Source organism: Neobacillus sp. S1115, from assembly GCF_055385565.1.
Genome location: NZ_AP038275.1, coordinates 6,119,058 through 6,176,728, shown reverse-complemented (window position 1 = coordinate 6,176,728; position 57,671 = coordinate 6,119,058). Strand labels below are relative to the sequence as shown.

Here is a 57,671-nt window from a genome sequence, read left to right as displayed (position 1 = left end):
TAGCTAGTAAACGAGTATTGAAGTTAAGCGACTTGCGGGATGAACCCTTTATCGTGTTTCCTCAGGGCTTTATTTTGCGTAAGATCATTGTGGATGCCTGCGCGCAACTTGGCTTTGAGCCCATGGTGGCCTTCGAGGGCGAGGATATTGATGCCATTAAGGGGTTGGTTTCTGCCGGACTGGGCATTACGCTGATTCCTGAAATCACACTTATCGACAGCCTTCCCCGCTCAACGGTTAAGATTGCTGTAACAGAACCTAATGTTAGCCGCACGGTCGGCGTCATCATCCCGGCAGAACGCAGCCTTTTGCCTACTGAAAAACTGTTTTATGAGTTTTTAAGCGAGTTTTTTGGCATGCTGGACCGATTTCAAATTTAATTTTAAAAAAATGACGCTAATAGACAGTCGATGGATATTACCATAACCATCATACATATGTATTAAGGATGCCCTTGTTACTTTTGGACTGTACGCCAAATAAATAAGGAGGCTTTTGATGGTGTTATGGACAATTTTGACTGTTCTATTGGTAGTCTTCATTGGCGGGCCGCTTTGCTTTTTCCTATGGCTACGTAATTTGGCGAAAAAGCCGCAGCACTCGATTATCCGGGCCTATCCCTATTTTGGTTGGATCCGCTATGCGCTGGAAATGCTGGGTCCAAAGCTGAGGCAGTATTGGTTTGATGATGATAATGGTGCCAGACCGTTTTCCCGTGCCGATTATTTAGGGGTTGTTTTTTCAGCGAAATATCGAACTGATTTAATCAGTTTTGGTTCGAAACGGGACTTTGAGAAGCCCGGCTACTATATTGCCAACGGCCTGTTCCCTCTTTTAAAGGAAGAATTAAGGGTCGACAATCAAGATAAGGCCGAGGGGATGAAATACAAAATTGACCATGAGGGTTTATTTTTCCGCAAGGAGCACTTAGCGGAAGATCAGATTCCACGCTGGCTTTTTCAAGAGGAGGAGGCTGTTGTGGTCGGCCGTGAGCGGAGGGAGCCATGGAAGCTCTACGGCCCATTTGGTGCATCGGCCACCTCCTATGGTTCCGTTGGTGAGAACTATATTCTTTCTACTGGGTATGGCTGTCAAATGGCTGGAGGCTCCTGGCTGAATACAGGCGAAGGCGGGATTGCTCCGGAACACTTGTCCGGCGGGGCTGATGTCGTGGCACAGATTGGACCTGGCTTGTTTGGCTTTCGCAATCATGAGGGCAATTTTTCAATCGAGGCATTTAGAAAAATTGCCTCGGAGCCGGCGATTAAAGCCTTTGAACTAAAGTTTGGCCAAGGAGCAAAAATTCAGGGCGGCCACCTTGAGGGCGCGAAGGTGACGGCCAAGGTAGCCAGCATTCGCAAGGTGAAAGAGGGCGAGACGATTATTTCCCCAAACCGCTTTTCGTTTTTGCGTAACGCCGAGGCAGCCTTGGAGTTTATTAAACGATTGCAGGATGAAGGCGGGAAACCGGTTGGCATAAAAATTGTTGTGGGGTATCAGTTGGTTTTGGATGAGTTTTTTGGAGCGATGAAGAGGCTTCAGATTTATCCTGATTTTATTACGGTGGACGGCAGTGAGGGCGGATCGGGCGCAACGTACAAAGCGATGGCCGATACAATGGGGCTGCCGCTTTACCCGGCGCTGCTTGCTGTGGTTGACAAGGCCCATGAATACGGCATCCGCGATCGGTTTAAGATATTTGCTTCCGGAAAGCTGATTGCGGCTGATAAAATAGCAATTGCCCTCGCGATTGGCGCCGATGCGGTGAACTCTGCAAGGGGCTTTATGATGGCGAACGGCTGCATTATGGCACTGCAATGCCATACCGGCAAATGCCCCGCCGGCGTCACCACGACCGACCCTAAGCAGCAGGAGGCTCTCGTGCCTGAGGAGAAGAAATGGCGGGTCATGAACTATATTATCAGCATCCGGCAGGGGCTGTTTGCCCTAGCGGCGGCGTGCGGCCTAGAGTCCCCTAGAAAATTTACCCGTGAGCATATTGTTTTTATGGGTACGGATGGCCAGGTTAGGCGATTATCGGAGGTATTTCCCCTTCCAGAAGAAGGTCCTGCTGTCGCGGATAAATAACTTGCCAAATTATGGAATTGGCATTATATTCATAGTGAAAACCTACTAAAAAGGTTGTGGGGCTATGGCGCTGCCAAACGATATCGTCCATGAGGATGGGAGTTTAAATGCCAGTTTGATATTAAAAAAGGAACGCCTTTATCAGGGCATGAACGGCAGGTTCGTTGAGCGGTTTTATTTGTCTCCTAAGGAAAGCTACATTTTTAAACCGCTGACGAATAACGCCCAGATGGGTAAAGAGACCTGGATTCATGAGCATGTACTCAGCCGGTTCCCGGCCATTTTTCCAAAAATTTTGGCTTACTCCAAGCATGATAACCCTGATTTAAGCTGGATGATTCTCGAGGACCTCGGCCCGCTTTCGCATGAGTTTACGGAGGAAACGGTCCTTGCTGTGGCAAAGTGGATGGCCTGGTGGCACTCCCTTCCGTTGAAGTCGTTTGCGGATGTTCCGTTGACCGGGTTGAAGCCTCGGATTGAGGCGGTGGCGGAGGAGGTCTGTGAGAATAAGGATACCCTCCTTGGGATGCTTCCACGATTGGGGCTCACTGGAAAACATATTCTTCATGTGTTTAAACAGCTTGATAGTTTCCTATTTTCAAAGCTTCAGGTATTATCACACGGGGATTTGCATTTGGGGAATTACGCTGTCGTGAAGGGGAAATTGATCATTCTGGACTGGGAGCACGCCCATTTGAATACGCCCTTCTGGGATTTATATCATTTGCTGGATATGTCGCATCCGATTTTCCCCAAAAAGGTAACTAAGAGGTTTCGAGAGCAGGTGCTAGGGTTGTATCTTAATGCTGTCGGGCTGGAACTGGAAGGTGCCGCGTTTATTCGGGAATACTATTTATTTTCTGCCGTGTATTCAATGTGGATGATTCTGTTGATTCAAAAAGATTTGTTGGCTGACGCTGGCAAGTGGTCGAGGGAGCAGCTGAAGAGGCAATTGCAGGAGACGGTTTCGAGTTTAAGGCAGTGCGCGGAGGCGCTTGCTGATTTATAGACAAAAAAGCTAACCTAGAGCGGTTAGCTTTCTTTTTTTAAGCTTTTTTTTCAAAAAGCTTAATGACTTCAATGATGGTTTCAGTTGCTTTCACCATGTTTTGCACGGAAATGAATTCGTATTTGCCGTGGAAGTTTTCGCCGCCGGTAAAGATATTTGGCGTCGGCAGACCCATGAATGATAGCTGGGAACCGTCTGTACCGCCGCGAATTGGCTTAATAAGCGGCTTGATGTCCAAGCTCTCCATCGCTTCCTGGGCAATATCGACGATTTGCTTGACTGGCTCAATTTTCTCGCGCATGTTGTAATATTGGTCTTTCATCTCAAGCTGGATGGTGTCGCTGCCGTATTTTTCGTTTAGCTGCTGGACAATGCTTTCCATCGTCGCTTTTCTTTTATTAAAAATTTCTCTGTCATGGTCGCGGATGATGTAGTTGAGCTTGGTTTGCTCGACATCGCCGTTAAAGGACAGCAAGTGGAAGAAGCCTTCGTACCCTTCTGTGTACTCCGGTGCCTCCTGGGTCGGCAGCTGGCTATGTAATTCCATCGCGATTTTCATCGAGTTGACCATTTTGTCTTTAGCCGAACCAGGATGAATATTGTTACCTTTTATCGTGAGTTTTGCACCCGCGGCATTGAAGCTTTCGTACTCAAGCTCGCCTAGCGGACCGCCGTCAACAGTGTAAGCGTACTTCGCATTGAAGGCCGCAACGTCAAACTTATGAGGTCCCCTGCCGATTTCCTCATCAGGCGTGAACGCAACGCGGACCTTACCGTGCTTAATATCTGGGTTTTGAATTAGATGCGCCATCGCTGTCATAATTTCGGTGACGCCAGCTTTGTTATCGGCCCCAAGCAGCGTGGTGCCGTCGGTTGTGATGAGCGTGTGGCCTTTATAGTATTTTAGGCTCGGGAAGTCGTTTGGTGACATTATGACGTTCAAGGCCTCGTTAAGGACGATTTCCCCGCCTTGATAGCTCTCAAGAATTTGCGGATTGACGTTTTTGCCAGTAAAATCAGTCGCTGTGTCTACGTGGGCAAGGAAGCCGATGGTTGGCACATCTTTATCGGTATTGGATGGCAGCGTCGCCATCACATATCCGTTCTCGTCGATGGTCACCTCTTGCATGCCGATTTGGTTAAGTTCTTCGACAAGCATGCGCAGCAGCGTCCACTGCCCTTCCGTTGATGGACAAGTCTCACTGCTTTCGTTGGATTGCGTATCCACTTTCACATAGGAAGTAAATCGTTGAATCAATTCCTCTTTCAAGTTAGCACACTCCCTTTTTATATATTTTCATGATTATCATATCACTTTATGGGAGCGGATACACGTATTTGAAGGGGATGGTGAGCCCGTTTTAGATTTACTCTCGGATAAGCAGCGAATACTCTCGGATAAGGCGAATTTACTCTCAACCGGGGAAAATACTCTCGGATAAGGTGGAAATACTCTCGGATAAGCAGCGAATACTCTCGGATAATGCGAATTTACTCTCGGCCGGGGAAAATACTCTCGGATAAGGTGGAAATACTCTCAGATGAGCAGCGAATACTCTCGGATAAGGCGAATTAACTCTCGACCGAGGAAAATACTCTCGGATAAGGTGGAAATACTCTCGGACCAAGTCAAATACTCGTGAATGGTGTTACCTATAACTTAATTAGAGACGGTTTTGACTCCTGAGAAGACTTATCAAAAAGATAAATACGATTTTTAAATGTACCTTCACTTTCTAAGTTCAAGCTCTTTAAAATTCGCGTAGCCGTATGAATATCCACTCCCAAAAACTCCCGGCACTCCCGATTCGTAATGGTCCAACTCATCACCAAAAACCACTCCAATAATGTCCTTTGATGGGCCAAATGGTCTGTTGCACCGCAAAAAGGGCAAATCCATGTGCGAGGTGCCTTCACCATTCCGAACTTACCGCATACACCACACCGGATGCCATTTTTAAAATCACCCCGCGGGATTTTGTAGGACTCTGAGATCGGCCTTGGAATAAAAAGCTGGTGGCTTTTGAGGAGCTCTAAAGAAAGCCAATGGAAGGTTTCTGCGTCCAACTTAAAGTCTGGCTGCGGGATGTTTCGAATGAATGAGGGAATTAAGTTGGGGAATAACAGCCGCGTTTTCGCTGGAGGCACTGCAACAATCTGCTTCGGATAGGCAAGAACAACGGAACCGTAAATAGGAATGCGGATATTGTGCTTCCGTAACCAATCACTCAATAATTCGTAATTTCGTTCCAATTGTACGACCGGACTTTCGAAGCCGTCCTTGTGTCCATCATCACGGGTTCGAATTAATTGTGGTGGATTATCCTTAAATTCGAGGACCCCAGCGATGTTTTTGACCTCAAGAATATTGCCAAACCAGGGAGTCAGTCCAAAGGAGTCGATTTGAAATTTTACATCTGAGGAAGGCCGTAAATCGTGGTAAGCGTGGTGCGGAAAGGAAAATGAAGTTTTTCGAAAAATCTCTGCCACCCGCTCCTCCCCGGCAATACCGGCCTCAACGGAAGCCTGCTTTCCGGATAATACAGGAATCATTGGGTGATTAGTTGGCAGCCTATTTTGGGCGGCTATCAAACCTTCTAACGTTAATGATCGATCTCTGTCTTTCATGAGCACCTCCATTAAAATTTTGTCGTACATCCGCATCGTACCACACACCAAATCCCCATACTATCGCCATCAATATAAGTTCATTTTTTTGTAAAAATTTATAGGATTGACCACTATTGACCAAAATGGTCAATAGGAATAAAATGTAATTGACCAGTACGGTCAACGTCTAAAATCAAAGGAGTGGGAGCACCCAAATGTTTTCGAAATTCCTCAACCTAGATCAAGAAAAACAAGACCGAATAATAAATGCAGCCATCAAAGAATTTGCCCAGAAAGGCTATGATAAGGCATCCACTAACGAAATCGTAAAGGAAGCGGGAATCTCGAAGGGACTGTTGTTTCATTATTTTCAGAACAAAAAGCAACTGTATCTATTTCTGTTCGAATATTGCTATGAACTCATTGCAGTTGAATTTTATAAAAAAATCAATCTTGCTGAATTGGACTTTTTCGCGAGAATTAGACAATCCATCAAGATTAAGATGGACCTGCTGATGCAATATCCGGACCTTTTCGATTTTATCCAAATTGCGATGATGGAGGATTCTACAGAAATCAAGGTGGAAATGGAAAAAAAGAAGAAGGAACTACTCGATTTGAATTTCGGAAAAATTTACGAGGGTATTGATTTTTCCAAGTTTCGGGATGATGTCGACATTCAAAAAATCTTAAAAATCATTACCTGGACCTTTGAAAAAATGAGCGATGAGGAGCTTTACAAAGCAAAGCTGCTGCCGGACCACAAAATTGACTATCAAAAGGTCAGCCGAGAAGCAGAAGAATATTTCGAGGTTTTAATTAAATGTTTTTATAAATGAAGACTTGCTGACTGACAAGCAGATGGCGCAGGCAGAGGCTTAGTCAAATTTATGCGTATTAGCCAAATAGAGGGAGGCCTCAAACATGAACGTAATAGAAATTAAAAACCTAACCAAGACCTACGGCAAAGCACGGGGAATCACTGATATCAGCTTTAACGTGGAGGAAGGTGAGATTTTCGGCTTCATCGGGCCTAACGGGGCGGGCAAATCGACAACGATTCGTACACTGCTGTCGCTTATTTATCCAACCAGCGGGAGCGCAACTATTTTCGGAAAGGACTGCATCAAATTTGCCCCAGAAATCAAAAAGGAAATCGGCTATCTTCCGTCGGAAGTGTTCTATTACGACAACATGAAGGTAAAGGACCTTTTGAAGTATTCGGCCAGTTTTTACAAAAAGGACTGCAGCAAGCGGATCAAGGAATTAGCGGAGATCATGGACCTCGACTTGAATAAAAAAATCGACGACCTTTCCTTGGGAAATAAAAAGAAAGTTGGCATTGTCCAGGGGCTGCTTCACGAACCGAAGCTCATCATTCTCGATGAACCAACAAGCGGCCTCGACCCCTTGATGCAGCAGAAATTCTTTGAACTTCTTGAGGAAGAGAATAAGAAAGGAGCTACTATCCTCTTTTCGTCGCACATTCTCAGCGAGGTTCAGAGATTATGTAACCGCGTCGCCATCATTAAAGAGGGCAAGATTGTTACAGTTGAAAAGATTAGTACATTAAAAGAAAACAATTATAAAAAGTTTAAAGTCGAAACAAAGGCGCCGCTTGATCAAAACTATTTTAATATAAACGGAGTTAACAACTTGGCAACTAAGGGCAACGTGACGAGTTTTCTATTTCGAGGCGATATCAATGCGGTCCTGGGGAAAATCGCAGATATCGAAATAACCAACCTCTGGATTGAAGAGCCAGACCTTGAAGAGATTTTCCTCCATTATTACGAAAAGGAGGCATAGGAAACTATGAATATCTTTTTGCATGAATTAAAGGCCTACCGGAAGTCGACGATCATCTGGACGATTTCGCTAATTGCCGTATTTGCGCTGTTTATGTCCATGTTTCCGGCCTTCTCAAAGGATGCTGATGAATTCAAAAAGCTGCTGGAAGGCTATCCGGAACCTTTAAGGAAAGCAATCGGCCTCAACTTGGGCAATTTATTTACGATTCTAGGATTCTATTGTTATGCGTTGACGTTTATCATCCTGTGCGGGGCGATTCAGGCAATGAATCTGGGAACTTCGATTGTCAGCAAGGAGGTCCGGGAAAAAACGGCGGATTTTCTATTGACCAAACCAGTTACCCGAAAACAGGTGTTAACCGCCAAGCTGCTGGCAGCCTTCACTTCACTCGTCATCACGAATGTTGTATATATTGCAGCTGCAACGGTAATCACCGCTCAGATGAAAACAGCCGATTTTAACATGAAACAATTCATCCTGCTTTCGCTAACGATGTTTTTCATTCAGCTGATGTTTCTGGCTATCGGCATCATTGTTTCGGTAATCTCACACAAAATAAAATCCGTGCTGCCCGTGTCACTTGGGACAGTTTTTGCGTTCTATTTTATTGGCGCAATCAGCGCCACAACGGATGATGAAGCGAAGCGCTACTTTTCACCGTTCAAATATTTTAATAACGATTATATTTTAAAACATTCAAGCTATGAAGCCTCATTTATGATTGTGGGTGCGGTGATTATTCTGCTGGCAGTGGCGGCGAGTTATTTCGTTTACACAAAAAAGGATATCCATGCTGTTTAGGAGGGGGCTCGGACAAATGAATATCTATGTAAGAGAACTGAAGTCCCATCGGAAATCGCTTATCATTTGGTGCATTGGCGTCTTTCTGATGGTGGTTTCCGGGATGCAAAAATACGCTGGGTTATCATCTTCAGGCCAATCGCTGAATGACCTGTTTCAAGATATGCCTAAGTCCCTTCAGGTGGTGATGGGTGTTGGTGCGCTTGACATGAATAAGGTCAGCGGCTACTACGGGATGCTGTTTATCTATCTATTATTGATGGCAACCATTCATGCGGCCATGCTCGGGGCAACCATCATTTCCAAGGAGGAGCGGGATAAGACGTCGGAATTCCTGTTTGTCAAACCGGTTTCACGGACAAAGATCATTATCGCTAAGCTGCTCGCGGCCCTTACGAATATCTTAATCTTTAACCTCGTTACCTGGGGGTCGTCAATTGTCATCGTTGCGAAATACGCTGATGGAGAGTCGGTGAATGGTGATATTGCCATCACCATGATGGGAATGTTCATCCTGCAGCTTTTGTTTATGGCCATTGGCAGTGCCGTCTCCGCTTTAAAAAGAAAACCGAAAAAGGCCGCATCACTGGCGGCAGGAATCCTGTTGCTTACCTTTGTATTATCAGTAGTCATTGATTTAAATAAAAGCATCGAGTTCCTGAAATATGTGACGCCGTTTAAATACTTTGAGGCAAAAAATATGATGTATGGGGGTGGATTGGACACCCGCTTTGTCCTATTATCCATTGTTTTGTTCGCAGCATTAACGGCTGTTACCTTTTTCTTTTATAAAAAGAAAGATTTGAATATATAAAATAAAGGACCTGGCACCAGGTCCTTTTCTGAATTTATTTTTCGTTTGCCATTTTAACTAATGTGATAATATCGCTTGATAGCTTGCTATAGGATGGTGATGGTGCTTTGATATTGGCTTTGATGCCATCGATAAGCGTTAGTGCATTGGGATTGGTAATGGAAAGAACCTGAACTTGTCCGTTAAAAGCTTTGTTCATTAAATCCTTAGCCTTTGCCAAATTATCATCAGTATTCAGCTTATTGACATCGACACCGTCAAGGGTCCCTTTTCCGGAAGAACCGGTTGTGTTTTTTAATACTTTATTTTGCATTTCATCATAGCTGGTGGAGGTTGTCGCTGGTTCCGCCCGAGCCAATATCACCGTGTCATCAAGGACAAACACCTTGATACCAGTAATCCCCTGCCCCGCAAGCCTGGATTCTAAATGGGATGAGATACCGCCGTCATGCAGGCTTGAGCTTCCAATTAAACTGTAAACATTTTCTCCAAGGCCCGCCGTTTGATTGTTTGTACCTGTCGTGTGTTTCTTCGATCTGTCGACGCTTGGAATCACGTCAACATTATTTTGGCCATGAACGTGACCATTTCCTTTTTCATTTAAAGATTGTTGATGAAGATCTTCGGCATTTCCTTTCAATTCCTGATGGGCTGAGCATGCGCCAACAATTAAAAGCACAGCAATCATCGGCACATACCACATGTTACTAATTTTTTTCATTTTATTTCCTCCTTTTTAACAAATAAATTCCCCTGATTTTTTGTGCGTATACATGCTTTATTTTGGGAACATTATCAAGCAATAGCGGCCCTGCCGTATTTTTCAAATAATGTTGTTTATTGTCTAGCTGCAGCGCCTAGCCCCTCGAGTCATAAGCCAATCCGTCATGAAGGTTAAAAAGCAACCTTCCTGCCGGCTCGTCTTATGCTTGTCGGGGCTGAGCAAGGCGCTTCCGCTTTTCTAATTTCCTTGGAGGTGTGTTCCATGGCTGAAGAAAACAAAGAAAAGCAAGAAACATTATCGAGAAGAAGATTTCTCCGCAATACCGGTTTTACCGTAGGGGGACTCGCTGTTGGCGGGATCTTGGGAAGTTTGGTCCCAAGGGGAAAGGATGATAACAAAAACAATCCGCCGGCGCCTCAAGACCAAGATTTCAATCAAGCGCTGATGTACTTTACTCCGGAACAATTCAGGATTACCGAAGCTGCCACCGAACGAATATTTCCTGAAGATGATAACGGACCGGGGGCAAAGGCATTGGGCGTTGCCTATTTTATTGATCACCAGTTAGCAGGTGATTGGGGCTTCAATGCCAGGGACTATATGCAGGCGCCCTTTTTTCCTGGTGAAAAAGTTCAGGGCTATCAGGGGCGCTTAAAACGAAGAGATATTTTTGATATAGGACTGCGTGAGCTGCAAAATTACAGTAACACAGTAGGTAAGAAAAATTTCGAAGAACTATCGGGTGAGGAGCAGGACAAAATTTTGAAAGATTTTGAAGAGGATAAGGTGAATTTAACGACCATATCTCCTAGCGGCTTTTTCCAGCTGCTGAGAAGTGCAACCTTAGAGGGAGTTTACAGCGATCCATTATATGGAGGAAATAAAAATATGGGTGGCTGGAAAATGCGAAACTACCCTGGCAGCCAAATGGCCTATGCCGAGATTATTGAGAAGGACTTTCAGAAGATTAAACCGCAAAGCCTGCAAAGCCATATGAAGCATTAAAGGAAAGGGCTCAAGTACCGGTATTAATAGATTTTATTTTTAAAAAAGAAGGTGGAAAAATGGCGAGAAAATTACCGAAAGCTGACGTCGTTCTGGTGGGAGTTGGCTGGACTGGCGGAATTATTGCCTCTGAACTGACGAAAAAGGGCCTGAAGGTGGTCGGCTTGGAACGAGGCAAGGAAAGAAAGACCGAAGATTATTTCATGGTTCATGATGAACTTAGATACGCACTTCGCTATGATCTATTCCAGGATCTTTCCAAAGAAACGATTACTTTTAGAGGTAACGAAAGAATCCGCGCACTGCCGATGAGGCAGTATGGTTCATTTCTGCTCGGGGACGGTTTAGGCGGCGCTGGTGTTCACTGGAACGGACAGACCTACCGGTTCCTCCCTTATGATTTTGAAATTCGCAGCAAAACGATTGAAAAATATGGGCAAAACAAAATCCCTGCGGAAATGTCTATCCAGGATTGGGGCATTACCTATGACCAGCTGGAGCCTTACTACGACAAATTTGAGAAAACCTGCGGGATTTCCGGTGAGGAGAACCCGCATCCTGGTGCCGGAAAGCGGTCGGATAAATTCCCAACCCCGCCGATGAAGAAATCACCGGCTATTAAAATGTTTGAGACAGCGGCAAAGAACTTGAAGCTGCATCCTTATATGATGCCGTCAGCTAACTTATCGGAATCGTATAAAAACCCGGACGGCATCTCAAGGGCTGCATGTCAGTACTGCGGCTACTGCGAGCGGTTTGGCTGCGAATACGGGGCAAAGGCAGACCCAGTCGTCACGGTTATTCCGGTTGCCAAGAAAACGGGGAATTTTGAAATTCGGACTCATTCCCATGTCAGAAGGATTTTACATACGGGAGGAAAGGCAACCGGGGTTATATATGTCGACACCACAACAGGTGAGGAAATTGAACAGCCAGCCGATATTGTGGTGCTGACAAGCTATGTATTTAGTAATGTCCGCTTGCTGCTAATGTCGGGGCTTGGCAGACCGTATGATCCTACTACAGGAACTGGTGTTATAGGGAAAAATTATGCTTATCAAGTGATGAAAGGAAATGCCATCGGCTTTTTCAATGATAAGGAATTCAGTACCTTTGCCGGTGCCGGGTCACTTGGAATGGTCCTTGATGATTACAACGGTGACAATTTTGATCATTCAAACTTGGGCTTTATCCATGGGGGCAGCATATCACTCACCCAAACAGGGTTAAGGCCGATTCAAAATAATCCTGTTCCGAAGGGCACGCCAGCTTGGGGCAAAGAGTTCAAACAACAGTCACTCAAATATGCCAACCGTTTTCTTTCCGTTGGCGGTCAAGGCTCATCCATGCCGTTTAAGCATCACTATCTCGATTTGGACCCTACTTATAAGGATGCATTCGGCGACCCGTTAATCCGGATTACCTTTGATTTCGAGGATCAGGACCGGAAGTTGGCTTTGTTCCTAGCTGAAAAATCCGCACAAATCTTGAAGGAAATGGGCGCAAACCATATTGATTCACTGAAGGAGTTAGGCCCGTACGATATTACAACCTATCAGTCCACTCATAATACAGGCGGTGTCATTATGGGGGCAGACCCGTCCACATCTGCCGTCAATAATTATTTACAAATGTGGGATGTGGACAATTTATTTGTGGTGGGCGCGGCTAACTTTGCCCACAATTCCGGGTACAACCCGACTGGAACCGTCGGCGCCCTCGCTTACCGTTGCGCAGAAGGCATCGACAAATACCGGCAAACCGGCGGGCAGGTAGTCTAATTCACGGCCTCTTCTTTGCTTTTTTCAGTTCGTTTTTATTACAATAGCAATAGTGTTAAAATAAATAACTGAATTGGAAAAAGGAGGATATTAAAAATGACTCAACATGAAAACAATACATTACCACCAAAAACTTGTTCCGTTGACCGATTGGTAACAATGGAGGAAGACGTTAAAAAGGTACTTGCCGGTGAAAAAACAGCAACCCGCCGCAATGGCCGCTATGCAGACCCAGGCGAAATTATGACCCTGGAAGGTCGCCAGTTTGTGGTGGATAAGGTCTATTCTCAAGGCCTTGGCGAGCTGACCGATGATGATGCCCGCCGCGAAGGCTTTAACAATGTGGAAGAATACAAACAATCAATTCTTTCCATTCATCCAGGAATGCCGTGGCTTCCGCAAATGCGCGTCTGGGTTCATGAATTCAGCCCGGTGAAATAAAATCAATGAAAAGGGCCTGTCCCCCTGCTTTAATGCGATAAGCGAAAGCAATGCGGGGGCAGGCCCCTTTGCTTGTCTATTTTAAGAGCCCGAATTTATAATAGGTTTATTACATTTGTCTGGCAGTTTAGGAGCAGGGGGAGACCTCATGAAGCATTTTGCAAAGTACATAAAAAAGTATTGGAAGTCCTTTTGTATTGCGGTTCTATTCCTCACCTTTGAGGCAATTTGCGATTTGCTGCAGCCGACCGTGATGGCGAAAATTATTGATGAGGGTGTTGCCAACAGAGACATCGATTATGTCCTAAAAATGGGCGGCCTGATGCTCCTGATTACCGCTATTGGGGCTGTGGCCGCTTCCACCAGAAGCATCATCGCCAGCATCGTTTCGCAAAATTTTGGAACAGAACTACGATCTGACCTGTTTAGCAAAATTCAATCTCTTTCATTTAGAAACCTGAACACCTTCGACCGCGCGTCGCTCATCACAAGGCTTACAAATGATGTGACCCAGGTCCAAGTGTTTGTAAACGGTACGATGCGGATTTTCGTAAAAGCTCCATTACTGGCGATTGGCGGTCTGGTCATGGCCACGCGCCTTAACCTTCACCTCGCGGTCGTCCTTGCGGCGGTGGTGCCGATTGTGGCATTGTTTATCATCATTAACTTAAAGCTTGGCTTTCCTCTGTTTTCCAAGGTACAGAATGCCATGGACCGGGTGAACGGTGTGCTTCGTGAATATTTATCCGGTGTCCGGGTTGTCAAAGCTTTTAACCGTTTTGAAGTAGAAACAACTAAATTCTCAAAAGCTAACGAGCATTTCCAGAAGCAATCGATTGCCGCCAACCGACTGATGGCTGTTTTCAGCCCGGCGATTATGCTAACAGTTAACATCGGGATTGTCGTTGTCCTCTGGATGGGCGGCCTTGGGGTTGAGTCGGGAAAGATACAGGTTGGCCATATTATTGCTTTTATCAATTACATGACGCAGATCTTATTTTCCCTAATGATGATTTCCATGGTGTTTACCATGTTTGTCAGGGCAAAGGCCTCAGCAGGAAGAATTGGTGAAGTATTCTCTGAGGAAGTCAACATTACGTGGAAAAACGATAAAATGAAATCTCTAACTGGTGAAAAAGGAAGAATTGATTTTGAAAATGTCTCTTTTTCCTATGATGAGGCTGCCGGCGAGCCGGTGCTTAAAGACATTTCGCTTACTATTCTTCCCGGGGAAACCGTCGGCATCATCGGCTCTACCGGTTCTGGGAAAACGACGCTCGTCAGCCTGATTCCCCGCTTTTATGACGCATCAAGCGGGTCGATAAAGGTAAATGGCGCGAACATTAAGGACATAGACCCGAAAAATCTAAGGGAGAAAATTGCCTTTGTTCCACAAAAAAATATTTTGTTTACCGGGACAATCGCCGAGAATATTCGCTGGGGAAAGGAAAATGCCTCTCAGCAGGAAATTGAAACAGCGGCAGCCGTAGCCAGTGCCACGGAATTTATCGAGGCCTCACCAGAAGGCTATGACACAAAAATCGGTCAGGGCGGTGTCAATTTTTCCGGCGGGCAGAAGCAGCGGCTTTCCATTGCCAGGGCATTGGTGAAGCAGCCGGAAATCCTCATTTTGGATGACAGCACAAGCGCGGTCGACGCGGCCACTGAAGCCAAAATGAAAACCGCCTTAAAAAAATTCGCCAGCGGACTGACCTGTTTATTGATTGCCCAACGGATATCCTCGATTATCGATGCAGATAAAATCATTGTCCTTGACCAGGGGGAAGTGGCGGGTATTGGCACCCATCAAGATCTGATCAAGGATTGTCAGGTATATCAAGAAATCTATCGCTCACAAATGGGCAGGGAGGGTCTGCAAAATGGCAAATAACACGAATCAACCGCAAAGAACCCCCCCTCCTGGTCCACCGCCGCTTAGGCCTGGCGGAGGTGCCCACCACCGCGGTCCGGTGGTTAAGCCAAAAAACTTTAAAGGTACCTTAAAACGTCTTTGGGACTATTTTGGCCGCGAAAAGGGAATGCTTTCCCTCATTTTCTTGTTCATCACAGTTGATGCAGCTTTAATGCTGCTTAACCCTTTTCTCATCGGTAAAGCCATTGATGCCATGACCCTAAAGTCTGGGAAGGTGGATTTCAGTTTTCTTGAGGTCATGATTGTCGTTCTTATCAGCGCCTATGTCGGCGATGCCGTCCTCACCTTCTTGCAGGGCTGGCTGATGGCTGGGGTAGCCCAACGGATAGTCAAAGGATTAAGAGCATCCCTTTTTCAAAAACTGCAAAAGCTCCCTGTTGCCTTCTTTGATTCTCGGACACATGGGGAACTGATGAGCAGGCTCTCAAATGATGTTGATAACATCAGCAATACGATATCCCAATCGACGACACAGTTAATGTCCGGTGTCATTATCATCGCCGGCTCGCTGATCATGATGTTAATACTGAGCCCGATTCTCACGCTGGCCAGCCTGATTACCGTGCCGCTTGTCTTTTTGCTAACCAAAACGATTGCCAAAAGAACGAGCGTCTTGTTTAAAAACCAGCAGGTTCAGCTGGGAAAATTAAATGGACATATTGAGGAATCGATTTCCGGCATTGAGGTTGTTAAAGCGTTTAATCACGAGGAAAAAGTCATTGAGGAATTTGAAAAGGTTAATGCCAAGCTTCGCGAGGTCGGCCTCAAAGCGCAGATTTGGTCCGGTTTCTTAATGCCGATTATGAACGTCATCAATAACCTTGGCTTTGCGGTCGTCGCTATTGTCGGCGGCATCTTGGCTGTCAAAGGGCATATCACGGTTGGAGCGATCGCCAGCTTCATCACCTATTCAAGACAGTTTGTCCGGCCGCTCAATGATCTGGCCAATATTTTTAACATTCTTCAATCAGGTGTCGCCGGAGCAGAGCGGGTCTTTGAAGTCATTGATGAAGAGGAGGAACCTGTGGATTCCCCTGCCGCTGTGCCGCTTAAGAATCCGAAAGGCCATGTTGTGTTTGATAATGTCAGCTTTGGATACCGCCCTGATGTGCCGATTTTAAAAAACGTCAGCTTTGAGGCGGCGGCAGGAACCAGCACCGCCCTGATTGGTCCGACCGGTGCTGGAAAAACGACCATTGTTAATCTTTTGACAAGATTTTATGATGTGACAGGGGGCCGGATCCTTTTGGATGGCCGCGATATTCGCGACTACACAAGGGACAGCCTGCGGCGCAGCTTTGGCTTTGTGCTCCAGGATACCTACCTTTTTTCGGGGACAATCAAAGAAAATATCATGTACGGAAATCCCGCCGCGACGCAGGAAGAAGTGGAAACGGCGGCACGGATGGCAGGTGCCGAGGGCTTTATCAAACGTCTGCCCAAGCAATATGACACCCTCCTATCGGAAAACGGCGGTAACCTCAGTCAGGGAGAACGCCAGCTGCTGGCGATTGCCAGGGTTATTTTGGCACGACCGTCGCTGCTGATTTTGGATGAAGCGACGAGCAGCATTGATACGAGAACGGAACTGCACATTCAGCGGGCATTGTTGTCTTTAATGGAAAATCGAACCAGTTTTATTATTGCTCACCGCCTCAACACCATTCGTGATGCCGATGCCATCATGGTCATTGACCACGGGGAAATCGTAGAAACAGGCAGCCATGAGGAACTGATGGCGAAAAAAGAGAAATATTTTTCCTTGTTTTCAAATCAATTTAAAAATGCGGAAGCCAATGAAGCGTAGCTTGAGAAAATTTCAAACTGAAATTTTCTCTTTTTTTGCTGACTGGTGTAAAGACATCTGTTAGAATTATGTCAGGACAGGGACTTAAACAGTTCTTTCTTAAAAAGAAACGTATTGGGGAATAATATCAGAAACTCTGAAAATAGAGGGGGGCTTAAGATGGCTAACACAAATAGTGTTTCTAGCAGTGATTTTATTAAGATGAAATCAGGAAAGAAACAGGAATTATCAAACACGAAACTGCTCGGTATTGCCGGGATGGGCTGGATGTTTGATGCCATGGATGTAGGGATGCTTTCCTTCATCATTGCGGCATTGGCGGCAGAATGGAGTTTAACGCCCGGGCAAATGGGCTGGATTGGCAGCATCAACTCGATTGGAATGGCTGTTGGCGCACTTATTTTCGGCTTAATGGCTGACCGAATCGGGCGGAAAAATGTTTTTATCATTACCTTATTATTATTTTCGATAGGAAGCGGTGCATCGGCATTCGCAGGCTCCTTGACTGTCTTTTTAATTTTCCGGTTCTTAGTTGGAATGGGCTTAGGAGGAGAGCTGCCGGTTGCTTCAACGCTTGTCTCCGAAAGTGTCCCGGCTGAAAAACGCGGCCGGATCGTTGTTCTATTGGAAAGCTTTTGGGCAGGCGGTTGGCTGATTGCGGCGGTCATTTCCTATTTCGTCATCCCATCGATTGGCTGGCAGGCCGCGTTGCTAATCAGTGCGATTCCTGCCCTATATGCCTTATATTTGCGGATAGGGCTTCCTGACTCACCACGTTTTGCAGCAGTTAAAACGAAGGACAAGAGCTCTGTCCTCCATAACCTTACGCAGCTTTGGTCAAAAGAGTATAGCAGACAGACTGCGATGCTTTGGGTTGTTTGGTTTTGTGTCGTGTTCTCTTATTACGGCATGTTCCTATGGCTGCCGAGTGTCATGGTGATGAAGGGCTTCAGTTTGATTAAAAGCTTCGAGTATGTGTTGATTATGACGCTAGCTCAATTGCCAGGTTATTTTACAGCGGCGTGGTGCATTGAAAGGTTTGGCCGGAAGTTTGTCTTGGTTGTCTACCTAACCGGAACGGCTGCCAGCGCTTATTTCTTTGGAACCGCAGACTCTACGGCACTGTTAATGACAGCAGGAATTCTATTATCATTTTTCAACCTTGGCGCTTGGGGCGGACTCTACGCATATACCCCGGAGCAGTATCCAACGGTAATCCGCGGTACGGGTGCCGGAATGGCTGCTGCCATCGGCCGTATCGGTGGTGTCCTCGGCCCATTATTGGTTGGCTACTTAGTGGCTCAAAAATATGCTGTCTCGACCATTTTTACAATCTTTTGTATATCCGTTTTAATTGGTGCCTTGGCAGTGTTTCTTTTGGGAAAAGAAACAAAAAAACAAGAATTGGTATAATGATTTATTGGAGGACCCTTTTTCAAGGGTCCTTTATTTCTGGAAAATCGAGGAAGTTATCTATATTTAGACAAAATAATTTAAAAATAGTTTGCTTTTTAAAGTAAAAACAAATACTGTTCTGCTTTAGCGGAATAACGCATAAAAACGCCCAGAAATCAGCCTTTTTTATTATTTTCAAAATTATTTTAAAATAGTGGATACAGGTACTAGACGAACACCTAATTATTATGTACAATGTTTTCAGAATATTATATGTTTTGGGAAGAATTGCACAACAATTTAGGGAACTTTTAAAAAACAGGGGGTAATTTCGTGAGAAAAAGAAAATTAGCAGGCGTGTTTGCTTCATTTATGCTAGCTGCAGGCGTAATGGCCGGCTGTGGATCATCCACATCCACTAGTTCAGGCGGCGGGGATGAAAAGGGCGGTGAAATCAAAATCGGTGCCAACCTTGAGCTTTCCGGCGGGGTAGCATCCTATGGCCAGTCCATTAAAGAGGGTATTGACCTGGCGCTTGAAGAAATCAATAAAGAGGGAATTGACGGCAAGAAATTGAAGCTGGTTGTCGTTGATAATAAGTCTGAAGCACCTGAGGCGATTAATGGTGCGACAAAGCTGATCAGCCAAGACAAGGTTTCAGCCATTATCGGGGCAGCAACAAGCGGAAACACAAAAGCACAGATTGAAATTGCGCAAAGCAACAATGTTCCAATCATTACGCCGACTGGTACGGCTGCTGACGTAACGGTTAAAGACGGCAAATTAAATGATTTTGTCTTCCGTACCTGCTTCATTGACCCATTCCAGGGTACTGTCGCAGCAAACTTTGCAGCGAAAGAATTAAAGGTTAAAACGGCTGCTGTATTCATTGACAGCTCAAGTGACTATTCTAAAGGCTTGGCAGCATCTTTTAAAGAAAAGTTTGAAAAAGAAGGCGGCAAGGTTATCACTCAAGAAGCATATGTGGCGAAGGATACAGACTTCCATGCCCAATTAACGAATATTAAAGGGAAAAACCCAGAGTTCGTCTTTGTCCCTGGCTATTATGAAGAGGTTGGTTTAATTGTCAAGCAGGCTCGTGAAGTAGGTCTTGACGCTCCAATGATGGGTGCTGACGGCTGGGATTCTCCTAAACTAGTAGAACTTGCCGGCAAGGATGCTTTGAATAACACCTTTATTACAAACCACTATTCTTCTGGTGACTCCGACCAAAAGGTTCAAGAGTTTGTAAAAGCCTTTAAAGCAAAATACAAGGACAAATCTCCAGATGCTTTCAATGCTTTAGGTTATGATTCTGCTTATTTCCTTGCTGATGCCATCAAACGTGCTGGCGGCGGCGATTCTAAGAAAATTCAAAAGGCTCTTGCAGAAACAAGTGGCCTTGAACTAGTAACAGGACAAATGAAGCTTGATAAAGACCACAACCCAATCAAATCAGCTGTTATCTTAGAGTACAAAGACGGCGAACAGACTTTCAAAACGAAGGTTAATCCGTAGTTAATTTTATAATAGTCAAAATGAATAGGGAGCATGTCCATGTTCCCTATTCCAATTTATAAGGATTAGGAAAAATTTCCTATTCCCACTGGAAGGAGTTGCGACATGGAACAACTAATACAGCAGCTAGTCAACGGCATTTCATTGGGAAGTATTTACGCATTGATTGCCCTTGGGTACACAATGGTATATGGTATCGTCAAGTTAATCAACTTCGCACATGGGGATGTCTTCATGGTCGGAGCTTTTATCGGTTTTTATTCTATTACTGTTCTCCATTTAGGATTTTTCCCGGCATTATTGATTTCAATGGTGGCCTGCGCAATTTTCGGCGTATTGATTGAGCGGATTGCCTACAAGCCGCTTCGGAATGCAACAAGGATTGCGGCATTGATTACCGCTATCGGAGTTTCGCTTTTCATCGAATATGGCACCATCTATATCCGCGGCGCCCAGCCGGAAGCCTATCCAGGCAATATCGTTCCATTGAAAAGCCTGGAGGTCTTCGGTGTTAAGATTAGCGGTCAGTCCATTCTAATTTTGGCTGTTTCCCTTTGTTTAATGATTATTCTTCAATTTATTGTTCATAAGACTAAGATTGGTAAGGCGATGCGCGCTGTTTCCCACGACCAGGATGCGGCCAAATTGATGGGAATTAACGTCAATAACACCATCTCTGCCACCTTTGCAATCGGATCTGCCCTTGCCGGTGCAGCCGGAGTGGTATTTGGAATGTACTATACAAAAATTGAGCCATTGATGGGAATCATTCCAGGTCTGAAGGCTTTCGTTGCCGCTGTTCTAGGAGGAATTGGAATTATCCCTGGGGCAATGGCCGGAGGATTATTATTGGGTGTCATTGAAGCCCTTGTCAGCGCGGCCGGAGGCTCGCTATTCCGAGACGCTGTTGCCTTTGTTGTGTTAATTCTAATCCTAATTTTCCGCCCTGCTGGTCTTTTTGGCAAAAACGTCAGGGAAAAGGTCTAGGGGGTGCTTGGTAGATGAAAAAGTTAAATAACGCAAAAGGCTTTTGGGGTTCCATTGTTTTAGCGGTTATTTTTGCCGTTGTCGTCCAATTCCTGATCAATGGAGGTACGTTAAACCCCTTTTATGTAAATGCTCTATTTTCAATCGGCATTAATATCATCCTTGCCGCTTCGCTTCATCTAATCATCGGTATTACCGGGCAGTTTTCAATCGGCCATTCCGGTTTCCTTGCCGTGGGGGCATATGTTTCAGCAATTATCACAATGAAATTAGGATTGCCCTTCCCGGTCGCGATTCTGGCTGCCGGTGCGGCCGCTGCTGTTGCCGGTTTAGTAATCGGGGTTCCTACCCTAAGGCTCCGAGGCGACTATCTTGCCATCGCTACTCTAGGTTTTGCGGAAATCATGCGAATTGTCTTCTTGAATATTGATTATGTTGGCGGCGCATCCGGGATGACGGTCTCCCACCTGATTACCTGGCCATGGCTGATTGCCTGTGTGGTCATCACCATTGTTGTCATTGTCAACTTTACGAATTCTACCCACGGCCGCGCCTGCATTTCGATTCGCGAAAACGAAATCGCTGCAGATGCGATGGGGATTAATACGACTTATTATAAAGTAATGGCATTTATCATTGGTGCCTTTTTTGCCGGCGTGGCAGGTGCCTTGCATGCCCATAACTTTTACATTATCCAGCCGACCAACTTTGGCTTCTTAAAATCCTTTGATATTTTGATCTTTGTTGTGCTGGGCGGACTTGGCAGTATGTCCGGTTCCGTGCTTGCAGCGATTTTATTAACGATCATTTCAACATTCCTAGCCAATTATCCAGAAGTCCGGATGGTGATCTACAGCCTTGTACTAATTGCAATGATGCTGTTCCGTCCGCAAGGATTGATGGGAACAAAGGAAATTACGTCTTTCTTCAAGCTGGAAAAATCCGCGCAAGGAGGGTCTCATGATGCGAACAAAAACACAGTTGCTTAAAGTAGAGAACGCAGGCATCCGCTTTGGCGGTTTAAAGGCTGTATCCGGGGTCAACCTAGAGCTTTTGCAGGGAGAACTCGTCGGACTGATCGGGCCAAATGGTGCCGGCAAGACGACATTCTTCAACCTGTTAACAGGTGTTTATGTTCCAACCGAGGGATCAATTTCTTTGGCCGGTGAAAAATTAAACGGGCATGCGCCTTATAAGATTACCAAAAAAGGAATCAGCCGTACCTTCCAAAACATCCGCTTGTTTGGGGAATTATCGGTACTCGATAATGTTAAGGTTGCCTATCATTCGCTTGCGAAGCATTCCATTCTCAGTTCAATCTTCCGCCTTCCTTCTCATTTTTCCGGTGAAAGGGAAATGGAAGAAAAGGCAATTGAGTTTTTAAAAATCTTTAAGCTTGATAATGTCCAGCATGAAATGGCGAAGAACCTGCCATACGGGCAGCAGCGCCGCTTGGAAATTGCCCGGGCATTAGCAGCAAATCCTAAGCTATTGCTTTTGGACGAGCCGGCAGCAGGGATGAATCCGCAGGAAACTGATGAACTGATGAACCTGATTGCGTTAATTCGCGAAAAATTCTCGTTAACCATTCTGTTAATCGAGCACGATATGAATCTTGTCATGGGTGTTTGTGAAAGAATCTATGTACTGGATCATGGACAGCTAATTGCCGATGGTACTCCGGAGGAAATCCGCAACAATCCAAAAGTCATCGAAGCGTACCTTGGCGAGGAGGTCTCTTAGTATGCTTAAAGTCAACGATATTAATGTCTATTACGGAAATATCCATGCATTAAAAGGAGTATCCCTCGATATTAACCAGGGTGAAATTGTGACGCTGATCGGTGCGAATGGTGCCGGTAAAAGTACGCTATTAAAGACCCTTTCCGGGCTTTTGAGACCGAAGACTGGCGAGATTGTGTTTGGAGGCGAACATGTTGCCGGCAAGGTGCCGCAATTGATTGTGAAGCGCGGGATCTCCCAGGTTCCAGAGGGCCGCCGCGTATTTGCCAATATGTCGGTTGAGGAAAATTTGGAGCTTGGCGCCTATTTGCGCAAGGATAGGAAGGGTATTCAGGAGGATTTTGAAAAAATTTATCAGCTCTTTCCGCGCCTGCTGGAGCGCAAAAAGCAGCTGTCTGGTACACTTTCAGGCGGTGAGCAGCAGATGCTCGCAATGGGCCGGGCGCTGATGGCACGCCCTAGGCTGCTTTTATTGGACGAGCCCTCCATGGGTCTTGCACCGCTGTTGGTCAAAACAATCTTCCAGATTATTGAGGAAATCAATAAAACGGGAACAACGATCCTGCTGGTTGAACAGAATGCGAACATGGCGTTATCCATCGCTGACCGCGCCTACGTCATTGAAACAGGAAAAATAGTTGCCTCTGGTTTAGCTGAAGAACTCAGTGCCAGTGACCAAATTAGAAAAGCCTACCTCGGCGGGCATTAAAAAAGGTATCGGAGTGAACTCCGGTACCTTTAAACCTTTTGCTGGTCCGAATCAAGTGTAAATTGAAAACGATGTTTCGGCTGGAATGAGTGCTTGATTTTGCTTTTGTATTCGACATACAATTGCTCGAGCCCTACTAACGCAAGCGAGAAGAAATTAGCATAATTCTTTTGGACCTCCCACTTTAGCTCGTTCTTGCCGCAAATGCTGTAATAGTTTAGTTCCTCAATTTCTTTGGCAAGCTTAGCCAGCTCTTCAGTTTGTTTTTCTGTCGGAAGGGATAGAATTTGGTCGATTTTTCCAATATAAGCCCTCGATTTTTCAATTTTCTCTTTAATATCCTGGTAGCCGGCTAAATCAATTAGCTGGTATTTTAATTTGAATTCGTTCAGCCGTTGTGCGGCTTCATAGGTGGCCCCAACGATTGTCTCACGCGTCATATGTTCTGTTTCATAGCTAAGCATATGCTTCCAGGACGGCTGGGTAATGGCCTTGCGATGGTCTTCGAGTGTCTGGCACAATTTTTTATAGCCATGGATTTCCGGGTGCTCAAACGCCGGGCTCGCCGGATCCAAAAATGGTGCGAGCGGGGCAACGAAGTAAAAGATTCTTGGGTCCTTCCCGCTGGCCAGGTGGATGGTTTCACAAAATTCAATGTTTTCGACAGCACTTTCATACGTCTGCCCAGGGATTCCGACCATAAAGAACAGGTCAATTTTTTTACAGCCATTTTTGAGAGCGAACTGCAGTGTTTCGATCACCTTTTCATTTGAGCAGCTGAATTTTCCGTTATATTTCCTGATTTTTTCGTCATGGGTTTCGAGGGTAATTTCAATGCTGTAATGAGGAACGCTTTCATTCATCAGCCGGAAAAATTCTTCATCCGCATATTGAAATAACTCAAAGACGATTTCGTTTTTCAGCTTCAATTTTTTCAACCGGCTAAAAAATTCCTCAACATATTCTTGTCCCCCTTGTCTTAGATCATGGAGGATAAAAATCGGCGCGCGGCTGAACCGGGAAATAAATTGAATATCCTCGACGAGCTTTTTCGGTGACCGCAATGCTAGCGTATGACGGTTGCAGTTTTGCCCATAAGCCTCTCTTGAACCGCCGCAAATCAGGCAGTTTTGCGTGCAGCCGCGTGCGGTCAACAGTGCGGTGTTCGGATATTGCAGCCAGCCGTTGTATGGCAGCGGGTCGAGGAAATTTCGGTATTTAAAAACGGACCGAATGGTGTAGCGGTACCCCGGAACATCAATATCATCGAGGTCCTTTGGCACGTACGTTAACGGATTATAGCCAGTCTCGGTGCCCTTTTTCCACGTTAAATTAGGAATATCCGCGAAATGCGTATTTCCAGTCTCCAGCTTATTCATCAACAGCAGCATCAGCTTTTCTGTCGAGTCCCCGCGCATCACGAAATCAATAAATGGATATTGAATTAGCTCCTTGTGATAATACGTGGCCGACAATCCGCCAAAAATAATTGGGGTGTCCGGATGAAGCTGTTTGACGATTTTCGCAAGCTCAATGCTGCCGTGGGCATGTGGCAGCCAGTGCAGGTCAATGCCAAACGCACTTGCCCTGATCGATTTTAATTTTTTTTCGACATCAAAGTTTGGGTTCATGAGCATTCGGTTGGCGATATTGATGATTTTGACGCGGAGTCCATAACGTTCCAAATAGTCGGCGATGCTCGTCAGGCCGATGGGGTACATTTCAAAAACGGGCGAAGATGGAACAACATCACTGATCGGTCCGGCAAGCAAAGGATTTTTTCGGAAATCGTAAACACTTGGAGCATGCAGCAGTACTAAATCGTATTTCATGGGAAACACCTCTTTGATTTATAGTGTAATAACTCCTTTTGGGGTATATATATAAAGTTTTTTCAAGAAAGGATTTGTGAGGGAATTCACAAGGTGTTTTAATGTTATTATCGCTGTTTACTTTAGTTTACTATAATAGTTGTTGGCTAGAGTGACAATCAGGTGACAAATTTTGGTTAACTTTGTGCCGAATAAATTTAATACAAAGGTAGTAGGCAAGAATAATCCTTTTGCCAAATAGAAAACGCATAGTGGTTTATGACATAATAGTGGATATCAAACCAATCTGGTTTGCCGAGGGCTTAGTCCGGTCAGTGTGATTCATTAGACCGGGTTGGGTCCTTATTTTTTGCGGACGTTTGGCCGACTGAACAATCATTCATATTGTTTTCAATCTATAAATACATTAAACTAGAATAAACAGAAAATTAAGTAAATCGTCACAGAATTTGGAGGGGAAGCTTTGGGCGATATCGGCATTTTGCAAAAAAAAGAGAAGCTATCAAGGCAATTCCTACTATTTATCTCTGTCTTTGGAGTGTGTATTTATTTTCAATATGGCTTGTTTAATTTAATGGTACCGCGCGAGCCAATGATTTTGGCACTGCTGGTGTTGTTTCTCTTTATTGTGGAGCTATTTCCTGTTCCAGTCTGGAAAGGGCATATTACCATCTCTTTTCCATTGGTCTATGCCATATATCTCATGGATGGATTAGCCTATACGATTGTTTTTTATGGGATTATCATTGCAGCTATCAACATTATGAATAGACGACCGCTCCGAATTATTTTCTTTAATCCGGCCATGCAGGTCATTAGCTTTTTTATTGCTCATCTGCTTTGCCAGTGGCTGTATCCGCAGATGCCAATCGAAGGGCTGTCAAGGGTGCTGAAGGGAATTATCCATTTTAATTTGCTCATCATCCCCTTTTATTTCATGAATAATCTCATTGTGGATCTTGTTTTTGCTATCAGGCCACAAACGTATAATCTGAAAATTTGGAAGATGAAAGCGCTCTTTGAGGTTTATAGTTTTCTTATTTCCTATGGTTATATTGTTTTGTTGCATGTTTTGGGAAATCAAAAGCGAGGAACGATTGATGTTTTCTCTTTTTTCTTCTTTTTTATCCCGTTGGTCTGTGTGGCCCTGCTAAGCTCGATTATTGCTAATTTAAAAAAGGAAAAGGCGAAGCTGAAAGCGTTGTTCAGCATTTCATCCGAACTCAATAAAAAAATTGCGAGGTCTGATTGGTTAACTTTTTTAAAAGATAATCTTCAAGAATTTATCGATGTTGATGCATGGATTTTGTGGAAACGTCCACCGGAAGGCTGGTTGTTCCGATTTGCGGCTGGCCCTGTCAAGGAAGATTTAAAGATGTCGGAGGAAACGGCTGCCGCCTTGGATAAAATGACAAAATTAACCGTTTATCATAATGCCAAAAGAGACCCGAGTCCGGCTGGGATTTTTTTTAAGAAGGAAATAGGGTCAATACTTTATGCCCCATTAATTTTAGAAAAAGAGCTGGTTGGGATGTTTGTTTTTGGTAGAAGCCGGATCAACAGTTTTAGCGAGGAGGATATGCGTTCTGCGGCTACCCTTGCTAATCAGCTGGCTGTCCTGATTAAAACAAGATGGCTGTTTGCCGAGCAGGAGAAGCGGTTGATTTTAGAAGAAAGGAATCGTATTGCCCGGGATATCCATGATGGGGTGGCCCAGTCGCTCGCCGGCGCGATTATGAATCTTGAAACGGCGCAGCGGAAATTTGCGAAAATGCCGGACGATTCACTTCGGTTAATAGGCGAAAGCACCGAGAAGCTGAGGCGCAGCCTGAAAGAGGTGCGGGAATCCATCTATGCGTTAAGACCTTATCCGACTGAGCGGGTGGGATTATTGTTGGCAATTTCTGCAAAAATTAATGCGGTCAAGCGGGAGCATAATTTGGATATCAATTTGGAGACAAGAGGTCCGGAATTCCACCTGAGCTCGATGGTTGAAAAAATTATTTTCGATATTTGTCAGGAAAGTGTGCAGAATGCCGTTAAACATGCAGAAGCCTCGAAAATTGACATTCTGTTAAGCTATCAAAAAGAAAATGTGCTTTTGAAGGTGAAGGATAATGGCAAGGGGTTTTCGCTTTTTCAGGCCATGATCAAGGCCCGGGAGCACCCGCATTTTGGAATATTACATATGAATGAATCGGCTGATAAAATTCAGGCCTCGCTGCAGGTAGACAGCCGCGAAGGAGCCGGAACAGAGATAACCTTAACGGTGCCAAGAATGGGGATTGAAGGGAGTGATTTGCGTGATCAAGCTTATGCTAGTCGATGATCATGCCGTTTTACGGGATGGGTTGAAAAATATTTTGGAATTGGAAACCGATATTGAGGTGATTGCGGAAGCCATCAATGGCAATGACGCAATTGAAAAGGTAAAAGAGGCAATGCCGGATGTGATATTGATGGATATTAACATTCCAGAGAAGAATGGCATTGAAGCAACGAGCATTATAAAAAAAATGTACCCGTCTATTAAAATCCTGATTCTGACAATGTTTGACCATGATGAGTACTTTATGTCAGCGATTCGCGAAGGGGCCGACGGTTATTTGCTGAAGGATGCCCCTTCCCAGCATGTGATCGATGCGATTCGCGCGGTGGCAAACGGGCAGTCGGTCATCCACCCATCAATGACGAAGAAGTTTTTGGGCTTTTTCCAGCCTCCGGCTAAACCGGAGCCAGCTGAGGAAGAAAAGTCTGCGGATTCGACGCTGACTGAGCGGGAGAAGGATGTGCTTCTCTGCTTGGTCAAGGGCATGAATAACAAGGAAATTGCCCAAACACTGTTCATCAGTGACAAAACGGTCAAAATCCACGTGTCCAACATATTCAAAAAACTCGGCGTCAAAAGCCGGTCCCAGGTTGTCATTTATGCTGTCCAGAATCAGCTTGTGCCGTTGACGTAGGAGTATTATTTATTTTTTCTGAGAACAAAGCCAGGTTGGCTGCAATTGTTTTGTTAGGAGAGAGCTCGCTCAACGCGCGAGCTCTCTTTTTTTTGAATTTAATTGTCTAATTTCGGGCCAACCTAAAAAAAGCCAGGCGGTCAGCCTGGCACAGGTAACTTTCCATTTTTTTAAGGTCGTTTTCTTCATTTACTCGTCAACCGCCAATTACCATCCACGTCAAAAAGTTTAGGTTGGAAAGTAAAGTGGTATATTTGGAAAGTATTTTATAAGTTGTGGAAAGTAAATCCGGAATATATGTAAGTATTTAAAAAAAGAGGAAAGTAAATCGAGCAAAGGTGTAAGTATTTCCAAAAAGCTGGATAATGAAGACCTGTTTTTTTAAAATTTACCTCTTTTTTTGCTAAAATAGAGGAAAAATCAGAAGGATGATTAGAATGGCACAGGCCAAAACCAATGCAATGCGCATTTTGGACGCGAAAAAGATTCATTATGAGGTGCTTACATACGAAAATAAGGATGGAAAAATTGATGGAGTGTCCGTTGCTGAGAAAATTGGCAGAAATCTGAAAGAGGTCTATAAGACACTCGTCACGCAAGGGGCAAGCAAAGACCTTTATGTGTTTGTCATTCCTGTTGCCGAGGAATTAAACCTGAAAAAGGCGGCTAAAGCGGCCGGGGAGAAGAGTGTCGAAATGATTCCGGTGAAGGATATTCAAAAATGGACCGGTTACATCCGCGGCGGCTGCTCGCCCGTCGGCATGAAAAAGCAATACCGGACCTTCATCGACCAAAGCTGCTCAGAAATTGAAGCAATCGTCGTCAGTGCGGGGAAAATAGGCATGCAAATTGTGCTCGAACCGAACCACTTACAAGAAATCACCGACGCTGAGTTGGCTGATGTAATAAAATAAATTTTCCTTTTTAAAAAAAGTCAGTTTTTCGCATAGGCATTCACCTATAAACAACAAAAGCATAAGATATGGTGAACTTAATCTTTGTGATTGAAATTGCCTAATGGCAATGTTGATTTTTAAAAAGGGAGTGTTAATGAATGGCAGGGAAAATTAAAAATTATTTTGCCGGCGGTAACACAGCCAGGGGATTTCATAATTTGTACGATTCCAACCTGCAGGGACTTGACCGTTTGTTTATCTTAAAAGGCGGGCCTGGTACGGGCAAATCGTCGCTCATGAAAAAAATCGGCCAGGAATGGGTGGAAAAAGGCTATGACATCGAGCTGCTCCACTGTTCATCTGATAATAATTCTATTGATGGCGTACTAATTCCGGCTTTAAAGGTGGGCATTGTTGACGGAACTGCTCCGCACGTCATTGAGCCGAAAGCGCCAGGTGCTGTGGAAGAATACATTAATCTGGGCGAGGCATGGGATGCGAAGGCCCTAAGTGCTCATAAAGGCGAAATTAAAAAGCTAACCAACCAGATCAGTGAGGCCTTTGCGACAGCCTACGCTACTTTTAAAGAAGCGCTTGAAATTCATGATGATTGGGAAAAAATCTATATAAACAGCATGAACTTCCAAAAAGCTGACCAATTGACTAAAAAGCTGATTGATACCTTTTTTGGAAAAATGAAGTTAAGCAAACAAGCCGATGTCCGCCACCGTTTCCTTGGGGCTGCCACACCAAAAGGTGCAGTTGATTTTGTCCCTAATTTAACGGAAGACATTCAAAAACGTTATTTTATTAAGGGCCGGCCAGGTTCTGGCAAGTCCACGATGCTTAAAAAGCTGGCTGCTGCAGCAGAGGAGCGCGGCGTCGATGTAGAAATCTATCATTGCGGCTTTGACCCGCATAGCCTCGATATGTGTATTTTTAGAGAGCTGGGGATTGCCATTTTCGACAGCACCGCACCGCACGAGTATTTCCCAAGCCGCGACGGCGATGAAATCATTGATATGTATGAAATTTTAATCGAACAGGGAACAGATGAGATCTTTGCCGATTTTATCAGCAAAATTTCCACCAAGTATAGAAACAAGATGACAGAGGCCACAAGCTGGCTCGCCAAGGCAAAAAAGCTCCATGACGAACTTGAGGACATTTATATCGCCGCAATGGATTTTTCTGTGGTCGAAAAAATTCAAAATAATATTGCTGCAGAAATCAATGCATTAGCTGGGGTAAACGCTTAGAACCAAGGGGTCTAATTCCCTTGGTTCTTTTTCTTATTAGTGAGTAAAGCTGCGGGTCAGGCCCTATTTCCGTTATGCGTGTGGTTTTGTTTTGTTTTGCTCTGCTGGTCTTTGTTGCGTTTGTTTCCTTTGCTATTATCGCCGCTTACGAATTCGGCGGCGATTTCCGCTTCAGCGTGACCAGCACGCGCTGAATTTTGATTGTTGCTGCCTTTATTAAATTTCTTCGTCATCATCATCCCTCCTTCTGCACCTGTTAGTTTGTCGTCTGCCTAATAGTTTATACACGAGTTTCTTCACCAAAAATAAGGTAAAAAGAAAGGATGACGTTTATTGAAAGAGATCGCACTCTTAACCGAACTGTTTGAGGAGAACCGAAATGAAGAAAATGCAGGGCCGATGGAAAAATATATGAAAGGGCATTTCCTGTTTCTCGGCATAAAAAAACCTTTACGAAGCGAGCTGGAAAAGCAATTTTTTAAAGAAACCGGGATTTTGAAGGAGCCATTTAATCAAGATTTTGTTTGGGGGTTGTGGGAAAAGGAAGAACGGGAATATCAGTATACCGCGCTTGTTTATATGGAAAAGTCACTAAAAAAATTGGACAAGTCAGATTTACCGTTTATGGAGTGCCTGATCACAACGAAATCCTGGTGGGACACGGTCGATGCCATTGCTCCAAAGCCGGTTGGAACAATTGCACAAGTCTTCCCTGAGGTAATCGAGGAGACCATAAACGGCTGGTCCGTCCATGAATACCTCTGGCTAAGAAGAGCGGCGATTCTTTTTCAATTGAAATATAAAGAAAAAACGGATGAGGAGCTGCTTTATCAATACATACGTGAGAACGCCTCAAGCAAGGAATTTTTTATCCAAAAGGCAATTGGCTGGGCATTACGGGAATATTCGAAGACAAATCCTGGGTCCGTCGGGAGGTTTATCGAGGGTCACCAATTAGCGCCTCTAAGCATTCGGGAAGGCAGCAAGTATGTAAAATGAGCCAATTAGGAGAAAATCCCATTTGTTCATGGTAGAATGGCGATAATGAAAAGATGAAGGAGAACATCATGATGAAATGTATTGCTACAGATATGGATGGCACATTATTGAATTCGATGCAGGTTATTTCCGAGGAAAATAAACAGGCAATTTTAAAGGCGCAGGAGGCCGGGGTTGAAGTGGTAGTTGCTACCGGCAGATCCTATCAGGAAGCCACCTATGTATTAAATGCGGCTGGGTTGAAATGTCCAGTTATTTGTGTGAATGGGGCTGAGGTCCGCTCAAAAGAAGGCGAAATTATATCTGCCTCCCCGATTTCGAAACAAATGGCCAAGAATGCAGCAACAGTCCTGTATGAAAAGGATATCTATTTTGAGGTCTACACCAATAAAGGAGCTTTTTCCGTCGATACCGACAAGGCTGTTTCCATTCTCGTGGACATCGTGATGAGCGCCAATCCTGAAGCTGACCGGGAATATGTCGTTCATGCGGCGGGAGGAAGAATCAGAGATGGCTTGATTCATCCAATTGAGAATTATGAACTTCTTTTTGAAAGTGATGAGTATCAGATTTATAAGTTTTTAGTTTTCTCCTTTGATTTAGATAAACTTGGCGATGCTGCCAGCGCCATAAAAGAGTTTAGCGAGCTTGAGGTTACGAAATCGGGCATTGAAAATATTGAAATAACCCATAAAAATGCACAAAAAGGGATTGCGCTTGAGGCCTTCGTCAACGCAAAAGGGATAGATTTGTCTGAAACAATGGCGATTGGCGATAATTTTAATGACGTTTCAATGTTTGAAAAGGCTGGACGGGCCGTTGCGATGGGCAATGCCAGCCCGCATATTAAGTCGCTGTGCGATTGGATTACTGATACAAATGAAAATAGCGGTGTAGGAAAGGCGATCCTGGAAGTTTTATAAAAAGGAGGCTCCAAATGTACAAAGCCAGGTCTATTTTGGTTGTCTTGATTTTGCTGCTTTCAGGCTGTTCCTTTTTTGAAAAAAAAGAAGAGGAACAAGCGGGGGATGAAGCCATTGTCCTTCAGCCTTATGTTGAGGTTGTCGCTGAGAATTTGTCTGTCCCATGGTCAATTGACAAAGTGAATGGAACATTCTACATCAGTGAGCGCACAGGAAGTATCGCAAAAATCGAAAACGGCCATATAGAACGGCAGCGGGTCGTTTTACGGAAGCCGCTGGCTGAAGCGGCGGAAGCCGGGCTGCTCGGCTTTGTACTGGATCCTCAGTTTGCAGAAAATCATCAGGCCTACGCCTATTACACATATTCGGAAGAGGGCCAGTTTAACAGGGTTGTTGTGTTAACTTGGAACGGTGCTGAATGGGTTGAGGGGCGGATCCTGTTGGACCGCATCCCGAGTGCGGCCTACCATCATGGCGGCCGGATCAAAATTGGCACTGACGGAAAGCTTTATGTGACAACGGGTGATGCGACTGTTCCGGAATCGGCGCAAAAAAGGAACTCCATCAATGGGAAAATATTGCGCATGAATTTGGACGGGTCTGTACCAGTGGATAATCCATTTCCGAACTCTTTTGTGTACAGCTACGGCCACCGGAATCCGCAGGGACTTGTCTGGATTGGTGAGACGCTTTATGCAAGTGAACACGGGCAATCGGCACACGATGAAATCAATCGGATCAAGCCCGGGGCGAATTATGGCTGGCCGGTGATTCAAGGGACGGAACGGAAGGCGGGAATGGTGACGCCGCTCTTTCAGTCCGGGAATGAAACATGGGCGCCGTCCGGGATGGCCGCACATAATGGAAAACTTTATGTGGCTGCACTGCGCGGGAATGCGGTCCGCGAGTTTGACCTCGAGGCCGGCCGCACCACAGCAGTCATCACTGGATTGGGCCGGATCCGCGATGTTTTTGTAGATGGCAACTACCTTTATTTCGTTAGCAACAACACCGATGGGCGCGGTACCCCGGATGAAAAAGATGATAAACTATACCGGGTTTTGGTGAGAAATTTGAAATAAATAGGAAAAGGTGTCAGGCACCGCGTGAAAAATTTACATGGTGCCTGACACCTTTTACAAGGCTATAAGATTTCAATCTTAAGCGAGTTAATTTGTGATACCAGCAGGTCTTCGTATTTCTTTTGGGCTTGGTAGTAAACTTCTTGGTCTCCAGCCTTTGGGTTTTCTTTTTTGGCTTGGTCAACTAAATCCTTTTGGACCATTTGGGCCAAGACAATCAGTTTGTATTGCTGCTTTTCAACAGTCCAAAATCTTTCTTCACCATATTGCTTGATTAACGCTTGAGCTGATGGGAATTGTGCGTATTGTCCGCGCGCCTTTTCGACCGCTGCATCCACCTCAGCAGCCTCGGCCTTATGGCCTTTTTCCTCAGCCAGCATCGCCATCGAGCGGAGGCGGATAATCTGTGTTAATAGCTGGTTTTTGTCCTCAGCTAATTTCTCCTGAGAATCCAAATAGGCCAGCTCCTCGTCTAATTGCGCCCCGCTGTAGTTCTTCTTGGCTGCCTCCCGGTTTATCTCAAGCTGGAGCCGGTTGATTAGCTTATAAAAAGTAACATCCTCATTGGTAATCCATTTTCCGTTTACTTTGGCAACACCTTCAGGCTTTGCCGCCTCGATGGAGATCACCTTTTCAGTCCTTTTCCCGTCTTTCTCCAAGGTGAAAACCGCTTCATATTTGCCGTTCATCGGCACCTTTACGTCAGCTGAATAAGTGCCGCTCTTGCCCTCAGCAAACTTGGCCTTTACGGTGCCGTGGTCCATGTTGGACATCGATAATTCGACGGATACAGAAAGCCCTGTTACCGCCTTTCCGTTCTCGGTCACCTTGATTTCAAACGGCGACGCCTTTTCCTTTTGGAAATAAAGCTCCTTGGTCACGTCAATTTTATAATCAGGCCCCGAGCTGCAGCCAGCCATGACAGCCGCAAAAGCTACTATCATGACCAACAACAGCACCGCGGGCATAAACCTTTTCCTCATGATCCCAAACCTCCTAATTGATGTGTGTCTAAAAACTCTCTAACTGTATATTTTTCAATTTTACCTTCGTTTAAAAAAGCAACGTGGGTGCAAACCTGGCGGATTTCATCCAAATGGTGTGACGAGAGCAGGATCGTTTTGTCCTTCAGTCCCTTCAGCACCTCCAAAATTTCCTTCCGGCCCATTGGGTCAATTCCGCTCGTCGGTTCATCGAGAATCAGAATGCTCGACTCCTGATACAAGGTAATGGCAAGACCCAGCCTTTGCAGCATCCCTTTGGAATACTTCTTTACCTGCTCATCGCGGTCATCCCAAAGCCGGACAGCCCGCAGTACCTCTTCCATCCGCCTGGCATCCGCCTTTCCTGAGGCCGCTTCGGCAAAGAACGTCAGATTTTCAAGGCCGGTCAGCATCGGGTAGAGCATGAATTTTTCCGGCAGGTAAGCAATGGCCTTTTTCCATTCACTGTTTTTCTTGGAGACAGGTTGAAAGTTAATCGTAATCTCGCCTTGCTTGACCGGCAATAGTCCAAGCAAACTATTAATCAGCGTCGATTTTCCGGCACCGTTGCGGCCAACAAGGGCACAGATTTCATATTGGCCGATTTCGAGATTGACAGAGTCTAATACTAGTTTCTTCCCAAATGATTGATTTAAATTCGTGACTTTAATCATTCATAGCCCTCCTTGCGGTTAAACAATAGTGCGCTCGCAAACGAGACGATGAGCCAAACCAGCAAATTCCCGAATAAGAAAAATACCGGTTTTGTCCACATGAATGCTTCCAAAAGCCGTGACATATGGCCGAAGGAGTAAACACCCATGCCTGTTTCCAAAAACATTCGGACCGCCTGAAGCGGATTTAAAAAATAGACAAGCGAAAAGAATTTCACATTTTCATAGGTGACATCCGGCAAAAACGACAGCAGGATAAAATCGTGCAGAAAGAAAAAATAAAACCAGACAAAAATCGTGAAGCCGATAATCTGCATCCGCGAGCGGGCAAAACTGCCAATCGCCGTCCCCATTTGCAGGAAGATCAGCACCATCACTAAAATACTATAAAGAAAAATAAAATAACTGCCGAAATCAAGCTGGAATTGGAACTTTAACAAAAGTGCATATAGTAGAAACCAGGCAAAAAGAGGCACCAGGACCACCGTATAAAGCCCCATGTTTTTTCTTAGCAAAAAGCTGCCATAGCTGTCCTGCTTCGTCAACAGCATGATTAAGGTCTTTTGTTCTTTTTCTTGAAAAATCGAAAACGCACCGATAAATAAACATAATATCGGAATGAAATAAATAATTGTATCAAACAAATTGATTAGCAGAATATAAAAGCCTTTATCGAACGAAAGGTCAGCGGAACGGAATAAAATACTGATTGAAATCAGCACTATGATACTTAAACTTAGCCATAGGCCTTTACCCCTTATATTTTCCTTCCATTCTTTCCAAATGTAATGCATATTCGCTGTCTCCCCTTTATCAAGACCAGCACGGCGGCAAGTGCGATTCCCAAACCGAAGAAAATGGCGGAAGTGGAACGCCTGCCTTTTTTCGGCACGAGCGGGTGCGGGTCCTTAAACATAACTTCATCTTCATTAAGGCTGGCGTTGATTTTTTCATAGATGGCAATCGCCGGGCTTTTTAAAAAGAAATTGGTTAATTCCTGATCCTCAATCAACTGATGGAGGGCTGAACGGTAGGTTATTGGAAAATCCCCAATTCTGTCTTGGTTTAAATCGGTGAGCGGGAAGGCGGAACCCCAATCATTGCCTTTGCCCTTTTGGCTCCAGACATTGTGCTCGCCTTTGCCGCCAATCGTGACAGCAGGGATTGTATTTTCAGAGATTTGGTTTAATGTGAAAATCTGGTCATTGGAACTTGACCACAGTTCAACGCCAATTTGGTTGCGAATGATTTTATTGTCTTTAATCAGATTCCGCGTTGCTTGGTCAATGTACAAGCCGCGTTGGTTCATATAAAACGTATTGTGTTCAATCTGGTTATCATTGGCCTGCATTAGCAATAAACCAAATGATTTGTTTCCATAGTTGACGATAAATCGGTTGTCTGTAAGGGTAAGGCCGTTGGAATTCATAATGGCGGCGCCGCCCTCATTCATTGTAAAGGTATTTCGTTTAAATGTATTTTCATCGGAGTACATATAATGCAAGCCGTACCGGGTATTGCTGATGCTATTGTCGAAGCTTTTATTGTGGCTGGAATAATCAAAGAACATGCCGTCCCGGGTGCCATCAATTGTATTATGGGAAAGCAAATTATTTTCGGCGTACCAAACATGGAGCCCGTTTCCCTGGGCAGCAATTTCTCCCTTTCCCATACCCTTAATATTGTTATAGCGTACAATATTGTGGTGAGCTTTGCTTAAATAAATACCGTGAAAGGAATGGCGGATGGTAATGTGCTCAATCACGTTGTTATTGGTATAAACCTTAATGGCCGCGTATTCCTCGGAGGAGTTGCGGTCCATGCTGCTGCCAGACACGGTAAGGTTTTTCAAGCTGACATGAGCCGCTTTAACGGAAATCACGTTGCCGGTTCCGTCTCCTTTGATCACGGTGTTTTTCGAACCAATGATCGTCATTGGTTTCTTGATGACGATATTGCCCATATAGGTTTGATTGTCAAGCTTCAATACCGCCCCCTCTTTCATGGAGTCGATTTTTGCCTGCAAATTATCGGCTGCCATCTTTCCCTCAGGTTTGAAAAATAACACTAGAGAAAAAACAAGAAACAGGAGCGCTGTTTTTTTCATCTTTTTCGATCCTTCCATACCGGAATTAGTAATAAAATAAACGCGGCAATCACGAAGTAAACGCCTGTACCTAAGATGCTATGGGTAGTAAAGTTTGCCACTGTGTTTTGGCCGATAATCGGCGGAACAAACGGGTCCATATGGATCGGTGCTTTAGGGTCCAAATTGGTTCCATACTTTTTTAAGGCAGAATGGAGGTCCAATACCCCGGCAAGTCCGCCGATCACAAATACACTAATTAATCCGTAAAGAACTTTTTTATTGCGGAGGATGGCTGTAATCAGAGTGAGCAGCGCTAATCCGCTAATAAGGTAAATCAAGTATCCCAGTTCTGGGAAATTTTCTGCGCTGAAATTGGACATGCCAATATAGTGGTTAAGCCCATTAATAATATCAATTTCACCTTTTAGCTTATTGGGATAGACAATAATATTCAAACCTTCGGGATATTGCGGCGCATAAAACAGCATCTTCCACCACGGGAAAAATATCGAGATGACAATTAATACGGCTGAAAGTCCGATTAGCAATGCAGATGTAATCGATAATTTATTGCCTTTTTTACTATCATTCAAGTTAACCATTCCTTTTATGCTTAATAAGACGGAGAGGCCGCCTCCTTCAAGGCCGGCCCTCACATAAAGAGGGGCCGGCGCTTTTCTTGAGACAGCCTCGCCCAAAAGTTGAAAGTTACTAGCTTTTTAAGCGAAAGCCTGTGCCTCGCGGTAGTCCGTTAATTTTTTGGTTTTACCAAGAAGTAGCCGTTCATTTCTTGGTGCAGAGCCGAGCAGAAGTTTGTGCAATAAAGCGGGAAGGTACCTGCTTTATCAGCGGTAAACTCCATTGTATTGGTTTGGCCAGGCTGAACTTCCATGTTTAAGTCATAGCTGTTAATCGCAAAACCGTGGGTAATATCTTCATCGAAATCGATATTCGTCAAATGGATGAAGACATGGTCACCTTGGTTCACTTCAATGACGTCAGGTCGTTTTGACTTACTGTCGAAGATGAATCTCGAGCGCATCGCAATTCCGTACACATGGACTTCATTGCCGTTGCGGACAATTTTGGTGTCACTTTGTTTATAGACTGCATCCTTATTGTTTGGATCCTTCGGATAAACGTTAATCGTTTTGATTTTGTCGGCTTTGATCATCTGTGCATAGTGCGGCTCAGGGTCAACCGGTGCTGATTGAACGACTTTCATTTTGCCGCTGATGTCGATTAGCTGCATCGATTCTGGATGAGAAGGTCCGACCGATAAATAGGTGTCTTTGGCAATCTTGTTCAAGGCAATCAGCCATTTTCCATCAGGTGCAACGGTGTCGCCTTCAGCAGCAACAGAGTGGCCTGGGGAATACTGAACAGGCACGCGGTCCAAAGTTTTACCGGTTTTTGGATCCCATTTTACAATTTCTGAAGAAATGAACATGGTTGTATAAGCCATGCCTTTGTCATCAAACTGTGTATGAAGTGGTCCAAGTGCGTTTTCTGGGTTCACTTCACGTTCCATTACGGATTCATATTTTAAGATCGGAATACCGTTGCGGTCGCCGGCAAATTCTTTCTTTTCGATGGCCTTAAAGGCTTTTTCGAATGAGAATACAGTCATCGCAGGAGCAAGCTTGCCGGAAGCGATGAAATATTTGCCGTCTGGGGTTACGTCAACACCGTGCGGCGATTTGGCAACCGGCACTAAATAAATGCCGCCTTTTTCTTTTTCAGGGAAAATCATTTTTTGACCGCCAACATCCTCGTACTTGCCTTCCTTGACCATCTTCTCAAGCTCTTTCCAGTTGAACAGAACGATGTAGTCACGGTCAGCCTGTGAGGCATTGACTTCCATTGTAGTTGTTGCTTCTTCCGTATTGTAGGTTGTCATCACAGCCCAGTCTTTTGAACTCTTTTTCCCAGCATCAGAAAGGTCATAGGACCAAGGTGGAAGGGCCACCTGGTAAGCGATGTTCAGCTTTACATTCTTTTCGTCAAAGGTTACGGCTGACATCACACCGCGGTATTTCTGGCTGTAATCATCTAGAGATTCATATTGTTGTCCAAGCGGCACGGCGAAACGTGTCGGGAGGAACATATACTCGGTATTTTCCGTTACAAACGCGGCACAGTGCGGGCCGGCTGTGTTTGGAACATTAAGGATGTCTTTTGTTGTAAAGGTTTTTAAATCAACGACTGCGGCACGGCTGTTGCCGACATCAGTGGCAAACATCCATTTGCCGTCATAGTCGCCGTTTGTTTCCGAGAAAGCAGGGTGGTGAAGGTCACCCCAAGTATAATCACCCATCATTTTCTTGGAATGCTCATCAAAGCCATAGCCAGTAGCGGAATCCGGAGAAAAGACCGGAATTGTTCTGATTTTGCGCATCGAAGGCACACCGTAGATAAACATTTGCCCGGAGTGGCCGCCGGATGCGAATAAATAATAATCATCTTTTTTGCCAAATGGTACATAAACCTTTTCGGCATTGCTCTTGTTGCTGGCGTTTGCGGCCTCAGTCTTCGTGTTGTTCGACGAAAAATCAGCGAACGACAGTGTTGCTGCAGCAAACCCGGCTAGCAGGCCGGATGCGATTGGAACCCATTTTTTCATTCGGTTAACACCACCTTATTTTTCAGATGCCTGCTTGAGCAGGTCTAGTACTTGCTTTTCTTCTTCTTCGGTTAATGGATTTTTGCCGATAACACCTGACATAACAGCGGATGTAGGCTGTTTTAAGAATTCCTCAATTGGTTTGCCGTGCTTGCCTTCAACGTTTACAAAGGCTTGGGAAAGATCCGGTCCGACTGCACCGCCTTTTATGTTGAGCGCTTCCACGCTATGGCAGCCAAGGCATCCCTTTTTATTAAGGATGTTATCGTCATTCGCGCTGGAAGTTGAGGCTGTTTCCTTAGGTTTGCTGGAATCATCCGCCGCTTTTTCCTTCGAAACAGCCTGGGCGGTTTGCGGTGCCTTTCCTGAGTCACTGGAGTTCCCCATGATGACATCAAATACTAGATATCCAAGCCCGAAGCCGAGCACAAGGCTAATGGCAAAACTAATAAGAGCTTTTTTCAAATTTGTTCCCCCTCCTTTTAGTCAATTGAACAGTTTCATCCTAATTCATTAAATTTTGTAAATTTGTGACGTTCGTCACACGAAATGAAGGGTTTTTGAACGTTCTGTGAAAGGGCCCCAAAAGCATATATCTAAAGCGTTTTTTTAAAAATGAACGTTCTGTGAAAAACAATTTTTCCATGATGTATTTGCGATTTGCAGTATTGTGACCCTTTTCACTTCTATAACGTGAGAAATAGCTTACAATTAGAGGAAAATAAGCCAGGTAAAGGTGGTGGGAAGGTTGGAGCGCATCAAAAAATTACTGGAGCCGAATTTATCAGTGATTCAGGAAGTCGACAAAGAAGGATTACTTCGAAAAATTGAGATTTTTAAAGACTTATCCCCGAAATCGCTAAATATCATTGAAAGGCGGATTCAAACGCTTGAAGTGAAAAAAGGGATGCGGATTATCAAAGAGGATGAGAAGGCAAAAGGAGTCTTCTTCATTCATTCCGGGTCGGTTAAGCTCGCCAAACAGGATGAGAACGGGAATGAAATTATCGTTTGTGTGAAGCAGCAAGGGGATATTTTCGCCGAAGCATGTTTATTCACACGGAAGGAAGAATGTTACCCGGCAACAGCAACGATGCTTGAGGATGGCCGGCTGTTCTTTTTGGATAAGCAAGAGCTCGAGCAGGATCTTTACCAATATCCGGAGCTTTCTATGCAAATGATCCGCTATATGAGCGATGCTTTAAGAGAAATGACCTCACAGTTAAGGGATGTGGTCCTGCTCGATGTTTATGCAAAAACGGTAAAGATGCTGGAGCGGCTCGGACGGAAGTTTAACCCAGACTTCAAACGCTGGGAAGTTGAAATACCGTTAACCGTACAGGAATTCGCCACCGTCGTCGGCACCTCGCGTGAAAGCATCAGCCGTGTCTTCTCCAAACTTAAAAAAGAGGAAATGATTGATTTGAAATCGCGGAAAATCATCATCCTTGACTGGTGCAAATTCTGCACGCTGCTCCATAAAGAATATTAAAAGGAAAGGGACCTGTCACCACTCTAAAAGTGGAGATGACGGGTCCCTTTATATATTTAATCAAATTTGTACGTCCAAAAGCGCTCGTTGTTGATCCAGACCATAATTTGTGGGTCTTGGTTTTTTAGTTTTTCGGACACGTCGGCAAACATTTGCTCCGTTTGCGAGCGGTGTGCCTTGATGGCGGCTAGCTTTATTTCGGCGACAGGGCTGATATTATTAATGATGTCAGCTTCACCAAGTTTTTCAATACAATCGTTCGAGAAGGCAACGCAGTGTAAGGTTGGCCGTGCGGCTTCAGGAAGCCTTTCGACAGCGCGGACGACGGCCGCGCCGGTGGCGTCATGGTCGGGATGTACAGCATAGCCGGGATAAAAGGTGATAACCAAAGAAGGATTCAGTTCATCAATCAAGGCGGACATAACGTCGGCCAGCTTTTCTTCATCCTCAAATTCTACAGTTTTATCGCGGTAGCCGAGCATGCGTAAATCTTGGATGCCTAAAGCGCGGGCAGCTTCCTTTAGTTCCGCTTTTCTGATTTTCGGGAGATTTTCCCGATTGGTAAATGGCGGATTCCCCATATTGCGGCCCATTTCCCCAAGGGTTAAGCAGGCGTAAGTAACAGGGGTGCCATTTTTGATGTGGGTGGCTATTGTCCCGGATACTCCAAATGCCTCATCATCCGGATGTGGAAAGACAACTAGGACATGGCGTTCTTTTTCCATTTTACATTCTCCTTTCAGGACTGACGCATGAAACCACTATTCAAAGGGAGTCGGGCTGATTTCCAATGCGACGGCTAGTTTCCCTTCATTGTCATGGCCGGCAAGCAGCAGCCGTCCCAGTTCATCGATTTCAAAATGAGTGATGCCCTCAGCGTAAATCCAGCCAAGGTTAATTTTTAAGCCCACCCGGTAAGGACCTTTTCCGGTGATTTTCCCTATTTCATATTGGACTTTGGCGTTTCGGATATAAGCGCCTGCCGAAAAGAATGATTGATCGCGATGTGATGCATAGGCACCGTTTGTGGTTTCAAGGTGAATATATACTTCTTTATTTACGAAGCTATTAATGGCTTCCTGTACTTGATTGGTGTTCACTAGTTCCAAGCTGATTCCTCCTTCCCGTTATTTCTTATAAAAAATAGGATTTAGTCTACGAGATATTTTTCTTTAAGAATGTAACTATCATACTAAAATTGGATAAAAAATGCGAAATGAATGCTCGGTTAAGAGTTGATTTCCGCTCCGGGCACTCGCTTTCCGCGGGGAGGTCCTGGAGCCTCCTCGGCGCTGAAAGCGCCTGTGGGGTCTCCAGTGACCTCTCTATCCCGCAGGAGTCGAGTGCCCTCCGCTCCAATCAACAAGTTTAGCATCATTTCACATTTTTAAAGAAAAAAGAGCCGAACGTCGTGTTCAGCTCTTTAGGAAATTATTCTGCGCAGTCTTCGCAGTATTCGGTTTTGCTTTTTGAACTGCGGTAGGCGCCGTGCCAGGTTGGGCCGACGTATTCGTTGAGGCGGAAGCCCTGTTCGATGGCTGCGGCGATAAAGTCTTTCGCCACTTCGACTGCTTCAAAGACGGATTTTCCTTTCGCAAGTTCAGCTGTGACCGCAGATGAGTAGGTGCAGCCGGCGCCGTGCGTAAAGGTTGTATTATATTTTGGTGATTCGTAAATTCGGAATTCCTTGCCATCATATAGAAGGTCGACGGCGTTTTCCTCAGATTGAAGCTTGCTGCCGCCTTTGATTAGGACATTTTTTGCCCCTAGGTCGAAAATTTTTACAGCAGCTTCCTTCATTTCTTCCACTGTCTTCGGCGTTTTCATGCCGGCAAGCTGTCCAGCCTCAAACAGATTTGGTGTCACTACCAAACAGCGAGGCAATAAAAGCTCACGCATCGCATCGGTCGTTTCCGGGTTTAACACCTCGTCCTCGCCTTTACACACCATGACAGGGTCAATCACAACCCGCTCCAATTTGTGCGCATCGATTGTTTTCGCGGCAATCTCAATCAGTTCAACTGTGCCCAACATCCCTGTTTTCATCGCATCGATGCCAACAGAAAGGACGGTTTCCAGTTGCTTTTCAAGAACATCTGCCGCAATTGGGAACACATTATGATGCCAGTTATCTTTTGGATCCATTGTGACGATGCAAGTCAAAGCAGTCATGCCGTATACGCCAAGCTCCTGGAATGTTTTCAAATCCGCTTGAATTCCGGCCCCGCCGCTCGTATCTGAACCGGCAATTGTCATTACCTTCTTAATGCTCATTATGTACTCCTCCTAAAAAAGGCTTAATAATCACCCTATTATTATAATTCAACAGCAAAAAAACAACCAAAATAAACTTTTACAATGGTGCAAATGATTTTTTTCGCCTGTCGAAAGTGTTTGACAAAAAAGTGAAATATCCAACTTTTTTACTATTTTAATCAATTCATAGTGATAAAAATTACTTTCAAAAGACTCCTCCAAAATTACTCTATTAATGAGAAATACTCTTCAAAGGTGGTGGGAAAACAATGAACCACAAAAGTTGTCCCGACGAATATCCCATTTCATTAATCATTAATGGGTACGAAATGGCGATTTTCCAATTGACAAAATTTGATCTCGAGGATTGGACATATGGCTATTTGTTTTCTGAAGGATTTATTCAGGCAGCAAATGATATTGAGGCCATCGTCATCAATGAAGATATGGGGAGCATCCATGTCACTTTAAGCGCAGCCTTTGATGAAGAGCAAGTCTTTTCAAAGAAGAAGCATTACACAGCAGGCTGCGGCAGGGGCGTCACATTTTTTTCAATGACTGATGTAAAGAACTTCGATAAGGTTACATCAAATCAAATCTATCAGCTTAGCTATCTTTTAAAAAAACGCAGCGAATTTGCTCAGAACTCCCGTTTTTATTTGGAAACAGGCGGCATGCATGGCGCCTGCATTGTGGATGAAGAGGGAAATATCACCATTCGAGAGGATATCGGCCGGCATAATGCCGTCGATAAGATTATCGGACACGCCTTGAGAAACCGCTTACGACCCGACCGGCTTGTACTTCTTACAACCGGCAGGGTTTCATATGAAATGCTCTCAAAAGCAGCTAAATTCGGCTTTCCTGTTATCGGCTCGCGGACGGCCGCAACCAAGCAGGCTATCCAGCTGGCGCGGTACTTAAATATAGAAGTAATCGGCTATTTAAGAGGGAAAATGGCGATGATCTATACCGCGGCAGGACGGGTCGAAAACGATGTAAATCCAGAGCCGCTCTTGGAGAGAAGCTTTGAAGGGGGGAATCAGCCGGTAGAACTATATAGATAAACAAAAAAATGGGATGTTCTATTCATTACTCTTGGGAAGGAGATTGGAAATGGTTGAAATGAACTTAAATCGCCGGCAATTTTTAAAGCTATCCGGTGCAACCGCTGCCACTTTAGCGGTTGTCGAACTGGGCTTTAATGAGCAAAAAGCCTATGCGAAATCAAAGGAATTCAAAATTGCCAAAGCTACTGTAACACCAACCATTTGCTGTTTTTGCGGCGTCGGCTGCGGGATCTTAGTCCATACAAAGGACAACACAGTGGTTTATACGGAGGGGGACCCGGATAACCCAATTAATGAAGGCAAGCTATGCAGCAAAGGAACGACACTCAGACAGTTATACACTTCTGAAAAGCGGATGACGAAACCTCTTTATCGGGCTCCTGGCAGCGATAAATGGGAAGAAAAAGACTGGGAATGGATGCTCGATACCATTGCCAAACGTACAAAAGAAAGCCGCGATAAGTCGTTTATCGTTTCGGAAAACGGCGTTACGGTAAATAGAACTGAAAAGATTGCAAGCCTTGGCGGTGCGGCACTTGATAATGAAGAAACGTATTTGGTTTCAAAATTAATGAGAGGGCTTGGCGTTGTTTACTTAGAACACCAGGCACGAATATGACACAGTTCAACGGTTGCCGGTCTGGCACCATCGTTTGGACGTGGAGCAATGACAAATCATTGGAATGACCTGCAGCATACAGATGCAGCGCTAATTATGGGCGCAAACCCTGCTGAGAATCATCCAATCAGCTTCAGATGGCTGACAAAAGCAAAAGAAAACGGCGGTAAAATTATCAGTGTTGACCCGCGTTATACTCGGACATCAGCAGTATCTGATATTTACGCTCCTCTTCGTTCCGGAACAGACATTGCGTTCCTGGGCGGAATGATAAAATATGCACTCGAAAATAATCTTATTCACAAAGAATATGTTATTAACTATACAAACGCTTCCTTTATCGTAGCGGATGGCTATGATTTCAAAGATGGCTTATTCTCTGGTTATGACCAAGCAAAACGCACTTATGATAAAACAAAATGGGCTCTTACTGCGGGACCGGATGGAAAACCGGTAACGGATCCAACCCTGGAGAACCCTCGTACTGTTTTCCAATTACTGAAGAAGCATTATTCGCGCTATGATTTGGATACGGTTTCATCTGTAACAGGTACACCAAAAGAAGATTTATTAATGGTTTACAAGACATTCTGTGAAACCAGCAAAGTAGGCAAAGCAGGAACCATTCTATATGCAATGGGTACAACCCAGCATACAGTCGGTTCGCAAAACGTCCGTGCTTATGCGATTATCCAGATGCTCTTGGGCAACATTGGCCTGCCAGGCGGCGGAATTAACGCAATGCGCGGCGAATCAAACGTACAAGGCTCCACTGACTTTGGATTATTATGGGATAACCTGACAGGTTACTTGGCTATTCCTAAAGCATCAGTACCTGAGCACGCGACACTTGAGGGCTACTTAAAGAAAGAAACACCTCCATCAGGCTATTGGAGCAACAGACCAAAATTCGTGGTCAGCCTACTTAAGTCTTGGTACGCGCAAAATGCAACAGCCGAGAACGAATTTGGTTATCAATATTTACCTAAACCGGGGGCAAAGAACTACTCGCACATTTTCTTATTCAAAGCAATGTACAATAAAGAGCTTGACGGTGCGTTCCTGTGGGGTACTAACCCGGTTGTCGGCGGACCGAATGCCGGCAAGGAAAAAGAAGCACTTGGCAACTTAAAATGGCTGGTTGCCGTTGACCTTTGGGAAACAGAAACAGCGGCCTTCTGGAAAAAAGAAGCGGGCAGCGACCCATCGAAAATCAATACAGAAGTATTCCTGCTCCCAGCATCCGCTTCATTTGAAAAAGAAGGAAGTATTTCCAACAGCTCACGCTGGATGCAATATCGCTGGAAAGCTATTAATTCAAAAGGCGAAGCAAGACCAGACCTTGATATCATCCATGAGCTGGCACTTAAGCTTAAAAAGCTCTATGCCGGTGACTTGAGTGCACAAGCTGCTCCATTCCTGGCGCTTGATTGGAATTTTGGCAAAGGTGAGGAATGTGACATTGATCTAGTTGCCAAGGAAATCAATGGTTATGACCTGACAACAGGCAAGCTGCTTCCTGGTTTCGGTGCCTTAAAAGCTGATGGAACAACTACCAGCGGAAACTGGATTTATAGCGGCTTCTATCCTGAAGAAGATAAGAACAAATCAAAAAGTCGCGACAATAAAGACACGGGTGGACATAACTATCTAAATTGGTCATTTGCTTGGCCGATGAACCGCCGCGTTCTATACAACCGTGCTGCAGCAGATGCAAACGGCAATCCTTGGAGCAAGGAAAAAGCCATCATCTGGTGGGATGCCATCCAGAATAAATGGGTCGGCACAGACGTTCCTGACTTTAACGCAACCTTGGCACCTTCAGCACCAGGAGGTACAGGCGCAATCATGATGAATAAAGACGGAGTAGGGCTGCTTTATGCACCAACGATGAATGAAGGTCCTTTCCCTGAACATTATGAGCCGTTTGAAAGCCCGGTTCCAAATGCCTTCTCATCTGTGGAATTAAACCCGGCCGTGGTGATTCATGAAGGCGACTTTAACAAGAAAGGCTCAAAAGGAACTTATCCAATCATAGCGACCACCTACCGGGTATCTGAACACTGGCAGTCCGGTTCGATGACCCGAAACCAAGAATGGCTGTCGGAAATCGCCGGTTACATGTTTGTTGAAATAAGTGAAGAACTCGCAAAAGAAAAAGGCATTAAAAACAAAGATAAAATCACGGTCAGCTCAGCACGAGGTGAAATCACTGCATACGCAATGGTTACAAAACGTTATAAACCTTTCAAAGTAAGAGGCAAAGTCGTGCACCAAGTGGGAATGCCATGGCATTTTGGCTATAAGGGATATGTTACAGGAGATACAGCTAACCGCCTGACTCCGCACATTGGAGATGCTAACACGCAAATTCCTGAATACAAAGCATTCCTCTGTGATGTTAGGAGGGCTGACTAATGGCTAAAGAATATGTGAAATTCGTTGATGTGACCAAATGTGACGGCTGTAAAGCCTGCATGGTGGCCTGTAAAAACTGGAACGACCTGCCTGTTGAAGAGACAGCATTCCAGGGCAGTGCTCAGTCCCATCCAAAAACAACCGCCGATACCTGGAACGTCCTTCAGTACATTGAGCATGAGAATTCGGGAGGCGGTCTGGATTACTTGTTCCGCCACTCATCCTGCTTCCATTGTACGGATGCGGCGTGTGAAAAGGTATGTCCTGAGAATGCCATCAGCTATACCGATTTTGGTTCCGTTGTCATCGATCAAGACAAGTGTGTAGGATGCGGCTATTGCGTCCAAAACTGTCCGTTCGAAGTGATTTCTCTAAAGGAATACAAAGATAAAAACGGTAAAGAGTACCGTAAAGCTCACAAATGTACAATGTGTACCGACCGTTTGGAAGAAGGCTTGCAGCCTGCCTGTGTAACGACCTGCCATACTGGAGCAATGGAATTTGGCGATAAAGATGCGATGATCAGAAAAGCTGAAAAGCGCGTCCAAGAAATCAAAGACCGTTATCCTAATGCCCAGGTGTACAATCCGCAAGGCGTTGGAGGCACACACACCGTTTATGTTTTAGCAGAAAAGCCGTCAGTTTACGGGCTTCCGGAAAATCCAAAAGTTCCAACCTCCGCAGTTGCTTGGAAGGATTACGCACAGCCAATCGGCAAGATGATGCTGGGTGCCACCACGATGGCTCTTGTCGGTGCGTTTGTGACAAACAAGCTATTCAATAAAGAAGGCAAGGAGCAAGACGGAGGTGGAAGCAATGAGTAATCAGACAAAACCTGATGTAAAAGTTCGCCGCTTTCCAAAGGCGTTTGTTTGGGCCCATGCAATCAATGGGATTTCCTTCTTTGCGTTGTACATTACAGCACTGCCAATGTATACCGAATTCTTTGACTGGCTGTATCCGGTGTTTGGCGGCCCGGCCAACGCCCGGCTGCTGCACAGAATTTTCGCCGTCACATTTATAACGCCAACCTTGATCTTGTTGATTTTTAGCCCGAAGTTCCTGATGCTTTGGCTAAAAGAATTAATTACATGGAAAAAGCGCGACCTTGAATTTTTCGGCAGTTTCGTTAAAGAATTGTTCGGCTTTAAGTTTAAGCATATAAAACAAACCTTCTTCAACGCCGGGGAAAAAATTAACTCGATTCTGCAGATGTTCTGTGCAATTTTGGTTATTTGTTCAGGCTTCACAATGTGGTTTCCTGAGTATTTCCCGAGAGCTCTTGTGCAATGGGGCTACTTATTCCACAACGTCGGCTTCGCTCTTGGAATTGCCGTCATTGTCGGTCACATTTACTTGAGTGTGATTCATAAAAATTCAAGACCAGGCTACTCCGGTGTCATTACCGGCGAGGTTCCTGCACGGTGGGCAAAGGATCATTACCAAGAATGGTATGAAGAAGAGGTCAAAAAGGGTAACTTCCCTGAGTTGGATGATCCGAAACATAAAAAAGGCGCTTAATTTTATGAGGAAAGGGGCTGGCTGTCTGTCAAAGGCAGCCATTCCCATTAAAAAGTAGACTCTTTAGTGGGAGTACTGTCATTTTATTAGCGAATTTTAATGGTTTATTAGCGAATTTTAAGAGTTTATTAGCGAATTTCAGGATTCTATTAGCGAATTGAGTTTCATCCGCCAATTTTTAGAGCGAAAAACAAGGAGTTCCGTACTCAATCGGCGAATTTCAGGCTTCAATCGGCGAATTAAGACTTTCTATCGGCGAATTTCACAGTTCAATCGGCGGATTGCAGCCATCTATCGGCGAATCCAAAAATATCACAAAAAAAGAGGTGCAACAACGATGATTAAATCCGTTGTTTCAAAGGAATACCAGAGCTTGCAAAAGGAAATTGTTCAGCTTCAGGAAAAATGGAAGCAGATGATTAATCCGGATACGGTCAGGCCTAATCTGGACAAAGCGGCGCTGGCTGCAGGGGTACCTGCTGCCGCGTTAACGGCGATTGACTTTGAAATTTCACTATTCTTACAGTGGGTAGAGGAGATAACAGCCCTCCTCATAGAGACCAACCCAGATTTGAAACCAAAACTCGCTGATATTAGCAGTATGCTCAAGGAAGAAACGGCCATCCGCTGGATAGAGGAGGCATATTCCTTCAATAGCGTCTACTTTGAAAGGTTTGCTGAGGAAAATGGACTGGAACCATGGATTCCACAATTTTTAGCAGAAACCGCGCTCCGTCCGTATCTTCAACTAGTGGCTGAAAAAGTCCAGCCGGAAATCGACCGTGCCGTACCGGGTTCAGGCTGCCCTGTCTGCGGCGAGCCTGTAAGACTGGCAGTTTTGGAGGATGAGGGTAAAAAGGTCTGCCAATGTCCGCGCTGCCTCGCCCATTGGAATGCCAAGCGCCTGGAGTGCTCGCATTGCGGCAATGAAGACTATCAAAAAATCAAATTTTTAACGATTGAAGGGGACGCCGTTTCGCAAATACAGATTTGCGAGGAGTGCAACGGCTATATTAAAATTATTGATACAAGGCAATATATAGAAAAGCCGTCTGCTGCCATGATTGATTTAAATTCGATTCATCTCGATTTTGTTGCACAGGAAAACGGATTTACGGCGGTGGGCGAGAAAAAAGTTACTAAGTAAGAGGTGCTGTCGATGAACGCTTCAGCAATTATTTTATCAGGTGGAAAATCCAGCCGAATGGGCACCAACAAAGCTCTATTAAAAATAAATGAGAAAACTAATATTGAAAGAATTAGAGACACACTTAAGCACCGTTTTAATGGTATAATTCTGGTAACCAATCATTTTGATGATTATGAATTTTTAGAATTGGAAATGGTCGCAGATGACTATCCCGGTATGGGGCCGCTCGCCGGACTCCATGCCGGTTTGAAAGCTTCCGTAAGCGATGTTAATTTTGTCGCCGCTTGCGACATGCCGTTTGTGTCCGGGGAACTCGCCGAGACAATGGCAAAGCTATGCGGCGATTATGATGCGGTCATCCCTGTTATCAACGGGAACCAGCATCCGTTATTTGCTGTTTTTAGAAAATCAGTCGAAGCTGTGGCGGAAAGCTGTATTGCGGCGGGGAATCTCCGCATGAAACAGCTGCTGGACCGTCTAAATGTCCTTTATGTAACAGAAAAAGAGCTAGCAGGCTTTAGCCAAACAGAATTGGAGCGGGTCTTCTTCAACATGAACCGCCCGGAGGAATACGAAGACGCGAAAAAGTGGGCCGAAAGCGAACATTAGGGGGAGAAAGAGAACCATGCAATTTTTCAAAGTAAAAACAGTGGAAGAAACATTTGCCTTGATAGATGAAATGATCCCGGCAACCCAACAAACAGAAGTAAGAGAGCTTTCCGAAGCCCTTCATTATATACTAGCCGAGCCGGTGACTGCGAAGGAGAATGTTCCCGGCTTTGACCGCTCGACGGTCGACGGATATGCTGTCCGCGCGAAAGATACGTATGGTTCTTCCGAGTCCATGCCCGGCTTCCTGAACGTTGCCGGGGAAGTCAAGATGGGCGAGGTCCCCGATGTAAAAGTCGGCCTTGGACAAGCTGTTTACGTTCCGACTGGCGGGATGCTTCCGGTTGGCAGTGACAGCGTGATGATGATTGAACATTGTGAGGATGTCGAGGGACTCCTCAATACATATAAACAAGTGGCGCCCGGGGAAAATGTAATCCGGGCCGGCGAGGATATCCGCGAGGGCGAGATTCTCCTTGAAAAAGGGGTGAAACTCCGCGCGCAGGAATTGGGTGCCCTTGCTTCTTTAGGTATTACCCATGTCACCGTTTTTCGAAAAATAAAAGCCGGCTACCTGTCGTCCGGTGATGAGATTGTTCCTTACCAAACGGAGAACTTGGCGGTCGGACAAATCCGCGATATTAACGGGCTGACGATTGCTGGCTTGGCGAGCGATTGGAATGTCGAGGTTGTGTACGGCGGCATTGTCCGCGATGACTATGAGGAATTCAGCCAAAAGGCCCGCGAACTTTACGAACAAGTAGACTGCTTGATTATGTCAGGCGGCAGCTCTGTTGGGGCGAAGGATTATACAACTGAGGTCATTCAAACATTGGGTGAGCCTGGCGTGTTTGTGCACGGTATTTCGATTAAGCCCGGCAAACCGACGATTTTAGCGGTGGCGGACGGCAAACCAGTGATTGGACTGCCTGGCCATCCGGCGTCGGCGATGATTATCTTCAAGCTGTTTGGCGAGCGGATTTTGAAGAAGTTGTCCGGCGAACATCTCGTGCCGAAGCCTGGGCATATTTTTGCAAAAATAACGAAAAACATCCCGTCAAGCCCGGGCCGGTCGGATTATATCAGAGTCCGGCTTGAGGAAAGGGACGGCGAATGGTGGGCGGAGCCGATTATCGGCAAGTCCGGGTTGATTACGACGCTGGTGAAGAGCGACGGGATTGTGGAAATCAGTTCAGAAAAAGAAGGAGTTTCGCAGGGTGAGTATGTTCCTGTGATTCTGTCCAGGTAAGGGGAGCGACAGTCATGTATAAACGGAAAATTTACTTGGAAGATAAACCACGTTTCGAGGCGCGGGATGAAATTCTCGCTGCTTTTGAGAGTACTCCGGAAAAGGAACTGATTCCGACAGTAGATGCATTAGGGCGTGTGACGGCTGAACCGATTTTTGCACCTGTGTCGACGCCGCACTATCATGCTTCGGCGATGGACGGTGTGGCGGTTGTAGCGGAAAGCACGTATACGGCGCATGAGCAGAACCCGCTTCATTTAAAGCTGGGCGAACAGTTTGTTCATGTTGATACGGGAAATGCAATTCCGTCGCCGTTTAACGCGGTGATCATGATTGAGCACGTCCAGGTGTTGGACGAGGAGACGATTGAAATCATCGAGCCGGCAACTCCTTGGCAGCATATCCGGCCGATTGGCGAGGATATTGTCCAGGAGGAAATGCTGTTTCCGCAGGGTCATGCATTAAGGCCTGCTGATTTGGGCGTGCTAATTGCGTCAGGGCTGCTTTCGGTTCCGGTTGTGAAAAAACCTGTTGTGGCCGTGATTCCGACCGGTAATGAGTTAGTTGAACCAGGGCAAGAAATGGCGCCAGGAAAAATTGTTGAATTTAACGGGACGGTGTTTGCCAATTTTATTAAAGAGTGGGGCGGCGAGCCGCGCTTGCACCGGATTGTCAAAGATGAGCCGGAGAAGATTAAAGAAGCGCTTTTGGAGGCTTCTGAGACTTCGGACTTTATCGTCATCAATGCGGGGTCGTCGGCGGGGAGCAAGGATTATACTGTTCATATCATCCAGGAGCTTGGTACGGTTTATACCCATGGCGTTGCGGCACGGCCGGGCAAGCCGGTTATTTTGGGTAAGATTAATGGTACGGTTGTGATTGGCGTACCGGGATATCCGGTTTCGGCTTATCTGGCGCTGGAATGGTTCGCGAGGCCGCTTGTCTGCAAGTACTTAGGTGTGCCGGAGCCAGAGCGGCAGAAGGTTACCGTCAAGCTTGGCCGGCGCATCGTTTCGTCGATGGGCGCTGAGGATTTTGTGCGAATGAATATCGGCTATGTGAATGGCCAATTTGTCGCTAATCCGCTGACAAGAGCGGCTGGGGTGACGATGTCGTATGTGCGGGCAGATGGGTTATTGGTGGTGCCGCCAGATGTAATCGGCTATGAACAAGGAGAGCTGGCGGAAGTGGAGTTGCTGCGGCCGCTTGAGGAAATCCGAAATGCGATCATGTTTACGGGCAGCCACGATTTGACGATTGACCTATTGTCGTCGGCGCTGAAGCGGGTGCGGACCGAGATGAAAATTGTCTCCTCGCATGTCGGCAGCATGGCCGGCATTATGGCAATCCGAAAAGGCGAGGCCCATGTAGCGGGGATTCATTTGCTTGACCCTGAGACAAAACAATATAATATATCATATGTACGCAGGTTGTTAGCCGGGCAGGAGGTTGTCCTGTATCCATTTTTGAAGCGCAAACAGGGCTGGATACTGCCAGCGGGCAATCCGCTTGAAATCCGTGACGTGCGTGATTTGGTGGAAAAGGGAGCGAACTTTGTGAACCGCCAAAAAGGCGCCGGCACGAGGATTTTGTTTGATATGCTGCTGGAGGAAGCGGGGCTTGAGCCGGATGCGATTAAGGGCTATGACCGCGAAATGTTTTCGCATTTAGCAGTGGCTGCGGAAGTGAACAGTGATGCTTGTGGCGCTGGCCTCGGCATTTATCCGGCGGCAAAGGCAATGGGCTTGGAATTCGTTCCGGTTTCCGACGAAGAATACGATTTAGTCATGACCAGAAGCTTTTACGAAAGCGAACAGTTCAAGCTGCTAGCGGAAATCATCCATTCCCCTGCCTTCAAGGCTCAGGTGGAGAATATCGGCGGCTATCAAGTGGTGGAAAACGCCGAGCCAAAGCGCTTGGCTGAAGAGGTGAAATAATTGAAGCTTTACGAGATTTCAAAAGAACCAATTAATATACAGGATGTTATCGACAAGGTGGTCCAGCGCGAAGCCGGCGCGATTACGACGTTTATCGGTACCGTCCGGGAATTGACCTATGGAAAAAAGACGTTGTTTTTAATCTATGACGCATATGAAGCGATGGCTGTGAAAAAGCTGGAGCAGATTGGCCGCGAGATTGAAGAGCGCTGGGCGGGTTCTCAAGTTGCGATTACTCATCGGGTCGGGCGCTTGGATATTACCGATGTCGCGGTAGTGATCGCGGTGTCGACGCCGCACCGGGCTGATGCCTATGAGGCGAACCGCTATGCGATTGAGCGGATTAAGGAAATTGTCCCAATTTGGAAAAAAGAGCACTGGGAGGACGGCGAGGAATGGGTCGGCAACCAGCTCGAAACGAAGGCCTATCCGAGCGGAAAGCCTGAGGAAGGTGATTTAAGTGAATAAAATTTTGTTTTTCGCCCATTTGCGCGATGCGGTTGGCGAGGAGTTCCTGAGGCTTGATGCCAGCGGCAAAACGGTGGCTGAATTGAAGGCGGAACTCTCTGAGACGTACGATTTGCCGCGGATGGAAACGGTGATGACGGCGATTAATGAAGAGTTTGCTTCTAATGATGAAGTGATTAAGGATGGGGACGAAATCGCGTTTATCCCGCCGGTCAGCGGGGGCTGATTTTTTGATTCGCCAATAGGACGTTAAAATTCGCCGATTGGGAGCCTCGATTCGCCGATAGAAGTCTGAAATTCGCCGATAGATTGCAAAAATCCGCCGATAGAATGGAAACTTGTCCTTTTAAGAATGAATTTCCTTGCTGGAAACAGAAATTCTCTAATAGAATCACGAAATTCGCGGGCATTAAATATAAATCAATTAAAAACAGCTAATTTTACCCTAAAAGCTCGCCAAAATGGCGAGTTTTCTTCTAGAAAGGGGATCTTTATGAACGAACGCTACTCAAGGCAAGTTCTTTTTCCGGGAATCGGCAAGGAAGGCCAAGAAAAGATAAGAAATAAGCATGTGTTAATCATCGGCGCCGGGGCTCTGGGTTCGGGTAATGCAGAAATCTTGACCCGCGCCGGTGTCGGCAGATTAACCATCGTCGATCGGGACTATGTAGAAGCCAGTAACCTGCAGCGCCAGCAGCTTTATACTGAAGAAGATGTTACAGAAAAACTACCTAAGGCAGCAGCAGCTAAAAAGCGTCTAAAAGCAATTAATTCAGATGTTGAAATCAACGCCATCATCGGCGACGCCACTCCGGAGCTACTCGAGGAGCTGGCTGCGGGGGTCGACCTGATGTTAGATGCGACTGACAATTTTGAAACGCGGATGGCGATGAACGACGTTTCCCAGAAATACAACATTCCTTGGATTTACGGGGCCTGCGTCGGCAGCTATGGGATGAGTTTTTCCATCATTCCGGGAAAAACACCGTGTTTAAATTGCCTGCTACGGACGATTCCGCTTCAGGGAATGACCTGCGATACGGGCGGCATCATTTCTCCTGCCGTGCAAATGGTCATTGCCCACCAGACTGCGGAAGCGTTGAAGATGCTGGTCGAGGATTGGGATGCAGTCCGCCAGGCCTTTGTCAGCTTCGATTTATGGAGAAATCAATATACAAGCATGAAAATGTCAAAGGCCAAATACTCCGGCTGCCTATCGTGCGGCGAGGAGCGGACATATCCTTATCTCGACCGTGAAAATATGACAAAGACCACAGTCTTGTGCGGCCGCGATACTGTGCAAATTCGTCCTGCCACACCTGGGGAAATTTCGCTAGAAAGGCTCGCAGGCCAGCTTAGCTCGCTCGGCTACTATGTAAAAGGCAATCCATATTTAGTGTCAGTGGAAATGGGCGAGGAGCGGATGGTCATCTTCCAAGACGGCCGGGCCCTTATTCACGGCACAAAAGATTTGACCCATGCGAAAACAATTTATCAAAGGATATTAGGATAAACTAAGAAACCCGAATCTTTTAAGATACGGGTTTTACATATTTCAACAAGTTTCACGTGGAACATTTGAAATATGTCGAAAGCCTGTAAAAGACTATTTTTTCGAAAAAAAGCCGATACTCATGTAGAATAAAATAGAGACCGAAAATGAGGAGTATTTGAACGTGAATATATCTGTCCAAAAATTATTAGCCAAAATGGAAAAAGAACTGAATCAGGCACGGGCAAGCCATAAGGAAGAAAGCTTGCGGGAAAGGGTTTACTCTATTAAAATATTATGCGAATTGATATTGGAAGAAAAGCAGACCGGACGGGATGTGCAGCCTGCTGCGGCCGCTATTCAGCAAGCAACAGCAACTCAAGTATTGCAGCATACAGCCTATCAGCCCGCTGTTTCGCAGCCGATTTTTCAACAGCCAACAGTCACTGCACCACAGCCAAAAAAATTGGAACTGGACGATGAGGCTAATGGTGATTCACTGTTTGATTTTTAAATAGAAAAGCGGAAGCGCCTTGACCAGCCCCGACAAGCATAAGACAAGCCGGCGAGAAGGCTGTTCTATAGCCTTCTTGACGGATTGTCTGTAGACCACAGAGGGGCTAGGCGCTGCAGCTAGACAAAAGGAGAGAATAATAACATGAAAACTTTTATTGTCATTGGCGCCATCAATGCCTTTTTGGCAGTCGCACTTGGTGCCTTTGGAGCACATGGACTAAAGGACAGATTAGATGCTCATTATCTTGAGATTTGGAAAACCGGCGTTACCTATCAAATGTTTCATGCAACCGGTATTTTAATCATTGGCCTGCTGCTTGGAAAAGTTGCAACTAGCTCTTTGTTTACCTGGTCAGGCTGGTTAATGCTTGTTGGTATCATTTTATTCAGCGGCAGCTTGTATCTATTAAGCTTAACAAAAATTGGCCCGCTTGGTGCCATCACCCCAATCGGCGGCGTTTGCTTCCTAGCGGCTTGGGTATTGATGATACTTGGAGCGGTAAAACAATTTTAATCATGAAAAAAAGCATTGAGACCTTATTGCTCAATGCTTTTCTCATATTATCTAGGCGGGTAAGTACCTAATTGCGGACCTGCGCCGTAAGGATATTCATACTCTATTTCTTCAGCAAATGTGATGTAATCGACGGCTACCATTGGAATCAGGAAGCGGGTGCCTTTTTGCGGATCGCTTAAGATGACATGGTCGCGGCCGGCTGCCTCGATAATTCCTCTAAATTCTTTGGCATTCCACTGTGTGTTGCCTTCAAATGTAGCAAATACAGATACAAGCTTGCCTTTGTTTAGGCGTAAAATATTCTCAATATACGATTGTTCAATTGGCAGCATGCCTGGAACGGCGCCGCCTCCTGCTGGCGGTCTTGGTGGAACAGCTCCTCCCGGCGGAAAGCCTCCTGACTGAGTGGGAACAAACCCCTGCCCGCCAGCGATTGGCTGGGCTCCCTGCATTCCGGCTGCACCACCAGTATAGGGCTGAAATCCTTGAGGATTATAATATTGGCTCATTTTTTTCCCTCCTAAAATATAAATCAATAGCCCAACAATCTATACATACTCGGAAACCTATAATTGGTTCCTACTTCTCGCTGTTTTATTAGTATGAGGGAAAGTTCGAGGATATGACTTTAGGACGAGGTGCAAATGAAAAAAGCTCCCAGCTTTTTGAGTTGGGAGCTTTTAAACGAACGAGTTATACGTGTAAGAACTTTGGAATGCGCTCTTCCTCTAACAGGTTGCCAACAAAGAATGCGCCGAATTCGCCGTAGCGGGCGCTGACTTCGTCAAAACGCATTTCATAAACAAGCTTTTTAAATTGCAGCACATCTTCCGCGAACAGGGTTACACCCCACTCGT

At 45.4% G+C, this 57,671-nt stretch carries 56 protein-coding genes and 1 pseudogene (2 of these 57 cut by a window edge); 40 read left to right on the top strand and 17 right to left on the bottom strand.

Annotated elements, in window-relative coordinates:
- The 3 genes from ACZ5B7_RS29970 to ACZ5B7_RS29960 all read left to right on the top strand — a co-directional run.
- On the top strand, positions 1–380 hold the 3' end of the coding sequence (locus tag ACZ5B7_RS29970) for a LysR family transcriptional regulator (RefSeq protein ID WP_213148103.1). It extends 526 nt beyond the left edge of the window; 380 of the gene's 906 nt are visible here — the last part of the coding sequence; its start codon lies off the left edge, out of view; its stop codon occupies positions 378–380.
- Between the two features lie 118 nt (positions 381–498).
- Positions 499–2,088 (top strand): glutamate synthase-related protein, encoded by a 1,590-nt coding sequence (locus ACZ5B7_RS29965; RefSeq protein ID WP_464492154.1) that lies wholly within the window; start codon positions 499–501, stop codon positions 2,086–2,088.
- A 64-nt stretch (positions 2,089–2,152) separates the two neighbouring features.
- The gene (locus tag ACZ5B7_RS29960) at positions 2,153–3,097 is read left to right on the top strand and encodes a phosphotransferase (protein WP_464492153.1); all 945 of its coding nucleotides are present in this window, start codon (positions 2,153–2,155) and stop codon (positions 3,095–3,097) included.
- Positions 3,098–3,134: 37 nt separating this feature from the next.
- Here the strand turns inward: ACZ5B7_RS29960 and pepT are convergent, their stop codons facing one another.
- Together pepT and ACZ5B7_RS29950 are read right to left on the bottom strand one after the other, a co-directional pair.
- A complete protein-coding gene (gene pepT / locus ACZ5B7_RS29955) occupies positions 3,135–4,367 on the bottom strand; it encodes a peptidase T (protein ID WP_464492152.1) in 1,233 nt (410 codons plus the stop codon).
- A gap of 383 nt (positions 4,368–4,750) precedes the next feature.
- A complete protein-coding gene (locus tag ACZ5B7_RS29950; protein ID WP_464492151.1) occupies positions 4,751–5,725 on the bottom strand; it encodes a nuclease-related domain-containing protein in 975 nt (324 codons plus the stop codon).
- A 197-nt stretch (positions 5,726–5,922) separates the two neighbouring features.
- On the opposite strand from ACZ5B7_RS29950, the gene ACZ5B7_RS29945 reads away from it, so the two are divergent.
- The 4 genes from ACZ5B7_RS29945 to ACZ5B7_RS29930 all read left to right on the top strand — a co-directional run bounded on the left by ACZ5B7_RS29945 (position 5,923) and on the right by ACZ5B7_RS29930 (position 9,134).
- Positions 5,923–6,546, top strand: coding sequence for a TetR/AcrR family transcriptional regulator (locus tag ACZ5B7_RS29945; RefSeq protein WP_464492150.1), 624 nt, complete (start codon positions 5,923–5,925; stop codon positions 6,544–6,546).
- An 85-nt stretch (positions 6,547–6,631) separates the two neighbouring features.
- Positions 6,632–7,516, top strand: coding sequence for an ABC transporter ATP-binding protein (locus tag ACZ5B7_RS29940; RefSeq protein ID WP_464492149.1), 885 nt, complete (start codon positions 6,632–6,634; stop codon positions 7,514–7,516).
- A 6-nt stretch (positions 7,517–7,522) separates the two neighbouring features.
- The gene (locus tag ACZ5B7_RS29935) at positions 7,523–8,320 is read left to right on the top strand and encodes an ABC transporter permease subunit (RefSeq protein ID WP_464492148.1); all 798 of its coding nucleotides are present in this window, start codon (positions 7,523–7,525) and stop codon (positions 8,318–8,320) included.
- 16 nt (positions 8,321–8,336) lie between these two features.
- The gene (locus ACZ5B7_RS29930) at positions 8,337–9,134 is read left to right on the top strand and encodes an ABC transporter permease subunit (protein ID WP_464492147.1); all 798 of its coding nucleotides are present in this window, start codon (positions 8,337–8,339) and stop codon (positions 9,132–9,134) included.
- A gap of 34 nt (positions 9,135–9,168) precedes the next feature.
- Here the strand turns inward: ACZ5B7_RS29930 and ACZ5B7_RS29925 are convergent, their stop codons facing one another.
- Complete coding sequence (locus ACZ5B7_RS29925; RefSeq protein WP_464492146.1) at positions 9,169–9,855, bottom strand: hypothetical protein; 687 nt, start codon at positions 9,853–9,855, stop codon at positions 9,169–9,171.
- Positions 9,856–10,119: 264 nt separating this feature from the next.
- Between ACZ5B7_RS29925 and ACZ5B7_RS29920 the strand changes: the two genes are divergently transcribed.
- The 11 genes from ACZ5B7_RS29920 to ACZ5B7_RS29870 all read left to right on the top strand — a co-directional run bounded on the left by ACZ5B7_RS29920 (position 10,120) and on the right by ACZ5B7_RS29870 (position 23,177).
- Positions 10,120–10,863 (top strand): gluconate 2-dehydrogenase subunit 3 family protein, encoded by a 744-nt coding sequence (locus tag ACZ5B7_RS29920; RefSeq protein WP_423800189.1) that lies wholly within the window; start codon positions 10,120–10,122, stop codon positions 10,861–10,863.
- Between the two features lie 59 nt (positions 10,864–10,922).
- Positions 10,923–12,644, top strand: a complete 1,722-nt coding sequence (locus ACZ5B7_RS29915; protein WP_423800188.1) for a GMC family oxidoreductase — start codon at positions 10,923–10,925, stop codon at positions 12,642–12,644.
- A 96-nt stretch (positions 12,645–12,740) separates the two neighbouring features.
- Positions 12,741–13,085, top strand: a complete 345-nt coding sequence (locus ACZ5B7_RS29910) for an ASCH domain-containing protein (protein WP_423800187.1) — start codon at positions 12,741–12,743, stop codon at positions 13,083–13,085.
- A gap of 148 nt (positions 13,086–13,233) precedes the next feature.
- A complete protein-coding gene (locus ACZ5B7_RS29905) occupies positions 13,234–14,976 on the top strand; it encodes an ABC transporter ATP-binding protein (RefSeq protein WP_464492145.1) in 1,743 nt (580 codons plus the stop codon).
- Positions 14,966–16,825, top strand: a complete 1,860-nt coding sequence (locus tag ACZ5B7_RS29900) for an ABC transporter ATP-binding protein (RefSeq protein ID WP_464492144.1) — start codon at positions 14,966–14,968, stop codon at positions 16,823–16,825. Before ACZ5B7_RS29905 ends, ACZ5B7_RS29900 begins: the two co-directional genes overlap by 11 nt.
- Before the next feature lie 201 nt (positions 16,826–17,026).
- Positions 17,027–18,238, top strand: a complete 1,212-nt coding sequence (locus ACZ5B7_RS29895; RefSeq protein ID WP_423802698.1) for an MFS transporter — start codon at positions 17,027–17,029, stop codon at positions 18,236–18,238.
- Positions 18,239–18,553: 315 nt separating this feature from the next.
- Positions 18,554–19,738, top strand: coding sequence for an ABC transporter substrate-binding protein (locus tag ACZ5B7_RS29890; protein WP_464492143.1), 1,185 nt, complete (start codon positions 18,554–18,556; stop codon positions 19,736–19,738).
- A 105-nt stretch (positions 19,739–19,843) separates the two neighbouring features.
- Entirely contained in the window at positions 19,844–20,725 is an 882-nt protein-coding gene (locus tag ACZ5B7_RS29885; RefSeq protein WP_213147902.1) for a branched-chain amino acid ABC transporter permease, read from the top strand.
- A gap of 14 nt (positions 20,726–20,739) precedes the next feature.
- A complete protein-coding gene (locus ACZ5B7_RS29880) occupies positions 20,740–21,714 on the top strand; it encodes a branched-chain amino acid ABC transporter permease (RefSeq protein WP_464492142.1) in 975 nt (324 codons plus the stop codon).
- Positions 21,689–22,468 carry an ABC transporter ATP-binding protein gene (locus ACZ5B7_RS29875; RefSeq protein ID WP_213148105.1) on the top strand — a complete coding sequence of 260 codons (780 nt, stop codon included), beginning with the start codon at positions 21,689–21,691 and terminating at the stop codon, positions 22,466–22,468. The genes ACZ5B7_RS29880 and ACZ5B7_RS29875 overlap by 26 nt, the downstream gene beginning before the upstream one ends.
- A 1-nt stretch (position 22,469) precedes the next feature.
- A complete protein-coding gene (locus ACZ5B7_RS29870; RefSeq protein ID WP_464492141.1) occupies positions 22,470–23,177 on the top strand; it encodes an ABC transporter ATP-binding protein in 708 nt (235 codons plus the stop codon).
- 29 nt (positions 23,178–23,206) lie between these two features.
- Here ACZ5B7_RS29870 and ACZ5B7_RS29865 read toward each other — a convergent pair whose 3' ends face one another.
- Positions 23,207–25,009, bottom strand: a complete 1,803-nt coding sequence (locus ACZ5B7_RS29865; RefSeq protein ID WP_464492140.1) for a TIGR04190 family B12-binding domain/radical SAM domain protein — start codon at positions 25,007–25,009, stop codon at positions 23,207–23,209.
- A 463-nt stretch (positions 25,010–25,472) separates the two neighbouring features.
- Between ACZ5B7_RS29865 and ACZ5B7_RS29860 the strand changes: the two genes are divergently transcribed.
- From ACZ5B7_RS29860 to ACZ5B7_RS29845, 4 genes are all read left to right on the top strand, one after another.
- On the top strand, positions 25,473–27,338 hold the full coding sequence (locus ACZ5B7_RS29860; RefSeq protein WP_464492139.1) for a GAF domain-containing sensor histidine kinase: 1,866 nt from the start codon (positions 25,473–25,475) through the stop codon (positions 27,336–27,338).
- Positions 27,313–27,972 carry a response regulator gene (locus tag ACZ5B7_RS29855; protein ID WP_464492138.1) on the top strand — a complete coding sequence of 220 codons (660 nt, stop codon included), beginning with the start codon at positions 27,313–27,315 and terminating at the stop codon, positions 27,970–27,972. The genes ACZ5B7_RS29860 and ACZ5B7_RS29855 overlap by 26 nt, the downstream gene beginning before the upstream one ends.
- 437 nt (positions 27,973–28,409) lie before the next feature.
- Complete coding sequence (ybaK, locus tag ACZ5B7_RS29850; protein ID WP_464492137.1) at positions 28,410–28,886, top strand: Cys-tRNA(Pro) deacylase; 477 nt, start codon at positions 28,410–28,412, stop codon at positions 28,884–28,886.
- Positions 28,887–29,026: 140 nt separating this feature from the next.
- Positions 29,027–30,127 carry a PRK06851 family protein gene (locus ACZ5B7_RS29845; RefSeq protein WP_464492136.1) on the top strand — a complete coding sequence of 367 codons (1,101 nt, stop codon included), beginning with the start codon at positions 29,027–29,029 and terminating at the stop codon, positions 30,125–30,127.
- Between the two features lie 56 nt (positions 30,128–30,183).
- On the opposite strand, the gene ACZ5B7_RS29840 is transcribed toward ACZ5B7_RS29845, so the two are convergent.
- Positions 30,184–30,366, bottom strand: a complete 183-nt coding sequence (locus ACZ5B7_RS29840; RefSeq protein ID WP_464494597.1) for a hypothetical protein — start codon at positions 30,364–30,366, stop codon at positions 30,184–30,186.
- Positions 30,367–30,460: 94 nt separating this feature from the next.
- Here ACZ5B7_RS29840 and ACZ5B7_RS29835 point away from each other — a divergent pair, with 94 nt between their 5' ends.
- From ACZ5B7_RS29835 to ACZ5B7_RS29825, 3 genes are all read left to right on the top strand, one after another.
- Positions 30,461–31,126 (top strand): DNA alkylation repair protein, encoded by a 666-nt coding sequence (locus tag ACZ5B7_RS29835; RefSeq protein WP_464492135.1) that lies wholly within the window; start codon positions 30,461–30,463, stop codon positions 31,124–31,126.
- Positions 31,127–31,194: 68 nt separating this feature from the next.
- Entirely contained in the window at positions 31,195–32,049 is an 855-nt protein-coding gene (locus tag ACZ5B7_RS29830; protein WP_464492134.1) for a Cof-type HAD-IIB family hydrolase, read from the top strand.
- 14 nt (positions 32,050–32,063) lie between these two features.
- Positions 32,064–33,131: a PQQ-dependent sugar dehydrogenase gene (locus tag ACZ5B7_RS29825; RefSeq protein WP_464492133.1), complete on the top strand. Its 1,068-nt coding sequence runs from the start codon at positions 32,064–32,066 to the stop codon at positions 33,129–33,131.
- 62 nt (positions 33,132–33,193) lie between these two features.
- On the opposite strand, the gene ACZ5B7_RS29820 is transcribed toward ACZ5B7_RS29825, so the two are convergent.
- From ACZ5B7_RS29820 to ACZ5B7_RS29790, 7 genes are all read right to left on the bottom strand, one after another.
- The gene (locus tag ACZ5B7_RS29820; RefSeq protein WP_464492132.1) at positions 33,194–34,114 is read right to left on the bottom strand and encodes a FixH family protein; all 921 of its coding nucleotides are present in this window, start codon (positions 34,112–34,114) and stop codon (positions 33,194–33,196) included.
- Positions 34,111–34,788, bottom strand: coding sequence for an ABC transporter ATP-binding protein (locus tag ACZ5B7_RS29815; RefSeq protein ID WP_464492131.1), 678 nt, complete (start codon positions 34,786–34,788; stop codon positions 34,111–34,113). Before ACZ5B7_RS29815 ends, ACZ5B7_RS29820 begins: the two co-directional genes overlap by 4 nt.
- A complete protein-coding gene (locus ACZ5B7_RS29810) occupies positions 34,785–35,582 on the bottom strand; it encodes an ABC transporter permease (RefSeq protein WP_464492130.1) in 798 nt (265 codons plus the stop codon). Before ACZ5B7_RS29810 ends, ACZ5B7_RS29815 begins: the two co-directional genes overlap by 4 nt.
- Entirely contained in the window at positions 35,546–36,895 is a 1,350-nt protein-coding gene (gene nosD, locus ACZ5B7_RS29805) for a nitrous oxide reductase family maturation protein NosD (protein WP_464492129.1), read from the bottom strand. The genes ACZ5B7_RS29810 and nosD overlap by 37 nt, the downstream gene beginning before the upstream one ends.
- Positions 36,892–37,470 carry a hypothetical protein gene (locus ACZ5B7_RS29800; protein WP_464492128.1) on the bottom strand — a complete coding sequence of 193 codons (579 nt, stop codon included), beginning with the start codon at positions 37,468–37,470 and terminating at the stop codon, positions 36,892–36,894. Before ACZ5B7_RS29800 ends, nosD begins: the two co-directional genes overlap by 4 nt.
- Positions 37,471–37,628: 158 nt before the next feature.
- On the bottom strand, positions 37,629–39,500 hold the full coding sequence (nosZ, locus tag ACZ5B7_RS29795) for a Sec-dependent nitrous-oxide reductase (protein ID WP_423800167.1): 1,872 nt from the start codon (positions 39,498–39,500) through the stop codon (positions 37,629–37,631).
- A 15-nt stretch (positions 39,501–39,515) separates the two neighbouring features.
- A complete protein-coding gene (locus tag ACZ5B7_RS29790; protein WP_464492127.1) occupies positions 39,516–39,965 on the bottom strand; it encodes a cytochrome C in 450 nt (149 codons plus the stop codon).
- A 283-nt stretch (positions 39,966–40,248) separates the two neighbouring features.
- On the opposite strand from ACZ5B7_RS29790, the gene ACZ5B7_RS29785 reads away from it, so the two are divergent.
- The gene (locus tag ACZ5B7_RS29785; RefSeq protein WP_241114172.1) at positions 40,249–40,992 is read left to right on the top strand and encodes a Crp/Fnr family transcriptional regulator; all 744 of its coding nucleotides are present in this window, start codon (positions 40,249–40,251) and stop codon (positions 40,990–40,992) included.
- Positions 40,993–41,048: 56 nt separating this feature from the next.
- On the opposite strand, the gene bshB2 is transcribed toward ACZ5B7_RS29785, so the two are convergent.
- From bshB2 to pdxK, 3 genes are all read right to left on the bottom strand, one after another.
- Positions 41,049–41,717, bottom strand: coding sequence for a bacillithiol biosynthesis deacetylase BshB2 (gene bshB2, locus ACZ5B7_RS29780; RefSeq protein WP_423800165.1), 669 nt, complete (start codon positions 41,715–41,717; stop codon positions 41,049–41,051).
- A 36-nt stretch (positions 41,718–41,753) separates the two neighbouring features.
- A complete protein-coding gene (locus ACZ5B7_RS29775) occupies positions 41,754–42,101 on the bottom strand; it encodes a YojF family protein (protein ID WP_464492126.1) in 348 nt (115 codons plus the stop codon).
- Positions 42,102–42,423: 322 nt separating this feature from the next.
- Positions 42,424–43,266: a pyridoxine/pyridoxal/pyridoxamine kinase gene (gene pdxK / locus ACZ5B7_RS29770; protein ID WP_464492125.1), complete on the bottom strand. Its 843-nt coding sequence runs from the start codon at positions 43,264–43,266 to the stop codon at positions 42,424–42,426.
- 251 nt (positions 43,267–43,517) lie between these two features.
- On the opposite strand from pdxK, the gene fdhD reads away from it, so the two are divergent.
- From fdhD to ACZ5B7_RS29700, 14 genes and pseudogenes are all read left to right on the top strand, one after another.
- Positions 43,518–44,315, top strand: coding sequence for a formate dehydrogenase accessory sulfurtransferase FdhD (fdhD, locus tag ACZ5B7_RS29765; protein ID WP_464492124.1), 798 nt, complete (start codon positions 43,518–43,520; stop codon positions 44,313–44,315).
- Between the two features lie 49 nt (positions 44,316–44,364).
- Positions 44,365–44,937, top strand: coding sequence for a twin-arginine translocation signal domain-containing protein (locus ACZ5B7_RS29760; RefSeq protein ID WP_241114171.1), 573 nt, complete (start codon positions 44,365–44,367; stop codon positions 44,935–44,937).
- A 12-nt stretch (positions 44,938–44,949) separates the two neighbouring features.
- A pseudogene (gene fdnG, locus ACZ5B7_RS29755) lies at positions 44,950–47,355 on the top strand (formate dehydrogenase-N subunit alpha); the annotation flags it as partial.
- Positions 47,355–48,179: a 4Fe-4S dicluster domain-containing protein gene (locus ACZ5B7_RS29750; RefSeq protein WP_464492123.1), complete on the top strand. Its 825-nt coding sequence runs from the start codon at positions 47,355–47,357 to the stop codon at positions 48,177–48,179. The pseudogene fdnG and the gene ACZ5B7_RS29750, both read left to right, overlap by 1 nt.
- On the top strand, positions 48,172–48,876 hold the full coding sequence (locus tag ACZ5B7_RS29745; RefSeq protein ID WP_464492122.1) for a formate dehydrogenase subunit gamma: 705 nt from the start codon (positions 48,172–48,174) through the stop codon (positions 48,874–48,876). Before ACZ5B7_RS29750 ends, ACZ5B7_RS29745 begins: the two co-directional genes overlap by 8 nt.
- A gap of 337 nt (positions 48,877–49,213) precedes the next feature.
- Positions 49,214–50,023, top strand: a complete 810-nt coding sequence (locus ACZ5B7_RS29740; protein WP_464492121.1) for a formate dehydrogenase accessory protein FdhE — start codon at positions 49,214–49,216, stop codon at positions 50,021–50,023.
- Positions 50,024–50,035: 12 nt separating this feature from the next.
- A complete protein-coding gene (gene mobA / locus ACZ5B7_RS29735; RefSeq protein WP_464492120.1) occupies positions 50,036–50,635 on the top strand; it encodes a molybdenum cofactor guanylyltransferase in 600 nt (199 codons plus the stop codon).
- Positions 50,636–50,651: 16 nt separating this feature from the next.
- The gene (locus tag ACZ5B7_RS29730) at positions 50,652–51,884 is read left to right on the top strand and encodes a molybdopterin molybdotransferase MoeA (protein WP_464492119.1); all 1,233 of its coding nucleotides are present in this window, start codon (positions 50,652–50,654) and stop codon (positions 51,882–51,884) included.
- A gap of 14 nt (positions 51,885–51,898) precedes the next feature.
- On the top strand, positions 51,899–53,821 hold the full coding sequence (locus ACZ5B7_RS29725) for a molybdopterin biosynthesis protein (RefSeq protein ID WP_464492118.1): 1,923 nt from the start codon (positions 51,899–51,901) through the stop codon (positions 53,819–53,821).
- Positions 53,822–54,289, top strand: coding sequence for a molybdenum cofactor biosynthesis protein MoaE (locus tag ACZ5B7_RS29720; RefSeq protein ID WP_213147930.1), 468 nt, complete (start codon positions 53,822–53,824; stop codon positions 54,287–54,289).
- Positions 54,282–54,515, top strand: coding sequence for a molybdopterin converting factor subunit 1 (gene moaD, locus ACZ5B7_RS29715; protein WP_464492117.1), 234 nt, complete (start codon positions 54,282–54,284; stop codon positions 54,513–54,515). The genes ACZ5B7_RS29720 and moaD overlap by 8 nt, the downstream gene beginning before the upstream one ends.
- Before the next feature lie 267 nt (positions 54,516–54,782).
- Entirely contained in the window at positions 54,783–55,802 is a 1,020-nt protein-coding gene (locus ACZ5B7_RS29710; RefSeq protein WP_464492116.1) for a MoeB/ThiF family adenylyltransferase, read from the top strand.
- 163 nt (positions 55,803–55,965) lie between these two features.
- On the top strand, positions 55,966–56,295 hold the full coding sequence (locus ACZ5B7_RS29705) for a YwdI family protein (protein ID WP_464492115.1): 330 nt from the start codon (positions 55,966–55,968) through the stop codon (positions 56,293–56,295).
- A 144-nt stretch (positions 56,296–56,439) separates the two neighbouring features.
- Positions 56,440–56,811 carry a DUF423 domain-containing protein gene (locus ACZ5B7_RS29700; protein ID WP_464492114.1) on the top strand — a complete coding sequence of 124 codons (372 nt, stop codon included), beginning with the start codon at positions 56,440–56,442 and terminating at the stop codon, positions 56,809–56,811.
- A gap of 47 nt (positions 56,812–56,858) precedes the next feature.
- Here the strand turns inward: ACZ5B7_RS29700 and gerQ are convergent, their stop codons facing one another.
- Positions 56,859–57,323, bottom strand: a complete 465-nt coding sequence (gerQ, locus tag ACZ5B7_RS29695; RefSeq protein WP_464492113.1) for a spore coat protein GerQ — start codon at positions 57,321–57,323, stop codon at positions 56,859–56,861.
- Between the two features lie 184 nt (positions 57,324–57,507).
- Positions 57,508–57,671: the 3' end of a hydrogen peroxide-dependent heme synthase gene (hemQ, locus tag ACZ5B7_RS29690; RefSeq protein ID WP_423800152.1), read on the bottom strand. It continues 580 nt past the right edge of the window; 164 of the gene's 744 nt are visible here — the last part of the coding sequence; its start codon lies off the right edge, out of view; its stop codon occupies positions 57,508–57,510.

Excerpts from the sequence above, each read along its gene's own strand:
- ACZ5B7_RS29965 (WP_464492154.1), top strand. The coding sequence starts at position 499 with ATGGTGTTATGGACAATTTTGACTGTTCTATTGGTAGTCTTCATTGGC.
- ACZ5B7_RS29960 (WP_464492153.1), top strand. The coding sequence starts at position 2,153 with ATGGCGCTGCCAAACGATATCGTCCATGAGGATGGGAGTTTAAATGCC.
- ACZ5B7_RS29950 (WP_464492151.1), bottom strand. The coding sequence starts at position 5,725 with ATGAAAGACAGAGATCGATCATTAACGTTAGAAGGTTTGATAGCCGCC.
- ACZ5B7_RS29945 (WP_464492150.1), top strand. The coding sequence starts at position 5,923 with ATGTTTTCGAAATTCCTCAACCTAGATCAAGAAAAACAAGACCGAATA.
- ACZ5B7_RS29940 (WP_464492149.1), top strand. The coding sequence starts at position 6,632 with ATGAACGTAATAGAAATTAAAAACCTAACCAAGACCTACGGCAAAGCA.
- ACZ5B7_RS29935 (WP_464492148.1), top strand. The coding sequence starts at position 7,523 with ATGAATATCTTTTTGCATGAATTAAAGGCCTACCGGAAGTCGACGATC.
- ACZ5B7_RS29930 (WP_464492147.1), top strand. The coding sequence starts at position 8,337 with ATGAATATCTATGTAAGAGAACTGAAGTCCCATCGGAAATCGCTTATC.
- ACZ5B7_RS29925 (WP_464492146.1), bottom strand. The coding sequence starts at position 9,855 with ATGAAAAAAATTAGTAACATGTGGTATGTGCCGATGATTGCTGTGCTT.
- ACZ5B7_RS29920 (WP_423800189.1), top strand. The coding sequence starts at position 10,120 with ATGGCTGAAGAAAACAAAGAAAAGCAAGAAACATTATCGAGAAGAAGA.
- ACZ5B7_RS29915 (WP_423800188.1), top strand. The coding sequence starts at position 10,923 with ATGGCGAGAAAATTACCGAAAGCTGACGTCGTTCTGGTGGGAGTTGGC.
- ACZ5B7_RS29910 (WP_423800187.1), top strand. The coding sequence starts at position 12,741 with ATGACTCAACATGAAAACAATACATTACCACCAAAAACTTGTTCCGTT.
- ACZ5B7_RS29905 (WP_464492145.1), top strand. The coding sequence starts at position 13,234 with ATGAAGCATTTTGCAAAGTACATAAAAAAGTATTGGAAGTCCTTTTGT.
- ACZ5B7_RS29900 (WP_464492144.1), top strand. The coding sequence starts at position 14,966 with ATGGCAAATAACACGAATCAACCGCAAAGAACCCCCCCTCCTGGTCCA.
- ACZ5B7_RS29895 (WP_423802698.1), top strand. The coding sequence starts at position 17,027 with ATGAAATCAGGAAAGAAACAGGAATTATCAAACACGAAACTGCTCGGT.
- ACZ5B7_RS29885 (WP_213147902.1), top strand. The coding sequence starts at position 19,844 with ATGGAACAACTAATACAGCAGCTAGTCAACGGCATTTCATTGGGAAGT.
- ACZ5B7_RS29880 (WP_464492142.1), top strand. The coding sequence starts at position 20,740 with ATGAAAAAGTTAAATAACGCAAAAGGCTTTTGGGGTTCCATTGTTTTA.
- ACZ5B7_RS29875 (WP_213148105.1), top strand. The coding sequence starts at position 21,689 with ATGCGAACAAAAACACAGTTGCTTAAAGTAGAGAACGCAGGCATCCGC.
- ACZ5B7_RS29870 (WP_464492141.1), top strand. The coding sequence starts at position 22,470 with ATGCTTAAAGTCAACGATATTAATGTCTATTACGGAAATATCCATGCA.
- ACZ5B7_RS29865 (WP_464492140.1), bottom strand. The coding sequence starts at position 25,009 with ATGAAATACGATTTAGTACTGCTGCATGCTCCAAGTGTTTACGATTTC.
- ybaK (WP_464492137.1), top strand. The coding sequence starts at position 28,410 with ATGGCACAGGCCAAAACCAATGCAATGCGCATTTTGGACGCGAAAAAG.
- ACZ5B7_RS29845 (WP_464492136.1), top strand. The coding sequence starts at position 29,027 with ATGGCAGGGAAAATTAAAAATTATTTTGCCGGCGGTAACACAGCCAGG.
- ACZ5B7_RS29840 (WP_464494597.1), bottom strand. The coding sequence starts at position 30,366 with ATGATGATGACGAAGAAATTTAATAAAGGCAGCAACAATCAAAATTCA.
- ACZ5B7_RS29830 (WP_464492134.1), top strand. The coding sequence starts at position 31,195 with ATGATGAAATGTATTGCTACAGATATGGATGGCACATTATTGAATTCG.
- ACZ5B7_RS29825 (WP_464492133.1), top strand. The coding sequence starts at position 32,064 with ATGTACAAAGCCAGGTCTATTTTGGTTGTCTTGATTTTGCTGCTTTCA.
- ACZ5B7_RS29820 (WP_464492132.1), bottom strand. The coding sequence starts at position 34,114 with ATGAGGAAAAGGTTTATGCCCGCGGTGCTGTTGTTGGTCATGATAGTA.
- ACZ5B7_RS29815 (WP_464492131.1), bottom strand. The coding sequence starts at position 34,788 with ATGATTAAAGTCACGAATTTAAATCAATCATTTGGGAAGAAACTAGTA.
- ACZ5B7_RS29810 (WP_464492130.1), bottom strand. The coding sequence starts at position 35,582 with ATGCATTACATTTGGAAAGAATGGAAGGAAAATATAAGGGGTAAAGGC.
- nosD (WP_464492129.1), bottom strand. The coding sequence starts at position 36,895 with ATGAAAAAAACAGCGCTCCTGTTTCTTGTTTTTTCTCTAGTGTTATTT.
- nosZ (WP_423800167.1), bottom strand. The coding sequence starts at position 39,500 with ATGAAAAAATGGGTTCCAATCGCATCCGGCCTGCTAGCCGGGTTTGCT.
- bshB2 (WP_423800165.1), bottom strand. The coding sequence starts at position 41,717 with ATGGAAAAAGAACGCCATGTCCTAGTTGTCTTTCCACATCCGGATGAT.
- pdxK (WP_464492125.1), bottom strand. The coding sequence starts at position 43,266 with ATGAGCATTAAGAAGGTAATGACAATTGCCGGTTCAGATACGAGCGGC.
- fdhD (WP_464492124.1), top strand. The coding sequence starts at position 43,518 with ATGAACCACAAAAGTTGTCCCGACGAATATCCCATTTCATTAATCATT.
- ACZ5B7_RS29760 (WP_241114171.1), top strand. The coding sequence starts at position 44,365 with ATGGTTGAAATGAACTTAAATCGCCGGCAATTTTTAAAGCTATCCGGT.
- ACZ5B7_RS29750 (WP_464492123.1), top strand. The coding sequence starts at position 47,355 with ATGGCTAAAGAATATGTGAAATTCGTTGATGTGACCAAATGTGACGGC.
- ACZ5B7_RS29745 (WP_464492122.1), top strand. The coding sequence starts at position 48,172 with ATGAGTAATCAGACAAAACCTGATGTAAAAGTTCGCCGCTTTCCAAAG.
- ACZ5B7_RS29740 (WP_464492121.1), top strand. The coding sequence starts at position 49,214 with ATGATTAAATCCGTTGTTTCAAAGGAATACCAGAGCTTGCAAAAGGAA.
- mobA (WP_464492120.1), top strand. The coding sequence starts at position 50,036 with ATGAACGCTTCAGCAATTATTTTATCAGGTGGAAAATCCAGCCGAATG.
- ACZ5B7_RS29730 (WP_464492119.1), top strand. The coding sequence starts at position 50,652 with ATGCAATTTTTCAAAGTAAAAACAGTGGAAGAAACATTTGCCTTGATA.
- ACZ5B7_RS29725 (WP_464492118.1), top strand. The coding sequence starts at position 51,899 with ATGTATAAACGGAAAATTTACTTGGAAGATAAACCACGTTTCGAGGCG.
- ACZ5B7_RS29710 (WP_464492116.1), top strand. The coding sequence starts at position 54,783 with ATGAACGAACGCTACTCAAGGCAAGTTCTTTTTCCGGGAATCGGCAAG.
- ACZ5B7_RS29700 (WP_464492114.1), top strand. The coding sequence starts at position 56,440 with ATGAAAACTTTTATTGTCATTGGCGCCATCAATGCCTTTTTGGCAGTC.
- gerQ (WP_464492113.1), bottom strand. The coding sequence starts at position 57,323 with ATGAGCCAATATTATAATCCTCAAGGATTTCAGCCCTATACTGGTGGT.